Here is a 57,671-nt window from a genome sequence, read left to right as displayed (position 1 = left end):
TGCCGCACATGAATTCGTTACGCGAATCTGCGTTTTTCCTTTATATTGCTGAAAATTCCCCGTCGTCTTCGTGCAATATGAAAAAACAATCTGGCTTCACTCTATTAGAAATTCTGGCAGTAATTGCGATCATCGGCATACTTGCTGCGATGGCTGCCCCATCGTATTTATACAAAGTCATCCGCGAACAAATCGAAGCGGCGATGCCGTTGGCTGATGTGGCGAAGAAGCCGGTAGAAATGGCCTGGCTAGCAGGGCAAAAATTCCCGACTGACAATACTGCTGCAGGATTACCCTCTTCCGACAAAATCGTCAATAATTTCGTCAGCGACGTCAGCGTGGAAGAAGGTGTCGTTCATATTACCTTCGGTAATCGCGCCAGTAATTCGATAAAAGGCAAAGTGCTTTCTTTACGTCCGGCCGTCGTTGAAGATGCGCATGTTGTCCCGGTTACCTGGGTCTGCGCTAATGCGCAGGCACCGGACAAAATGACAATCAAAGGCGCAGATAAAACAACGCTGCCTACCCAGTACCTGCCCTTCATTTGCCGCAGTAAAGCGAAATAAAAAACGCCGACTGATAACGCCAGCGTTTTTCTTCACAAAAGCAAATTCAGGTCTTTAGCGCCCTCAGAATTTATGTTCCAGCATCGCCCTGACAGCCACCGTGGTTGGGGTGTAACGAATTTGCTGAGATGTTCCATTCAACTGGTTAACCACGGTGTTGGATGAGACATTATCCTGATGCAGCAAATTCGCTACTGAAATTCTTAAATTGGTCTTAGGATCAAATTTCCACAGCGCGTACAAATCCAACACCCGTTTCGGAACAGAATACGTGGTTTGTTCAGCAGATATCCGTACTAAACCTCCGCTCTGATAACTGGCATTGCCACCGATGGTCAGGGGAACTTTCGATAATTTGTAATCCATCCCGATATTTGCACTGACTGGTGTTTGTGAATCCAGGCGATTATTCGGTCCCGGCACCGTTTTCAGATCAGACCAGTTCAACGAGAGATTGGCACGAAAATCGATCGCTGGCGCATCACTCATGATTGAACGCAACGGAAATTTCCCATCCAGCTCTATCCCTTTTGTCGTTGCCTGACCATCATTGGCTGGAGAAGTAAACCAGATGCCGTTGATCTGATCCAGTTTAGTACGGATGATATCGTCAATTTTTCTGACGTAAACGCTGGCGCTCAACGTTCCACCATCTGCAAGATAATGTTCAAATGCCGCGTCAATACCCCATGCCAGCTCAGGCTTCAGATTCGGGTTACCAATGCTGTCAGGACTCGTCTCGCTATTATTATTCGACTGGTAGCGACGAGGAATTAGCTGCCCGCTGCTTGGTGCCTTGTAAGTACGTGTCAGACCAAGACGTACCTGATCATTTTTACTACCGGGAATCTTCCAGAGCGTCTGTAATATCGGACTCAGCACACTCGACTTATTGGTGACTTCATCATAGCCCGTTCCCTGATTACGCGTTTCAATTGCCTCCCAGCGCAAACCGGCGTAGACCGACCATTGCTTAGTCACATTCCATTCATCCTGCGCAAACAAAGCAACGCGCGTCACATCTGCATCATAAGTTTCGTTGAGCGGCAAAGCGATCAGATTGCTGCCAGGAGCAACTATATCCGTCTGCAGGCGATGCTCATTACGCTTGCTGTAAGCGCCATCCCAACCAAAAACAAAGGCATGGTCTTCTACGAACGGCGCTGAATACTTACCCGTCGAGGTAAAGCCTTTATCTGATGCGTCAGACGTGCTTTTCCTGTCCAATATCTGATTCTTTTCCTTACCGTACCCCAGCAAGCCAACATCTGAATTACGGCGATTAAAATTCAGGCCGAATTTGACTTCCAATTTGGCACTGTCAGCCAGTTTATGTATCCAATTAAGATCGCTACGCACCATCGCAAATTCAGATTCTATGCGCTGCAAATCACTGAAATAAGTCGGTAATTTTTCTAGTAATGGCAGGCTTGTCTCGCTGGTATAGCCAGCAAAGCGATTGGCATTCACAAAGCTCTGGCTGGTCAACGTATCACCATTCGCCAGCGAGATATTCACTCTCGGTGACAGGCCTATGCCGTTAAATGTCCCCCAGCCCAACTGATCGGTTCTGGTTTGCTTATTCGGCTTGCCGCTGACATCTGCCCCTGATTCAACGATCGTCGATGGCCGTTCATATTGACCATGATTGAAGTTACCGGAGACAGAATAAGAATAACGCCCTGCTTTATCTGAAATTTGCAGATTCACATTCTCGGAAAACTTACCGCCGTCTTCAGATGCGCCAACCTTGACCTCGCGCTGTGCAGTCTGCACTGCGCGCTTCAGCACAATGTTGATTGCCCCCGCAATCGCCTGAGTGCTTAGCTCTGCTGTTGCGGCACGGATAATCTCTATGCGTTCAATCAGATCCTGCGAGATAGAATCCAGAGAAAAGCCCGGCGGACTCGGCTCACCGTTTAGCATAATCTGCGTATAACCTGATCCCAGGCCACGCATGCGGATCTCGCCACCACGCCCCTGCACACCGCCCATGGTAATACCCGGCAATCGCTTCAATACGTCACCGACCGTAGTATCGCCGTAACGAACGATGTCTTCCTGTGTCACGACGATCTTGGTTGCAGTGTCCTGACGACGTTCATCATAATTTTTGGCCCCCTGCACTTCCACCTTCTGCATCGGTGTATCCAAAGCTTTTACTGGTGCTTTTTTGGGCAGCTTAGAAGAGTCAGACTCAGAAGACGCATTTTTACTCTCCTGAGCAATGGCGATAGTATTGAATCCAAGCAAAATAGAAAGAGCAATGACACTTAATGGAAAGCCAGGTGTACGCATAGAAATAAGGGAATGAAAAGATGAAGCGATTAATAAAAATGGCCTCCCTCAGACCGATAGCAATAAATAAAGTTCACCAGAAAGAAAAATCCAGCCGTAACCTTGACCGGCGGACTGATAAGAATGGAAGACTGACTCTATTGGATTGCAATGACATCACTTTCAAGTGATATGTGAGGAGCGACCAGAGGTAACAATAAAGTAAAACTTGTACCTGCACCGGGTATGCTTTGCAGGCGAATTTCTCCCCCTAAGACGTCCGTCACGAGATTATAGACAATGTGCATACCCAGACCTGATCCACCTTGTCCGAGTCTGGTAGTAAAAAATGGATCAAAAACTCGCTTTTGATCCGCTTCGGTAATACCCACGCCGTTATCCGCAAAGACAATCTCAACCTGTTTTTCATTCAGCAAGCGACTATTCACCGACATTTCGCCATCATCTCTGCCGTCAAACGCGTGTATCAATGCATTTGTCACGAAATTAGTCAGAATCTGTCCTAACGGTCCCGGGTAACTATCCATTTCTATTTTTTCAGCAAAATTCGTTTTTAAAATGTACGGTCCCTTTTTATACATAGGAGACAGCGTCGCAATGATCTCATTGAGTACCGTGGCAAGATCAAAAACCCTACGCTGACTGCTGGATTGATCAACGGCAACCTGCTTGAAACTGGCGATCAGGTCGCGCGCAATACTTAAATTCCGCATCAATAATTCAGTTCCATGCGTCGCTACCTCAATGTACTGATTCAGTGCCGAGCGCTTCAATTGCCCATTACTCAGCGTCTGTGAAAACTCCATGGTCTGATCTTGCAAGGTACTGGCGACCGTCACACTATTCCCTAAGGGTGTATTCAGTTCATGCGCAATGCCTGCGACTAACGAGCCTAACGCCGCCATTTTTTCTGAGCGTATCAATTTTTCCTGCGCCCGACGCAATGACTCCACTACGGAAGCCAATTCCGCGTTCGCATCCTCCAGATTCTGAGTCCTCTGCCTGACGCGAATTTCTAACTCCGCTGACATCTCCCGAATTTCTTTTTCCACCTGATATTGCCGCGTCACATCCATTAAAGAAAAAATAAATACAGTCTTTGAATTCATATCCAGCAGGCGTGCAGACATGAGGCAAATGACATCAACGCCAACGCTGTTTCTCACCACAACTTCGATCTGATTTATCTCTTTATGATTCAACAAAGACCGGATAGCGGCATCAGGCTGCTCCGGAGTCACCCAGAAATCACACATCTGCACATCTGTGATGACGTGACGACGATCAAATTTAAACTGCGTCGACCATGCGTCATTGACTTCGATCATTTGATGCGAACTGACATCAATTAATCCCAAAGGCAGGGGCGACAACTGAAACAGCGTGGTATATTTTTTTTCATTTTCCCGCAACATTGTCTCAGCTATCTGCCGCGCATTTTCTGTCGCTATTTCCGTATCAATATTGCGTGAAGTTAGCATCAGATATTCACATCCGTTTAAGCTGAAACGCGTACCTGAAATACGGCACTGAAATATGCGCCCATCCTTGTGGCGAAATGCCGCTTGCACATTTCTCACTTCGGCCTCATGTGCAACACGTGAGACGAGTTCTCGTCTTTGTTCCGGATTGACCCATAAATTCAATTCAGTCGAGGTACGACCAATGGCCTCCTCACGTGAATACCCTGACATTGGCTCCCAATTACGATTCACATCGAGATATTGACCGGTATCGAGTCTGGTAATTGTTACGGTATCGGGAACCAATTGAAATACTGTTTCAAACAAAGCGACACGATCCTCAGATCCGGCCACTTCTTTGAAACGGTTTTGTGTTTCAGGCTGCGAACCTGTGAGACCGCTGCTGGCATGGTTTGATTGATGCAACATCAGCAGCATCGTCGAAAACGCTAATACGAGCTGAATGCAAAGCAATACATTCTCAACAACAAGCTGCTCTGCTGCCCGTCCGGAATAAAAAACAGAACCGAGCAACAACATTGCCTCTGCAAATAACAATCCAGACAGCAAATAGGCGATGTGTTTTCCCTGTCCATACTCTTGCTCGAAGCGGAAGCGCATTGACAGTACTGATAATCCTGACAAACACATTAGCAAAGCAGGGAAAATCGTTTCTGACAGTGATACCAACAATGGCGATGCCTGATTGAAATGCGTGAAAAATAGGCAGCAACTGGCAAAGAAAAATACAATCAGGAGCGGTTTCAGATCATTTTTTTTCTGCGTAAAAGTACGCAGGCCAAGATAAAAAAGAAATGAAAAACCGAACAGAAGAATTTTTTCAAGTACGACGGTGAGCACTGGCCAGACGCGAGAGAAACTCAGTGCCTGAGCACAAGCCAGACACAGATATGCTGCACACCAATGCGATAAGGAGTGTGGCAATTTAAAAGGTGGTTTCAGGAAAATCAGAGCCAGCGACGTCAACAAAAACAAAATGATTGACAAGCCATTGAAGGAGAACATGTTTGTCGGCAACATAAAATACTAAATATCCCCCGAAATCGTCACGCCCCTTTAATACAAATCAAGAAGGTGGATTTTTCACTTCCCGATGACCGCAGCAGCGTGTCATGATTCCTGCATTCAATCAGTATTAAATCTGTTGAATACTAACATTTGCCAAACAACATCAGAAAAATAAATGACTTATTACAACAAGTTTCGGCTCAAATAACATCAGCCAATCAGAGTATTGATAAAGATTGGCACTTCACATAAGATAAGAACTGAAAACGAATATTTTCAAGCACCAGGGAGAGCACTGATGGAACAACAACACAGTCACATGCCCGGCTTGCGAAAAGAAAGCACCGATTACGGTATGGGCAACAGACAGACGAAAGATCGTCTCTCGCTATGCAATATTGATTTTTTTATTTCTTATTGCCGTCGAAAAAATGCCTCATCGCCAGATGAGACGCAAGACGACATCATCGACTTTCTCGAAGAAGATGAACCGAATTTTTCTCTGGGAACTGCTGTTCATCCATGGAAAATCCTGATTACAGACGACGATAGTAACGTTCACGAAACAACCGTACTTGCGTTAAATGGTGTTCGTATTCATGGTCGTCCACTGGAATTCCTGCATGCTTACTCTGCCAAAGAGGCAGAAGAACTGATTGTTCAGAATGACGACCTGTCTCTGATCTTACTCGATGTCGTCATGGAAACAGTGGATGCGGGACTGGAACTGGTCAAAGTTGTTCGTGGCAAATTAGGGAAAAATGACATCCGGATTATCTTACGCACTGGTCAACCGGGCTATGCGCCTGAAGAAAAAGTCAGCAGCCAGTTTGCAATAGATGGCTACACGACTAAATCACAATTAACCCGTTCGCTTCTGATTTCTGTGTTGAACGATACGCTGACGAATACGAAGGCGCTGTCGAAACAATTACCGAATTAAACATGCTCATAGTAAAAATACCGCTCTGCTGAGTGTATTTTTTATGAACCGCCATTCAGCGAAATGACGTTAGTCTTCGCCATAGTGGCGTTCACTGCATTATTTACGCAGCTAAAACAGATCGTCTCTCGGTAAATTGAGCGAAGCTCATCCGCCCGATATAATGGCCTTCCCGTTCAGAGGAATGCCATGAAATCAATTACCTGCCTACATCCCAAATACCTGATTCCTGTTGAACCCAAAGCGACTGTGTTGCTTGCCCATTCACTGGTAATTCAGAACGGAAAAATCATAGCCGTTCTCCCCGAATCAGATGTACGCCTGCGTTATCAGGACGCCACGCACATTGAATTGAAAGAACATGCGCTGACCCCTGGCTTTATCAATCTCCATGCCCATTCTGCCATGAGCCTGTTGCGTGGTCTGGCAGATGATCTGGCTCTGATGGATTGGCTGAATCACCACATCTGGCCTGCAGAAAAGAAACATGTGTCAGATGAATTTGTACTTGATGGAACTCTGTATGCAATGGCTGAGATGATCCGTGGCGGAACAACCACAGTCAATGATATGTATTTTCATCATCAGGCGGTGGCAAAAGCTGGACTACAAGCAGGAATGCGCACAATAGTCGGTTGCAGTATTCTGGAATTTCCGACCGGATTCGCACAAAATGCTGGCGAATATCTGGATAAGGCGATTGAAGCATCAACCGCATTTGCGAATCAGGAAGGTGTTGGATTCAGACTCGCGCCCCATGCGCCTTATACCGTTGCAGATGATACGTTCAGAAAAATTATTGAACTATCAGAAAAACATGGCATGGGAATTCACTGCCATATTCATGAAACCGCAGAGGAAGTGAGTGACGGCCTGAAACAACACGGCATGAAGCCACTGCAACGTCTGCATCAACTAGGATTATTAAGCAATCGCCTGATCGCCGCGCATATGGTGCATGCTGACGATGACGACATTTCCCTGCTGTCCCGTACCGGTGTACACATTGCGCACAATCCAGCCAGCAATTTGAAGCTCGCTTCAGGCTTCGCCCGTATCCATGCAATGCAGGCAGCGGGCATCAATGTCGGTATAGGCACTGATGGCGCCGCAAGTAATAACAAACTCGACTTACTGGGTGATCTTCGTTTAGCAGCTTTGCTCGCAAAAGCGCAGTCAAATGACCCCACCGCGCTGGATGCGCACTCAGCATTAGAGATGGCAACGTTGTCAGGTGCCAGAGCGCTGGGGCTGGAAGATCAGATAGGTAGCCTGATTGCAGGAAAACAGGCCGATATTATTGCGATCGACCTTTCCACCATTGAAACTCAACCTGTTTTCGATCCCGTATCTCAGATTATTTATGCAGCGGGCCGGGAACAAGTCAGTCATGTCTGGGTCAATGGGCAATGCTTAATGGAAAATCGCCAGTTAACAACTTTAGTTGAACCGAATTTGCTTGCAAAAGCAAAGTGGTGGCAGTCACGTATTGTCAATGATTGACCAGGTATCTGGTGCCAGTTGAAGCCTGCTTGTCGGTTTGCGATTGCGAAGAGCAAAGACCTGTACAAGCATCATGTTTGCCCGATTTTCAGGAAACAGACACCTGCATGTATTTGCGCAGAGATCATTCCGACCATTTTTTACTCTCGTTCACAATGAAACGTTTACCATTTTATTTAACATTTTTATTCAGCAGCAGTATCTGCCTGGCAGCGGAAAATCTTAGTACGATTGCCGAACAGAGTAACTTTCAAAAGACGGGGCGTTACGAAGAAGTCGAAACCCTCTGCCGTAATTTCCAGAAAAATTACCCTAAGCTAGTCCGTTGTCAGGAATTCGGACGAACACCAGAAGGCCGTCCGATGCTGGCGCTCATCGCCACCAGGACAAATGCGTTCACCCCCTATCTTGCAAAAGAAAAGCATATTCCCGTTACCTTGATTCAGGGAGGAATTCACGCAGGCGAAATTGATGGAAAGGACGCTGGATTTCTTGCTTTAAGAGAGTTACTGGACAACACGGCAACAAACGACATTTTAGATAAACAGGTGTTTATTTTTATTCCCGTGTTCAACGTTGATGGACATGAAAGGTTTGGTCGCTGGAATCGACCAAACCAGCGCGGGCCTGAAGAAATGGGGTGGCGTACCACGGCACAGAACTACAATCTGAATCGTGATTACGTCAAAGCAGATACCGTTGAAATGCAATCTATGCTGCGCCTGATCAATCACTGGGACCCTTTGGTTAACGTTGATCTGCATGTCACTGACGGGGCAAAATTTGAGCATGACATTTCCGTTCAAGTGGAACCGCTGCACGCAGGAGATGAAGGCTTAAAAGCTGCAGGCAAAAAACTGCAGGAAAATGTACTGGCCGATCTCAGCAAGATGGGCTCCTTGCCTCAACCGTTTTACATGTCGTTTGACAAGGAAGATGATCCAGCGTCTGGATTTGTCGACGGAGTACCTGCACCACGCTTTTCACACGGCTATTTTCAATTAAGAAATCGCTTTGGCATACTGGTAGAAACCCATTCCTGGAAAAATTACGCGACCCGGGTCAGAATTACCAAAAATACGATCACCTCCATTCTGGAACAAGTTGCACGATACGGTAATGAATGGGAAAAAATCGCGTCAGAAGCAGATTTACGCTCAATAAAAATGGCAGGCAAACCTGTCCCTGTCACTTACAAGACGACGGATAAATCTCACCTGATTGATTTCCGGGGTTATGCATACACCAGAAAGCCATCAGAAATTTCCGGTGCATTAATGACGAGATACGACGAAAGCAAGCCACAAATATGGCAAGTCAAACTGCGCGATGAAATTATCCCCGATACCTACATCACGATGCCGCAAGCGGGATATATTGTTCCGGCATTCTACGCCAGAATCGTCATTCATAAATTAAGAACTCACGGAATACAATTTCAATCACTCGGCAACGCGCTTAACAACATCGCGGTAGAACGCTTCAACGCGACAAACGCGATATTGTCACCACAGTCAACGGAAAGCCATCAAACACTGCAACTAAAAGGGGAATGGACTGGCGATCAGGCGTCTTTTGGCAAAGGTTCTTTATTTATTCCCTCTGCTCAACCTAAAGCTGCGCTGGTCGCCGCGCTATTTGAGCCACAGGCACCGGATGCACTCGTCAGATGGGGGTTTTTCAATAATGCTTTCGAGAAAAAAGAATACATGGAAGCATACGTCGCGGAAGATGTTGCACGCGAACAATTGGCGGCTAACCCTGAACTCAAATCCATCTTTGAAAAAAAACTGAAAGACGACGCCGAGTTCGCTAAAAGCCCGCAGGCGCGCTTAGAGTTCTTTGCCCGTCGCCACTCATCCTGGGATCAGCAATATCAACAATACCCGATCTTCAGAACAAATATTTTTCCCAAATAAAAATTAAATGAATGAGGAACAAAGCGCCTCATTCATTGAAGTAAGTCAGATTATAGGACTTACGCAAAACCGCCCCAGCGGCGTTATGGCTCCTGGCCTTACACTTGTACGGTCTTCGTCGGCATGCCTTGCCGGGACAACTTTGCGTAAGTCCTGATTAGTGGAAAAATAAGTAAGCAACAAAAATCGCAGCGATAACACCGGCAAAATCAGCGATCAATCCCACTGAAATCGCATATCTGGTTTTACGGATACCGACAGAGCCAAAATACAGTGCGACGATATAAAAAGTGGTATCCGCCGATCCCTGAAAAATACAAGCCAGACGCCCGACAAAAGAATCGACACCATAGGTTTTCATCGCATCCACCATCATCGCCCGCGAGCCGCTGCCGCTCAAAGGCTTCATTAATGCAGTGGGTAATGCAGAAGTGAAATCCGTATTGACGCCTACCTGTGTAAAAAACCAGTTAAAACTGGCGACAACAAATCCCAATACGCCAGAATTTCGCAGTACTCCAATCGCCACTAACATCCCGACCAGATAAGGGATAATCGTCAACGAGGTTTGCATCCCCCCTTTTGCGCCTTCGATAAATGCCTCATAGACATTCACCTTTTTACGCATGGCGCCAAGAATGAACGCAACAATAATCGAGAAGAGCAGCAAATTACTGCTGACCTTAGAGAAAACCTCAATTTCTGCGCGGCTCATGTGCTGACTCAGATACCAGACCATGCCAATAATAAAAGCACTGATGCCACCGAGCCAGGACATCACTACCCGGTTAAATAAATTGATTCGCTGACAAATAGCCACAGCGATCAGACCGACGACAGTTGCGACGTACGTCGCGATCAGACATGGAATAAAAATATCGGATGGGTCTTTCGCCCCAAGAACCGCGCGCTGCGCCATGATCGCCAGAGGAATCAGAGTCAGGCCCGATGTATGCAAAACCAAAAACATGATTTGCGCATCACTTGCCTCGTCTTTTTTTGGATTGAGCGTTTGCAGACTTTCCATCGCCTTCAGACCAAACGGCGTCGCAGCATTATCAAGGCCGAGCAGATTCGCCGAAAAATTCATCACCATGTGCCCGTTCGCCGGATGACTCTGCGGAACACCTGGAAAAATTCTGGCAAAAAAAGGCCCAATAATTTTCGCTAATAAATTGATGGCACCCGCTTTCTCACCAATATTCATGATCCCTAACCACAAGGTCATGACACCAGCCAAAGGCAAAGCAATTTCCATCACACCTATTTTCGCAGAGTCAAAAGTACCATCGATAATCCGTTTGAATACCTCAACATCGCCGAGAAAAATCCACTGCCCTAAAGCCGCGATAAAGCTGATCAGAAAAAAACCTATCCAAATATAATTAAGTGCCATAGCGCCAGAAGATGAGATTGCAAGTGGAATCTTTTTAACATGAAAACAAAGTACCGCCGAATGATTTTTTCGGATTCAGGTATAAGTACGAGGTATAGCAGTAACAGTTTGTTGCAGTATTTTCCTGAGTATTTATTTTCTTTTGTCAGCGAGGGCGAGTCTCAAGACGTTATCTGATCACCCCGTTTCAGGAAAATGACATGTCTAATTTCAGATTTAAAACAGTCTCCGCCATCGTTGCCTGCTTGCTCACTGCTGGTGTCTGGCAGATTGCAGAAGCTCATGATCACGGTTGGCGCCATTGGCATCACGACAGGTATGAAGCAGAGCCAGTCCGGAACTACAATTATATTTATTACCCGTCACGTCAGGTGTATTTCTCGCCACAATCACAAACATGGTATTGGTTAGATGGACGCAGATGGGAAGCAAATAGCCGACTCCCTTATTTCATTAATATCGATGCGCGTTTCGGTGGCATTCCTGTCGTACTGAGCTCACCTCAACCGTATGTGTATCATCAGTACGTCGAACAAAACTATGGCCGGCCCTGGCGCGAGCGTGAGGTCTGGCGGGCAGATCGGTATGAAGAGCATGAGTGGAGAGAGCGACACAGACATCACCACAGAGAAGACTAATGCTTGATTTAGTTGCCGACGAGTCCGGCCGCAATATTAATAGAAAACCCCAGCACGGCAACATTGAAGAAAAAACTCAACACAGATTGTGCCAATACCGTTTTACGCGCGCTATGGGAAGCGACAGAAACATCTGAAGTCTGTGCAGCAACCGCAATCGTGAACGAGAAATAAAGAAAGTCCCAATAATCTGGCATCTGTTCATTATCTGGAAAACGTAATGCTCGCTGCTGTTCCGGAGAATTGTAAAACAACAGCGTGTAATGGAAGCAGAACACCACACCAAGTAAAGCCCAGGAACCCAAGACGGTGACTCCTGCAAATATGTATTTAAGCGCCCGCAGGTCTGGTGCTAAGGCGCGGGTGCCGGTCAGTTCTATCACAATCGCCACAAGACTGATCGTCGCTGAAATTGACAATAAGGCGAGGACAGCAACCGCACTGTTATCTTCTTGCATCGCCATCTCGCGGACATGGTAATTTTTTGCACGAACCATCAGCCATGCCATCAAAGCGAGATACGACCACACGCCGATATTCCAGCAAAATAACGCACGCGTTGAAAATGCCCAGGTCTCGGGTAAAAATACTGCCACTATTGTCGCGATCAAAAAAGTAGCCACCAGACGTGGCCTGTGCAATAAAAGATTACTCACTGTTTCCGACCTTTATATATATTTGTGAACATGTATCAATAGAAACTTTCAAGATGGGGTGTAGTATAGCCACTGAGATAAGTAGTTCGCCTGGATGTATGCAAAGAAAGCACGATCACTCTGTTGCAAAATGTAGATTTTTTTAAATGAAGAACATTTCGCGTTTCCAAATATCCGGCAATATATGTGATGAGATAAGCACCTGAATCGGGAGCCTGCAAAATGAACAAACATAGTCATTACTTATCGCTGAACAAGGTTACTACCGGGATGATACTGGCAGATGACTTGCTTGATAAGGTCGGTCATATTCTGCTTCCTGCCGGAACAACTTTAAGCGAAAACATGCTGCATTCCCTGGCGACGCATGGAATCAGTCAGCTATGCATAGAGAAAGACAACACCCCCAGCCCGGACGAGCTGGAAGAGCGTCAACATAAAATTGAACGTATTCCATTGTTGTTTCGGAAGTATCCTGCCGAAAGACCTCTGAATTTGCTACAAAAATACATACAGCATTACCGCGAAGGAGACTCAACATGAAAACAGATGTTGAAAAAAATGCGCTTCTGCAGGACATGATCAAGCATATGAAAGATCTGCCAATGCTGCCAGCCGTTGCGCGTGAGCTGGTCTCCGTTCTGGAAGATGAAAACAGCAGTCTGGATTTAATCAACGAAAAGATTGCGATGGACCATGCCATCACTGCCAAGGTACTGCGTCTGGTCAACTCATCACATTTTGGTGTTAATTCAAGGGTAGTAACGATTCAGCAGGCAACTGCCTTGCTCGGTGTTGAAAAGATCAAGAATCTGGTCCGTCTGACGATACTTGCCAACCGCAGCTCTGCATCTTACTGCGAGGGATTTAATTTTCAGGCTTTCTGGCGACACAGCGTGGCAACCGCCATTTGTGCTGAATTAATTTCCCGGGCACTTCACATGAAACATGATTTTGCGTTTACTGCTGGACTTTTGCATGACATTGGTCGCTTGGTTCTGGTGACCTATTATCCTGAAAAATATGCAGAAGTCATTAAGCATCGGCAACTCAAGGATTGTTATTTGCTTGATGCGGAACGTGAAATCATGGGCATAGACCATGTCGATGCGGGGCTGGCACTAGCGCAGCAATGGTTTTTTGCAGAAGCAATTCAGGATGCGATCAGAGGCCACCATTGCCCGGACATAGCCGGTATACATCCACTGGCATCTGTTGTCCACGTTGCAGATGCTGTTGTGCATGCGCTCGATCTCGCCGATGAAAAAAATGATGTTGTCCCCTTGCTGTCAGCACATGCTTGGGATACGCTAGCCCTTAGCGAAACAGAGTACCTTGGCATATTCCGTGAAACCGAAATGCGGGTTGAGGCACTGAATCAGATTTTAATTTGAACACGATTATTGACTCATGTACCTGGATAAAACGATTTTGGAACAATTGATGTATTTTAAAGATGCGAAATACCGGATCGACGATATTCATTTATTTCGCGATATAACTGATGAAAATCTTCAGCTCATCCGGAATATCATCAAAGACTGTCCGATCGTAAAAGCAAGAGCCGGACAAATCGTACTGGATGCAAACAGCTCAGGCTCCCGGCTGTTCATCGTACTGAATGGCGCTCTCGGCATCACCAAGCTCAATGAAGACAATAATCACATAGAAAATTCCATCACACAGTATCTGCCGGGGGAATGTGTCGGTGAAATATCCGTGCTGGATGAGGAAATTCATTCAGCAACAATTTCTGCATTATCCGATAGCGACCTGCTTGTCATTGAAGCTGAAACCTTATGGCAGCTGATCGATCAATCTAACGGTGTGGCACGTAACCTGTTGCAACTTTTATCGTTCAGAATCCGTACTGCAAACGCGCAAATCCGCAGCAGACAAAAAGTCGGCGAATTCTATCGCCAGTTATCCATGGTTGACGGCTTGACCGGACTGCATAACCGCGCCTGGTTGAATGCACAGCTACCACCGATGATAGAACACGCACATGTGAGTGGTAATCCACTCAGTATTATTCTGGTCGATCTGGATCATTTTAAACGCTTCAATGACGAATACGGCCACTTGCTGGGCGATGACGCATTGCAAACAGCGGCTAAGGTATTGAATGCGGGATTAAGGCCAACCGATTTTGCCGCTCGCTACGGTGGCGAAGAAATGATCGTCATTTTGCCGGGAACCACTCAAAAAGCGGCGATAGGGGTAGCTCAGCGTTTGTGTACCCGCTTGAGCAAGACCAAAGTATTCCCTGATGCAAAAAAGCCGCTGCCACATATTACGGGTTCTTTCGGCGTTGCGACACTTCAAGCAGAACAAGACTTTTTGCAATTGATTTCAGTCGCCGATGCGGCGCTTTATCGCGCGAAAGATGCAGGCAGAAATCAAGTGGCGGCATGATCGTCTCGCAGGCACAAGATGAAAAAAAGGGTTCGATATTCGAACCCTTTTTTATTTCAAACGGCTGCTTTCATCAGAAGCTGTAACCAACACCGAGCGTCACAACAACAGGTCTGAAATCAATTGTCGTTTTGCGCTCAATACTGCCAGTAATCGCCGTCAGATCGGTCTTCACTTTCGCTGCAACAATAGCACCGGTGACGGACCAGCGATCATCAAATTGATATTTGATACCGACTTGACCAGCAAGACCAAACGACTCTTTCAAACTCAACTTTGTCGGACCACCGGTAGCGATATCATTCGATGGTGTTGTAGTTGCGTCAAAAAACTGTGTGTAGTTAAGACCGAGACCAACAAATGGACGTATCTTTTCAGATGGCGCACCAAAGTTGTAGTTCACGAACAACGTCGGCGCCCGTTGCTTAACTTTTGCAATGACTCCGTACGGCCCCATCGTGCCACGACCATACACTTTGTGCTCAGGAGGTAAGCCAGCAGTAAAATCGAGATCAAAGTGATCGTTCAATTTACGTGTAAAACCAAACATCAAGGTCTTGCCGTCACCAACGGTCAAGCCCGCAGGCTGTGGCGTCAAATAAGCTGGGCCATTACTTGTAAAATCCGGCGAGTCGGAATGAATCCAAAGTCCGATGACGCCAGCTTTCACTGTGTTGTCGTAAGCAAAAGCGGAAGAAGCTGACAAAGCTAACGCCAGTGCTGCAATCATTTTAGTTTTTTTCATGGTCATTCTCCCGATTATTTAGCCAGAACTTGTTGGAAGAAACCACGTGCTGCAGCATTACAGAACGGTGGAACCAAAGTGCCGTGATACACACTGGCGACAGCAGTAGCCGGATCTTGTTTTGCTGCAACCGCAGCAGCAATAACACCTGCTTTAGACTGAGCAAAACCAACTTTTGCGGCAGCAAAAGGATCCGCTGCGCTGGTTGGATTTGTATCCACATCGAGCGTTGTCAGATATGCACTTGGGAAACCTTTGGCGAGGAAAAATCCTGCTGTAGCCTGTGTGCTGGCAAAAAACACTGTAGGATCGCTGCCACCACCGCATAACATGACAGGGACGTTTGGAACGTAATTACGCAGATCGTTTTTGACTCCGGCTTTCCGGAAAGCGTTAGCTGGTGAACAATTCAACGGATCCGCCGGATTTGTACCACATGGATTTTTCTGAGCATCTGCAAGGTAGGCATTGCGATAGCTCGTTTTAATCAGGTTACCATCACCAAAAAATCCACTGAATGCCGGTGTTGAAGGACCTGGCAACGAGTCTTTAGCAAACATAGCTAAAGAAGGCAATTTACCTGTGGTGAACAAATCGGTCATTGTTAATCCGCCTGGAATCAGGGTTTCAATTCCTGTGGCATATTTATCTTCATAAATCTCATTCGCCGACGCGTAGATGTTGCCATAAGATTTCTGCCATGCTGTTGTTATCATTGGCAAAAATACGGTGCCACCTGCATTCGGACTACCCGCAAAAACCGCATCACCCAATAAAGCCATCGCATACGGACCAGACATACCAGCTAAGGCCGAGACTTTAAATTCAGACGCATATTTTTGCTGCATAGCACGTTGCGTTGCCATAGCTACGTGACCGCCCTGAGAATAACCAGCGATGACTAACTTACCTGAGTCCTGCGCATTAATTCTTGGAAATGCGGCACGGGCAGCACGTAAAGAATCCACCATATCGTCAGCTTGTTGATCCGCGTTCAGATAAGGATGATAAGTCAGAGAAGATACGTCGTAACCGGCAAAATTTGAAGCAACAACGATAAAGCCTTGCGCTGCATACATTGCAGCAACCAGGGATGCTTCCGAGTTATCTCTCAAATTAGCCATGTTGAAAGACTTCTCAACTGTTGTGCCGTGAGCATATAACAATACTGGACGTGGACCAGTACATGCTGGGTCACTGCCAGAAGGAACCATAATCGCGCCTGTTGCATCAGTTGCTTCGTTTGCACCGCCAACAGTTGCGTATTTCATATAGTAAGTGGAAATTTCACACTTAGGAGTACCGGTCACCTGTGTCAAACCAGGCTTTTTGGCTTCCAGCATTGCTTTAAAGACGACTGGATCTAATTTTGTGAGCGCTGGACCACTTGCTTGTGGAATTGGCACAAGATTAGGTGGGTTTGCATATAAGGTTCCGCGGGCAACCGAAGTATTGATAGCCGGGCCTTCGCTGCCACTGCCACCACAAGCCGATAAAACGGCTGCGGACAACAAGCTGAGCGCGATTTGATAATGACGCATGAGTGTCTCTCTCCTATAAGAATTTGTATGTAAGTTACTAAAAACGCTGACTTAAAAGATAAAGGAACGAGCGTTCTAAAAACTTACCGCGTAGTATGTCACCTGCGCAGATGTATTAATAGCTACATTGATAAATATAGAGGAAACATTCTTAAAATGTTTACACCCTAAATGGAATAATAGATGTAGATGAATTGACAGTATAAATTCACAATTGTTTTCGGCAAAGGGGCTTGGCCGTTAATCTTCGCAAAAGCGAACCACATCTGAAAATATTTCCAGATGAAACCAACGGTTCAGACTGGTCTGAATCGGAAATTCACAGTCTTGATGCAGGGCGTAGTCCAGTGCACTTTCAAGACTCTCTCCCTGAAACAATTTACTTAACACTGCCCACTCCGTCTTTTCCAATCGATGGACTTGTGGTTTCCAGTTCTGTCTTACGATCAATCCATAGTTTGCTAGCTCTGTCAGCAATGGAAAAGCAATAGCATCGGATTGTTGGTGCGCAAGCCAGATATCAAGCCCGCGCAGGGACGATGCATACAAACTCACCGCTGGATGACTCTGTAAAATTGCAGAGGATAAATTCAGGCCACGCGACACTGTTGCTTCGATAAACACCGGTAAGCTCAAAGCCGGAGAGTTCGCCGCATAATACGAACGATGCAGTTGCCACTCTAATCTTGCGACGTCTGCAAAATACGGATAATCAGTATTGCTTTCCGACATTGTCAGGTACAAAGGTAAATCTGCACCAAACTCATTCAAATCACCAGACTTCGAAGGATAGGCATATCCATACTCACTTGCCATTTGCCAAAAAAAATCATTCCCAACAAGTTGATGTAAAACCGGATAAGCATTTTTTAACGTGGCATACCATATGGCTGCCAGATTATTGCGGCAATATGAAAACCTTCTTAGTGACAATTCGGTTAACGGCAAATCCTCGTTGACCGTACTTTGTCGTTGCAACAGTGCCCCCGCAAATTGTGCCTGTACGCTCGCAAGGTCACGCGCCGTCATACGAGTCCTTTAACCTAAGTGGCCTGGTTGACCCGGTCTGAATTTGCATTGCTTTTTCAGCTTCACCGAGCAAAACAGATAGCGCAGGAATATCTGTGTCCCATTCGATCAGCACCGGGACATCAGAGCCTAAGCTTTCGCATACCTGCGCGTATAACTGCCACACTGGCTCCGCAATACAACAACCATGATTATCAATCAGACAGTCATCCACCTGTAAATGACCGGCTAAATGTATCTCTCCCACAGAACCTGCAGGTAGTGAAGTAATGCAGTCAAGAGCCAAGAGCGCGCTCTCGTGGTGATTTACCTGATTCACGTATAAATTATTAATATCAAGCAAAATGCCGCATCCCGTGGATCGCACCAGTTGGCATAAGAACTCAGCCTCACTCATCTCATCATGCTGAAAACGAACATAAGTAGAAACGTTTTCAATCAATACACGCTGCTGCAACTGATTTTGTAAATGATCAACCCGATCGCAAAACAAGTGCAATGATTCCCGGGTCAAAGGCATCGGTAATAAGTCGTTCAAACTTCGTCCGGCTACCGCGCCCCAGCACAGATGTTCGGAAACCAGACAAGGCTGGATATATTCGATCAGTCGTTTCAGCTTTGCGATGTGTTCTTGTTGAAATCCATGTGCAGAGCCCAGCCCAAGGCCAACGCCATGCAAGCTGACAGGATAGTTTTTACGTAACTGCTGTAAAACATGAAGATCGTACCCGCCGTCACCAAAGTAATTTTCCGCATGCACCTCCAGCCATTGAATATTCACCGGCGCAGTCAGAAAATCCTGATAGTGCTGCGTACGCAGGCCTACACTGGCGCCGACAGGATGAGGACACATGGACTCGGAAAATTTTCCGTGCATATCTGCAGGATCAACTGAATAGATGTAACGAGTAATTAAGAGCTCTTAGGCACATCAGTTTTTCCACCCATTTTTTCGCACGTGCCTGCCGGTACTTTTTTCCACTCATCAGGATCATTGTCTTTCTTGGCCTGACCCGCGCAGGAATGCGAGCCTGATTTCGACGAACAATCGTTCTGCCCCGCTTTAGCGATACCGTAACACTTCTCTTTCTTCACAGGCTCAGCCGCAGACGCATGGGATGAGCCGATCAAGCCTGCAAGTGCGGCGGTAATTATTGCTTTATTCTTCATTTGTATATCCTGAAAAGTAAAATAGTCTGATGTCAAGATGGCGCATTACAATCCCTGAGAACGACATCTGACCACAACAAAAATAACAAAGGACATCATCGGGTGCAAATAAAAAGTCAGCCCGGCTCACCATATCGAGTAATAGTAAAATCAAATCGGGGTGGCGACAATGTTTTACTCAGTGATGAATTTTATCGTCTGTATGCTGGCAAAATATCAGTTGTGTATGAAACGCGCAGTCAGATCAGGCAAATTCCCGACTCAGCTTGAATTGGTGTATGCTGCGCCCTTTTTTGAATGCCTGAACGGAGATCCTATGCAAAAACTGAGTTTTAGCCTGAATGGCGAATTTGTAGAATTAAACCAGTTACTGAAATTAGTCGGCATCTGCGAAAGCGGCGGCGCTGGCAAAGTCATCGTTGCCAGCGGCGATGTCAGCGTTGACGGGCAACAGGAATTGCGTAAAACAGCCAAGATCCGTGCAGGTCAGGTTGTCCGCCTTGGTGATGTAGAAATACGCGTCCTCGCTGACTGATATTAATCAGGCAGACGCTTTTTCCTGCACATCACCAGAGATAGAATCTGCCGTCAGATTCGCCATAAAACGGGCAAGCATATTGTCCATCGTATCAACATGATGTTCAAACCAGTGCGGCAACTCTTCAGCAAGACGCGCCGCCAATTCATTATCGCCCTCATCTTCAACACGGCGACGCACCTCGCGCATCACTTCCAGCACGGCTTCGTGTTCTTGTCGATGACAACCCGCAGGTGGAAATGCCGTTTCTTCCATCCAGCGATTTTCCTGTTCAAAATGTTCAATCGAGTGCGCGATCAGTGCATCCAGACGCTGAATAAATGTATCAGGATTATTTTCAGATAATGCCGCGCATAATTCGACGAATTCATGATGAATATCGTCCATCGGTGCGTAACTTAAATTCAGCCGGTCCGACCAACCCCAGGTATTTTGTGTCATGTTTTTTCCTGTGCAATGAAGTAGCGAGATTATGGCTGATCAGTTCAAAGATTGCTTGCGAAAGATCATCTGACAAATAAAAACAGCGCACTTAAAAGTGCGCTGTTTTGAGAAATGTATTAACTACTTCGCTGCTGAGCGGCAATATGACCAGTTAAGCTGTGGTATTGATATTCTGTCCAAGATGCGGCGGAAGATTTTGCACCTGATTCGCATTCGGAATCGCCTGAATTAATGCGGTAGCGTTTTCAGTCTGGAGATCCATTGCTTTTTTTAACACAGCAATACTCACTGCCTGGCTGGTACCAACATCTGCGAGCGTCGTTGCAACATTTGCTATACCTGTAACATCCATGACAATTCTCCTTATCAAACGTTTTTATTAACGGCTGAAGATAAGGTTTACTTTAATTTTATTTTAAAGATGTCGAAAAATTTTTCTCGTGCAATTCCGCAAGTATCCATTTCAGCACATCTGTCGTCTTGTTTAAATCCAGCCAGGCCAGGCCAGGGCGAAGATTCTCTGGTGCGGCCACATCCGAAGCAACTGCAACAATATGCGGATCGTCAGGAAAAATGGCAGGTTTGCCAAGCGCCGGGCGATACACTTCGATTTTGGGAATGGCTTCCCATTTATATCCTTCAACAAAAATCAGGTCAGATGCTGACAATCTTGGCAAAATATCCATCAGCGCTGGCTCACTCTCTCCACGCAGTTCGCGTGTCATAACATAACGATAAGGCGAAACCAATAAAACCTCTGCCGCGCCGGCGGTGCGAAAGCGCGCACTATCTTTTTGGGGCGGTTCAATAATGATGTCATGGTGACTATGCTTTACCACATTGACACTATGACCAAGAGTACACAACTCCTTCACCAGAAATTCCAGCAGCGTCGTTTTTCCGCTGCCTGACCATCCAACCACACCAAGTATGTTCTGAGCCATCTGCGGCACCCTAAAATAATAGTAGCGCCAGTATAAACATATCTGTCGCAAACAAAAGCAGAGTCAGCGCCCTCCCTGTTTGATTGTGAAATTGCAATGTAGTCATGTAGTAACAATTCAATGGCAAACTTCTGTGCACCGCAACAATCGACAAAAATTCAATATGAGAGTCCTCTCAAGCAAGCTTGCCATCATTCTCGTTTTCATCAGCAATCTGCTCAGTTCTGTGGTTTATGCTCAGGACAACCAGATTATTATCGGGCAGGCCATTGATTTATCTGGCCCGAATGGCAGTATCGGCCGCGACTATGTGGCTGGTATCACCACCTATTTCGATAGCATCAATACCAGTGGCGGCATTAATGGACGAAAAGTGAAGTATCTCGCCAGAGATGATCAGGGCATCCCGGCACAATCGGTCAAAGCAGTCGCTGAACTACTGGAAAAAGATAAAGCAGAATACATGCTGGGCGGTATCGGTGCACCAGTGACCGACGCCGTTGTCAGCTCACCTAAATTTGTACAAAGTGGACAAACCTTGTTTGCACCATTGATAGGCTCTGTCAAAAGCTATGGCAATCGTGTCTTATTCTGGCGCCCCAGCCCTGAGCAGGAAATGCAATATATTTTCTCTTACTTTGACAAACTCGGCATCAAAAGCGTCGGCATCGCTGTGCAGGAAAACAGCGTCAATCAGGACATGTTTCAATACGTGAGTAACGAAGTGAAAAAACGCAAAATGCAGATGAGCGGCATTGTGCACATCAATAATTCTCCTGCCGATATTGAGCGTGAATCAGCCGCATTGTCGAAAGCAAATCCGAATATCGTCATCGTCGTCGCAGATACCTTGAGTACAGGCCTGTTCTTAAAGGAATTCCGTAAATATGCGCCAAGAACATTTGTCGCCGGGATGTCACTGACCAACCTCGATACGCTGGCAGAAGTCGCCGGTGCCAAATCACTGGAATGGACCGTGTTTTCGCAGGTCATACCAAATCCTCAAGGCAAGAAATCCATCGTGCAGATCGAGCACAGCAATATGATGAAAAAATTCCGTGACGAAGATTTATCCTCACTGACATTTGAGGGCTTCGTCGTCGCCAAGACCCTCGCAAAAGCGATTCAGTTATCAAAATCAGGTAAAGACGGTTTGCAATCCATCGCCAACCAGAAATCGACGATGGATCTGGGAGGCATACTGCTGACCCCGCACGAAGGCAGTTACCGGATGTCTAGTTACGTTGACATTGCCTTATTCCGCAAGGGCGGTGGCCTGATGTTCTGATGTTCTGCCGCCGGTTCACATAAAAAAAGCCTCTCAAATCGAGAGGCTTTTTTTGCATCCATTATTTCCGCATCGATCAACGGATCAGCCGCTGTTTCTCAAACCAGCCGCAATACCATTAATCGATAAGTGTATGCCACGGCGCACCCGTTCATCCGTATCGCCCTGACGGAAACGTTCCAGCAACTCGACCTGTACGTGATTCAATGGCGACAGATAGGGAAAACGATTTCGTATCGAACGCGCCAGTAAAGGATTTGCGGCCAGCAATTCATCCTGCCCGGAAATTGATTTCAATACCTCTATCGTTAATGCATGTTCAGCCTGAATGCGCGGGAAAATCCGTGCGCGCAAGCTGTCATCCTTGACCAGTTCCGCATAGCGGCTGGCAATGCCGATATCACTCTTGGCCAGCACCATTTCCATATTCGATAACACCGTGCTGAAGAAAGACCAGTCGCGGAACATCGCTTGCAAGGTCTGCAAACCATGGTCAGGATGCGCCTGCAAATAGGCCTGCACAGCAGCACCGAAACCAAACCAGCCTGGCAGCATCAGGCGGCATTGCGCCCAACTGAAAACCCATGGAATCGCGCGTAAATCTTCAATCGCTGTCGATTTTTTGCGTGACGCCGGACGACTGCCGATGTTCAGACCAGCAATTTCAGAAATCACCGTCGATTCCCAGAAATACTGCTCAAAACCTTCGGTCTCATAGACCAGATGACGGTAGGCTTTAAAGGCATGCGCAGATAACTCTTCCATTGCCGATAAAAACTCCGGACGTGGCGGCGCTTCTTGATGCGCCAGCAAACTCGCTTCCATCGTCGCGGCGGCCAGCACCTCCAAATTGCGGCGACCGACTTCCGGATTACCATATTTCGCAGTGATCACCTCACCTTGTTCCGTCAGACGAATCTGCCCCTGCACTGCACCGGCAGGCTGCGCCAGTATTGCCTGATAGCTAGGGCCACCGCCACGACCGACAGAACCACCGCGGCCATGAAACAAACGCAAACGCACCTGATGTCGCGCGAACACCTGAATCAGATCAAGTTCAGCTTTATACAATTCCCAGCCGGAAGTCAGGAAGCCGCCATCTTTATTACTATCCGAATAACCGAGCATCACTTCCTGTGCTTGTTGACGACTGGCGAGCAAACGCGCATAAGCAGGAATCGCAAACAGCCTGTCCATCACCGGCGCACTGTTCTGCAAATCCTCGATGGTTTCAAACAGAGGAATGATATTCACATCGAGACGCCCTTCTGCCGGATGCAGCAAACCCGCCTCTTTCAGCAGCAAAGCCAGTTCCAGCATATCAGAAACGCCATCCGTTTTTGAGATGATGCAATTTGGCACCGCTCCATCACCGTAGCGTTGTTTCGCCGTCGCAGCAGCGCGGTAGATGGCGAGTTCCGATTGCGTTTCTTCAGAATAAGTCAGATACGGCGATGCCAAAGGTCGCGCCGAACTGATCTCTTTGACCAGCACCTCAATCCGCTGATCTTCATTCAAAGACAGGTAATCGATTTCCGGATTCGCGGCTTGCAACAGCTCGGCAACCACACGTTCATGCACATCGGAATTCTGGCGCAAATCGAGCGGCGCCAGATAGAAACCGAACACTCGCACCGCACGACGCAGATGGCGCAAGCGGCCACGGGTGATCGCCGCAGAACCATTGCTGATTAAGGATTGGTGAATGATATCGAGATCGGCTGCCAGCTCTTCGGCATACGCATACGGCGTCGCATCACCACTGGGCGGTATCGTCGGCAACAGACCGAGCAATTGTGTATAAGTCGCTGCCAGACGCGCATAAATACCACTGATCGCGAGGCGATACGGTTCATCGGCACGGTGCGGCGAATGATCGGGCGAACGCTGGGCCAGCGCCAGCAAATCGTCTGAGACTTTCACTAGCAGAGTTGCCATCGACAACTGCGAACCCAGCGTGTGTATCTCTTCAAGATAAAACTTGAATGCACGCGTCGCCTGCATTGCCAGCGTTTTTTCCAGAATGGGGGCGGTCACGAAAGGATTGCCGTCGCGGTCGCCGCCGATCCAGCTGCCCATTTTCATAAAACTCGGCAATTCCATTTGCTGCAATGACGGATCTTTAGACGCCAGCAAATCTTCCAACCCCGCATACAGATGCGGCAATTCGCGCAGGAAAGTGTAGTCATAAAAACTCAGGCCGTTTTCCACCTCGTCGAGCACCGACAACTTCGACATACGCAACATGCGCGTCTGCCAGAGCGTGAGCACGGCGCGCGCCAGCGCTTCTTCATTCGCGCTCGATTCTTCCGGCGTCAGTTGCATGCGATCACGTTCATCCAGCAAACGGGTAATCACCATCTGGCAATTCAGTATGCTCTTGCGTTGCACCTCAGTCGGATGCGCGGTCAGCACCGGTGCCACCTGCGCATGCTCAAAAAAATCCAGTAACTGCTGCGTGCTGTGACCAGTGTTGTACAAAGCGTCGATCGTGAACGCAAGACTGCCCTGACGCGGTGCCGAACCGGCGATCTGATGTGCACGCGAACGGCGGATATGATGCTGATCCTCGGCCAAATTTACCAGATGTGAAAAATAGCTGAACGCCCGGATTACTTGCGTGGTCTGATCGTTGGTCAGCGTATTCAGGGTCGATTCCAGCTCGACGCGTGCGGCCTGATCGGCGTCACGACGAAAGCGAATGGAGTTCTGGCGCACCCGTTCAATCAGGTCGAAAGCCTCGTCCCCATGCTGATTTCTTACCGTATCGCCTAACAGGCGCCCCAGCCGGCGAATATCTTCACGCAGGCTCTGGTCTTTATCATCGTCTTTATCGGTCATGTTGAGTTAGTAATGGAAGTGAAAATACGTGCTGGGAAAATTGTACGTTAGCCGGGTCAGCGGATTGATGAAAAATCTTGCAAGCTTTGTGCGAAGTCATTCGCAGCGTCCGATAGTCTATGCAGTCATTTTTTCTGAGGATTTCCACCGGATTCCGGTGACATTCAGAAAATTTCAACCCACCTCAGAAAATGATCAGTTAAACCGAGCATACCCAGCAAGGTTGACGACAGACTTACAACGTAGCTATGTCTGCCGGTGCTCATACAGTCGAAAAACACGGCTGCAGCGCCTCCCGCCTGCTTAAGTAAATCGTTTGCAACTGATTTCAGGCAGCTTTTTTGAGCTTCTGACTGCGTTTCACTGCGTGTAACAAGCCTTTGGTCGAACTGTCGTAATCTTCCTTGACTGCCGCCGGATCGAGGCTGATCAATTGCTGCGCGAGCGACTTTCCCAGCTCTACACCCCATTGGTCGAATGCATTGATATCCCAGATCACCGATTGCACGAATACTTTGTGTTCGTACAGCGCAATCAGCGCGCCCAGTGAGCGCGGCGTGAGGCTATCCAGCAGCAACGTCGATGTCGGGCGATTGCCTTCAAACACGCGCGGCGCCAACATTTTTTCCGGCAAATCACCGAGTTCGGCGCGCACTTCTTCCCTGCTTTTCCCGAGTGCCATCGCTTTCGACTGCGCGAAACAATTTGCCAGCAAGGCCTGATTATGTCCGGGCAAACCGGCATCGTCGTCTGCCACAACAATGAAATCCGTTGGGATAATCGTCGCGCCCTGATGCAGCAATTGAAAATACGCATGCTGCCCGTTGGTGCCCGCTTCGCCGAACAAAATCGGCGAGGTCGTGTAATCGACACGCTGGCCTTCACGCGTCACAGATTTGCCGTTACTTTCCATTTCCAACTGTTGCAGATAGGCCGGCACACGCGTCATGCGCTGGTGATAAGGCGCAATCGACAAGGCATGCAAACCGAGGAAATTAATATTCCAGACGCCAATCAACGCCATCAGCACCGGCAGATTCTGCTCCAGCGGTGCCTGCGCAAAATGCAGATCCATTTCATGCGCGCCAGCCAGCATTTCTTCAAACCTGTCCATGCCGACATACAAGGCAATCGACAGCCCGATCGCGCTCCACATCGAATAACGCCCACCTGCCCAGTTCCAGAACGGAAAGACGTTTTCTTCGGCTATCCCGAAATCGGCTGCCGCTTTCACATTCGTACTCAACGCCACGAAATGCTGACGAATCTGCTCTGCCGGACAACCATGCGCCAGCATCCATTCACGTGCGGTGCGGGCATTGGTCAGGGTTTCCATGGTTGAGAAAGTCTTTGAGGCGACCACGAACAAAGTGGTTTCCGGATCTGCATTCACCAGCGCATCAGCGACATGGCGGCCATCGACATTCGAGACAAAATGCAGCGACAGATTTTTCTGCGACCACGGCGCCAGTGCGATACACGCCATCTGTGGCCCCAGATCAGAACCGCCTATGCCGATATTCACTATCGTGCGAATCGCCTTGCCGCTATAGCCCAGCCAGCGCCCTTCGCGCACGGCATCGCTGAAACTGCGCATCTGCGCCAGCACTTTATGCACGTCGGCAGCGATATTGTCGCCATGCAGATAAAAACTTTCACCTTTCGGCAAACGCAAGACCGTGTGTAGCACTGCGCGGTTTTCGGTGAGATTGATCGCCTCGCCGCGCAGCATCGCATCGCGCCGCGCTTCGACATCCTGCTGCCGCGCCAGCGCCAGCAGATTCAGCTTCGCCGTGGTGTCGATACGCTGTTTGGAATAGTCGAGCAGAATGCCGCAGGCGGAAGCGGAAAAATGGCTGAAGCGTTGCGGATCAGCGCGGAATAATTCTTTCAGGCTGGGCAGATTCGTTGCGCGTTGCTGCAACAGACACCAGATCGGCGTGCGGGAAACAGAAGTGGCCATGAGCGTGCTTTTTTACCTTACCGGATACCGAAAAAACAAAGAAATGAGGGGGTATGCCTCATTTTCGCCTTCATGTCCTTGAAAACAAAGGCGCTTAAAAAATACTCCCCCCAGTATATTTTGACCAAATGCAGCCCAAATTCAGCGCTACAGCCACATCTGATCTCACCTTCCGCGGCACAGCGACGTGGCAGAATGTGACGGAGCAATCACTGGCTGCCAGACTTTCCAGCCCCGGCAGCTTTCGCCGCGGCTGCCGCAAGCTGCGCAATCGCCGCCCAGTCGCCAGCCTGAATCAAATTCGCCGGGCACATCCATGAGCCACCGACGCATAAAACATTCGGCTGCTGCAACAGCACCGGTGTGGTTTCCAGCGTGACACCACCGGTCAGGCAGAAGCGGACATCGGGAAACGGGCCGCCGAGTGCTTTCGCCATTTTGGTGCTGCCGACGACATCCGACGGAAACAGTTTGACGACATCAAAACCATGTTCCAGCGCCAGCATCACATCACTGGCACCGCCGGTGCCGGGAAAGTATGGCAGACCGGATTCTGCTGCGGCTTTTGCCAGTGCAGGTGTAATGCCGGGGCTGATGCCAAAGGCCGCACCCGCCGCTTTCACGGCATCGAGTTGCGCTGCTGTCAGTATCGTGCCAGCACCAACGGTGACTTGCGGACAGGCTTTCACCACTTCGCGCAACACGTTCAGCGCATTCGGCGTGCGCAAGGTAATTTCAACAGCGGGCAAACCGTTTTCTGCCAGCGTCGTCACGCAACGAATCGCCTGTTCCACATCGTCGGCAACCAGTATCGGTAAGACGCGTACCTGGGCGAGTTGGGTAATGATGTTTTGTCTGGTAAAACGCATGTTGTCCTCTGCTGATTGTCATTGGCGCTGATGCGCGCTGTTGTGTTTGTGTCGTCTGTATGGTGGGCACATTACCGATGCACACCGCGATCTCTTAGCTTTGATATTCGTTTCTATTAATGTCAGTCGATGAATAAGGTCGATGCGCCGTGTTCTGGTGCCGTCACCACGCGACGTTGTGCGGCAAACAGATCGCGACCATAGCCCGCCATATTTTCTTTGCTCAAACCACGTGCGGAACGTCGCGCCCACTCGTCTTCGCTCACCAGTGCACGCAATTCGCCGGTATGCACATTCAGCTCGATCAGATCACCATCGCGCACCTTACCCAGTGGCCCGCCCTGCGCCACTTCCGGGCTCACATGCAGAGCAGCCGGTACTTTGCCGGACGCGCCGGACATGCGGCCATCGGTCACCAGCGCCACCTTATAACCGGCCGACATCAAGCTGCCCAGCACCGGTGTGAAATGATGCAGCTCAGGCATACCATTGGCCTGCGGCCCCTGAAAAATCACGACGGCCACAAAATCCATATTCAACTCGCCCGCCTTATACGCGCTGACCAGCGCCTCTTGCGATTCAAATACTTTGGCCGGTGCTGTGGTCATCCAGGCTTCTTCCGGCACTGCGGATGCTTTCACAATTGCCCGCCCCAGATTGCCTTGCAGCAGGCGCAGGCCGCCGGTTGTGGCGAACGGCTCGGTGACATTTCTGACCACCGATGTATCGGTTGATAATGCAGGCTGCGCCTGCCATGCGAGTTGCCCCGCATCGTTCAGCACCGGGCGCACGGTATGCGAATGCAAACCCTCATCGCCATAGACTGTCATCACGTCGCCATGCATCAGACCCGCCGATAATAATTCGCGGATCACAAACGTCGGGCCACCAGCATCTTCAAATGCATTCACATCTGCCGTGCCATTCGGATACACCCGCGTCAACAAAGGAATGACGGAAGACAACTCATCAAAATCCTGCCAGTCGATCAGGATGCCAGCGGCACGCGCCACCGCAACCCAGTGTATGGTGTGATTCGTCGAACCACCGGTCGCCAGCAAAGCGATGACGGCATTGACGATGGTTTTTTCATTGACCAGTTGACCGATAGGTTTGTAGTTGCCGCTTTGTTCGGTCAGTTGCAGTACACGTTCGACCGCAGCCTCGGTCAGTGCGCTACGCAAGTGGTCGGACGGATGAACAAAAGCCGCCCCCGGCAAATGCAAGCCCATCGCTTCGAGCAGCATCTGATTGCTGTTCGCGGTGCCATAAAACGTGCAGGTGCCAGCACTGTGATACGCGGCGCTTTCAGCCGCCAGCAATTCTTCTTTCGTTGCTTTGCCCTGCGCATAACGTTCGCGCACAGCGGCTTTTTCTTTATTCGATAAGCCAGAACCCATAGGCCCGGCTGGCACAAAAATCGTTGGCAAGTGACCAAAGGCCAGCGCACCGATCAGCAGCCCCGGCACAATTTTGTCGCAGATACCGAGACACAAGGTCGCATCAAACGCATCGTGCGACAAGGCCACCGCTGTCGCTTGCGCGATCACATCACGCGAAAACAACGACAATTCCATACCCGGACGCCCCTGCGTCACACCATCGCACATCGCAGGCACCGCACCGGCCACCTGCGCCGTGCCACCATAACGCAACGCGGCTTCACGAATTTGCTGCGGATAAGTTTCATACGGCTGATGCGCCGACAACATATCGTTGTATGCCGTCACGATACCGATGTTCGGCTTCTGCGCCTGATTCAGCCAGATCTTGGTGCCATTGCCCATCGCTGCATTCGCATGTGCCTGATTCGCACACGACAAACTGGCGCGGCGCGGACCACGTCCACGCATTTTTTCCAATTGTTCAAGATAGGCAGTGCGCAGAGGTTTGCTGCGTTCAATAATGCGTTGTGTCACCTGAGCGATAACCGGGTGCAACGCAATCGATGTTGATGAAGAGGATGTCGTCATTTAACTCACCTGATGCCCTGAGGGCGTAATAGTAAAGCGGTGGCAACAGGCAGTTCATCACGCGCACCAGCCTCAGATACGCTTACCGGACGATCAGAAATCCGCCTGAATACAATGAGCAGAAAGATACCATAAATCAGAAATTTCTGTAACAAACTTTCATAATTTCATTTTTAACGCACTTTTCAGTGAAAAATGTTCTTTATTAACGTAATGAAACTACATTTTTGTAGCTTTTCTGGCATAATCAGGCTGTCCATACTGCATTCATCAACTTATCAGCATCACCGGTAACAATGAGAACAGCGAAGTATGCGTCAACACATTTCGGGCAATTAATTCAGGCAACTAATCAGAACACCTCACGGAGTCAGCATGACCACTTTTGTCTTATTTGGCGGCACCGGCGATCTCGCCAAACGCAAAATCATTCCAGCGCTGTACAGCGCTTTTGTGAATGGCCGACTCGACAGCGAATTCAAATTTATCGGTGCGGCGCGTGAAGCCTTAACACATGAGGAATTCCGTCAGCGTGTCAGTGACAGCGTCAACCAGTACGCCGGAAAAGTGATCGGTGGCAGCGCCGAAAAACTCGCGGCGTTCCTCGCGTGCACGGATTACGCCAAAATCGATGCGCGCGTACCTGAAGATTTCGCCGTCCTGAAAAGTAGCTTGCACACCTCGGCAAGCAATGCCACGCTGTTCTATCTGGCGACCGGCCCGGACATTTTCATCCCGGTGGTTGAGCAATTATCAAAACACGGTCTGGTCAAGGGCAATGCCCGCGTCGTGGTCGAGAAACCGCTGGGGCGCGATGCGCAATCAGCCAAAGAAATTAACCAGTCGCTGCGTAATTATCTGGATGAACATCAGATTTACCGTATCGACCATTATCTCGGCAAAGAGATGGTGCAAAACCTGCTCGCGCTGCGTTTTGCCAATTCTTTCCTCGAACCTTTGTGGAACCGCAAGTGGATACAGGATGTACAGATTTCAATTTCAGAGCAAGTCGGCGTTGAATCGCGTGGTGATTTTTACGACCATACCGGCGCATTGCGTGACATGGTGCAAAACCATTTGCTGCAACTGGTGTCCATCGTCGCGATGGAGCCGCCAGTCAATGCGAATCCGGATGCGATCCGCGATGAAAAAGTTAAAGTCTTGCGCGCACTGCGTAAATTCACGAATGAAGAAGTCAGCAAAAAAACCGTACGCGGGCAATATCGCGCCGGTGCGGTCGATGGCAAACCTGTCATAGGCTATCAGGCCGAACCCGGCGTACCGCCTGCATCACGCACCGAAACTTTTGTCGCGATCCGCGCTGAAATTGATAACTGGCGTTGGGCTGGCGTGCCGTTTTATCTGCGCACCGGTAAGCGCATGGCAAGCCGCAGTGCTGAAATCACGATCAATTTCAAACCGATACCGTATTCGATTTTTGGCCAGTCGCAAGGGCCTATGCGCTCGAATCGTCTGGTGATTACCTTGCAGCCGGAAGAAAGCGTGCAGTTGTTCATGAAGGCCAAAGAGCCTGGCGAAGGCATACGCTTATCTGATGTGGCACTGAATCTGGATTTTGCCGAAGCATCGAATTTACGCCGCGTCGAATCGTATGAACGTTTGCTGCTCGATGCCATGCATGGCGACCTGACGCTGTTTGTCCGCGATGATGAACTCAATGCCGCATGGTCTTGGATAGACCCGATTATGAACGCCTGGCAAAACGATAGCGAAGGCTTGAAATCGTATATCGCCGGTAGCTGGGGCCCGGCAGCAGCCAGTTATCTGCTGGCGCAGCACGGCGCTGCGTGGGGCGAAGAATACGTTGAAAGCTGATGCCATGAGCACCATTCGTTACCACGACTTCGATGACATCGACACGCTGAGCACCAGCCTGAGCCAGCAATGGCTGGACATCATCCACAGCGCCACGTCACCCGTTAGTTTTGCGCTGGCCGGCGGCACCACGCCAGCACCGGTGTACCGGCGACTTGATGCTTTGCTGAACGCAAGCACAACACCGCACCAGCCCGTCACGCTGGTCGCCACCGATGAACGCTGGGTCGAAGACGACGATGCGCAAAGCAATGAAGGCTTATTCCGGCGCTGTCTGCCTTTATCCGCAGCAAAGCAGCACTGGCAACTGTTGTCACTGAAAAATACAGCGCCGACTCCGGCCGCCGCTACCGCCGCGATTGATGCCCGCCTGCGTGAACAATTACCACAGGCTTTCAGTGCGGTATTGCTGGGAATGGGTGCGGATGGTCATATCGCCTCGCTGTTTCCCGGCGCGCCAGTACAGCAGGATCAGCGCACCTGCCTCGCTGCCCTGCATCCGCAAACCCAGCAAAGCCGCATGTCATTATCACTGCCCCGCCTGCTCCATACCGAGCGGATCTGGCTGCTGATGACTGGCGCAGAAAAACGTCGCGTGTTAGAAGACGCCGAACAACAACAGTTACCGATCAGCGCCTTATTACGCGATGCGGGCTGCCCGATTGATGTTTTCTGGTGTCCCTGAAAAATAAGAAACTATGGCAAATTCGCATTCCACTCCTTCCTCGATAACACCAACGGAAAAAGGCTTGCTGGCCCGCATCCGCGTCGCCAGCACCGCGCTGAGTCGCGCCGAGCGTCAGGTTGCCGAATTCTTACTGCAAAAGCCGCATGATGCGCTGGAAATGTCGATACGCGTGCTGGCACAAGCCTGCGATGTCAGCGAGCCGACTGTCGCCCGTTTCTCGCAAAGTCTGGGTTTCGATGGGTTCAAATCATTCAAACTGGCGTTTGCCAAAAGTCTGGCCACTGGCATTCCGTATCTGCATCTGGATGTGAATCAGGCTGATCATGTGCGTGATGTACTGCCCAAAGTGTTTGATCGCACCATCGCGGCACTGATGGAAGCCAGAAATAATGCGAACGTCACCAGCTTTGAAGCCGCCGTGCAATTACTTGCCAGAGCCCGCCGGATTGAGTGTTACGGACTCGGTTATTCGGGTGCGCTGGCAATTGATGCGCAACTGAAGTTTTTCCGTTTCGGCATACCCACCACGGTTTTCTGCGATGCCCATCTGCAGGCGCAATCAGCGACATTATTGAATAGCGATTGCGTCGTCGTTGCATTTTCGCGCACAGGCCGCACACGCGATCTGATCAATAGCGTGCAACTCGCAAAAGAAGCTGGCGCGAAAATATTGGTGTTATGCGCCAGTGGTGGCCCGCTGGCAGAGCTGGCCGATGTGCACATCAGCGTGGACGTGGAAGAAGACCCGGATATCTATACGCCCATGACATCCCGCCTCGCCCATCTGACCTATATCGATGCGCTGGCGGTGGCTGTCACTTTACTGCGCGGCCCCGCTGCGATCGATATGCTGGAACGGGCCAAAGCCAGCATCAGTGAAAAACGTTTGGTGCCCAAAGCAGGCTGAATATAGCGGGCTGAATATTTTAGTAAATCAGAAAAATGGGCTCATTCCTGTAAAGAAATGAGCCCTCTCAACGCTGATAGCAGAAACTGTTGAAAACAGAAATACCCGCATCAGCCCGATCAGCATGTTCAACCCAATCAGCTCACACTTGCCGCGTCTTTTGTGATCGGCTTTGACGTAGCGTTTGGCATGACTTTCGGAACATTATTTTTCTTAAATTCCGCCGCCATTTTCGCTACCATTTTTGCCCGTCGCTTTCTGACCCAGATGATGACACCGGTCACGCTCAGCATCGCCACCACCAGCCCCATCAATGAAATCAGTATGCGTCCGGTCAGACCGAGGATGCGTCCTGAATGCAGCGGGAACTGCGCTTGCAGAAAAATATCTCCGGCACTGCCCGTACCGGGAATTTTTCCACCCAGAGCACGGCCATCTTTGCCATCAAAATACAGCCAGGCATTGCCAAGACCGACATCGCCATGATCATTACCGGCTTCAAAAAAGCCCACGCCGTACACACCAAACGCAGACGAATAAAAGATGCCGCCAGCAGGCAGACTCCAGCCCCGTTGCTGCGCTTCCTGCCTGGCCAGACTAACGATGTTCTCGCGACTGATCGCCGGAATGATGGGTTGCTCCAGAGCTCGCGGCACACGGCTGGCAAACACATCCTCACTTAAAGGTGAAAACCATGCGACCACAGGACGCACTATTTGTGTATTCAGATTCATCGACACCGAGGTGACAGCCAGTAATAGCATGAACAGCCATAGCCACACGGCGCTGGATCGATGCAAATCGAAATTCAGTTTGTGCCCGCCCTGTGCCCAGCGAAAAGCGAACGATTTTCGCCAGCTGCGCCAGTTGGGAAAGGAAATCCACAATGCAATAAAACAATCGAGCACCCACACCACGGCAATCAACCCCATCAACCAGATACCCAGCTCGACGCCGGACACTTCAGGAAGATGCATGGTGTAATGCAGCTTGTACAAAAACGGCAGCAGATTTTCACGGCTCAGCGAGATTTCACCCCATTGCCGTTTCCCCTGTATTTCTGCCGTCACCGGATCAACCGCGATCTGATTGAAACCCAGCGCATAAGGCTTCGCCGTGGCAGGATCGATCTTTCCCTCCACCGACATCTGTATGGTGTGACCGGGTTCCTCCTCGTTCAGAACATACGTCACGCGAACGCGGGGATCGTTTGACTCGATTTTATTTGCCAGCTCCAGACCAGACCAGACATGACGCCGGTCTGCCTTTGCCTCGCCCGCATCCATCGCACTACGGGCATGAAACAGTTGTGGGTTCAGCCAGGCATCAAGTTCATGATCCCACGAGATGACCGCACCGGTCAGGCCGGAAACAAACAGGAAAACTGCCACCGCCAGCCCGAACCAGCGGTGCAGCAACACGAAAACAGGTCGCATCTGCATATATCACGCCGCCGCTTAATATTTCCAATTGACCGTCACGCTGCCATTGCGTGGCGCGGCATAGTAAGCCTGGCTCCAATACAAACTGGTCAGATATTTCTGGTCACTGACATTATTCAGATTCAACGCAATGCTGAGCTTAGGATTCACGTCATAGCGTGCCATCAGATTCAGCACGGCATAACTGCCCTGACGAATAATGTTGCCGGAACCTTCATCACGGAAAATATCCGACTGCCAGTTCAGGCTGCCGCCCACTTTTGCCTGCGGCAGAAACGGTAACTGATATGTCGTTGAAAGGCGGAACAGTTTTCTTGGCACATAGGTTTTCACGTCTTTATCATCGCTACCCTTGAGACTCAACTGTGTGTACCCGGCGCTCAGATTCCAGCCCTTGGCAAGCTCGCCACTGGCATCGAATTCAAAGCCTTGCGACGTCGCATCGATACCCCTGTAGTAAGCCTTGGCACCGATATAACCCGCCTGCTCTGCTGCATTCTCTTGCCTGATCTTAAAAACAGCAGCCGACAGATTCAGCTTGCGTTCAAACAGTTCCGCTTTCACGCCCAGCTCATCCCCTTTTCCTTTCACAGGGTCGAGCGTCTTGCCGCTGGCATCAATTTCACTTTGCGGATTAAATATTTCGGTATGGCTGGCATACGTTGAAACATACGGTGTCAGGTCATACACCAGGCCCAGATAAGGCGTGGTTTTGCTGGCATTCTTTGCACTGCTGACGCCATACGAATTACCTTTGGTTTCGGCCTTCGTGCGATTGGCACCGGCAATCAATTTGAATTCATCAGCAAGGTTAAAACGGGACGCGATAAAGATCGTCGTGCGTTTGTCTTCATAATCGCTGCCATCAATCGAAGCGTTAAATGCTGGCTCAGGATAATTGCCCGTCCAGTTGCTGATATCCGGTAACGCGGTACCGATGCCCACGCCATAATGGGAAATATCATTCATATTCGATTTCGACCAGTTCGCACCAACGCTCAGATCATGCTTGCGTCCGGCCAGTGTGAATTTGCCGCTCGCAGACAGATCAAACATCGTCTGCGTGTTGACACTGTTGTACAGCGAGGGGTAACTGTATAAGCCCAGCCCCGTCGTGCGGTCTGGCGTGCCATAGACATAAAATAGTTTAGAGTCCCATGCTGACCGGTTGCGGCTGACGGTTGATTTCATTTGCCAGTCTTCATTGAGTTGATGACTCAATTCAATAAAACTACGTTCATTCCGCGTCTGCGCATTTGACCAGTCAGCGGCCGTGCTGGCAGATGTTTTGTAATTGGTCGGACTGCCATCGGTGTAATACAAAGGCAGCGCACCCCACATGCCGCCAGTGACATCATCCTTTTGATGGGAATGCCCAACGGTCAGCAAGGTGGCGTCGCCCAGATTAGCTTCGATCACACCATAGACCACGGTTTTTCCCGGAGAATACCGATCGAGGTAAGAATCCCCGGCCTGCTTTGCCACGACCAGACGCCCGGCGACCGTCCCGGCTTCATTAAGCGCACCGGAAACATCAGCATCCAGCCTGCGCGTATTCCACGAGCCCAGCGTCAGCCCGGACGATGCCTGAAACTGATAGACCGGACGCTTACGAATAAAATTAACCGTGGCTGACGGGTTGCCAGTCGATGACATCAGACCATTCGCACCACGTACGATATCCACGCGGTCGTAAATCGCCGTATCAATATCGCCATACAACAAGCCAGAGGTGAACGGCAAGCCGATACCGTCGTATTGAAAATTGATGATGTCAAAACCACGCGCCATGTAATACGTGCGATCTGTTTCCACTTTTTCTACCGACACACCGGTCGTATTGGCCAGCACATCGTTGGCACTGAGCTGTCTGAAGTCATCCATTTTGGCGCGGGTCACCACCGACACCGATTGCGGCGTTTCCCGCAAAGACATATCCAGCCCCGTTGCGGAAGCGCTCTTGCGCGTCGAATAAGCACCACTTTTTTCTGTCGTTGGCTCATTCACCGCAGCGCCCTTCACCACCACTTCCGGCAACGCGACTTTGTCCTCGCCTGCTGGTGCAGCGTTATCTGCCAAGACGGTAGCTGGCGACAGCAACGCAATCGATAATGCCCACGCCATTGGCCGCAGGCGGAAAGCGTTTTCGGGAGTCGAATCAGAGTCTTGCCGGACAGAATGTGAAATGCGCTGAATCATAGATAGCCTTGAAATTGATCTGAGTAGAAAAATGCCTGCAGACCATGCCCGACAGCAAAATAGGCATGGAAGATGAATGGCAATATTGTACTCACGCAAACACGTTAACGCAAATCATTCTCATTTGCGTTTTATATTAAATTCATTTCTATCTTTTTTCGACGCATTTCGGCGTCCAGTGGTTTGGTCGTTTGTTTGCCTGATTGATGATTACTTGCAGCGGCATGACTTCGTTCAGCAATCGCAACAGCTTCGGCGCATAAACCTCAGCCATTGGAATCAAGGATTCGTCATCGACATACGCAATACTCAGTTCCAGGCACAAGCCACATACAAACTTGACGCAAGCCAAATCAAGCCGCATAGAATTTTGCAACGGCCACCCCGCCTCTTGTCTTTTTGAGTAATATTAGGGTCTGTTAGCATTTAAATTACGTTTGCGAAAGGGGTAAAACAGTTGCAGGGCTAGGCGCAACCCGCGCCGCAGTGTGATCACTGTCAGCGGGATGCAACAAAGTCATGCGGCTGTTTTACCCCTTTCCCTTCGGGTTCAAACCAAAACGTGCGCTGGACTGCGTTGCGCGTCTTATCAGGGGCACCAGCCCTGACTGCACCGCACGCCTTGCCAGCCCACGTTTTGGTTTGAACGCATCTCGCCATTTAAATGTTAACAGACCCTCGAAGCAAAGGAGTGAGACATGAACCGAATAGCTATTCATCAGATTGTTGAAGAAGTCAAAGACTTGCCGACGCTGCCTGCGGTCGTTATGGAGATTTTGAATAATATCGACAAAGAAGATGTTGATACCCACGAACTGGCCGACAAGGTCACACGCGATATCGCCCTGACCGCCAAAACCCTGAGGCTGGCCAATTCAGCGTATTACGCCACGCAATTCAAAGTCACGACCATACAGCAGGCGATTGCCCTGCTCGGGCTGACCACGGTCAAGCAAATCATCGTGACCGCTGCGCTGACGGGCTGCTTCCCCGAAAACAATTGTCAGGGATTTAGTCACAAAGATTTCTGGCGCCATTCAAACGCCGTCGCCATCGTCGCAAAAATTCTCGCGCGACGCCTGAACCTGAGTCTGGACGTGGCCTTCACCGCAGGCTTGCTGCACGATATCGGCACGCTGGTGCTGGTCACTTACCACAGCGCCGAATACGAACACGTCATCGTCTGGCAAACCGAACACCAGTGCACACAGTTTGACGCCGAAAGAGAAATTCTCGGCATCGATCACGCTGCCGTCGGCGAAGAGCTGGCGATTTATTGGAATTTTTCTGATCAGATGAAAAACGCGATTGCCGGTCATCACCAACCGGATAAACCGGGGCTGGGTTTTCTGGCAACCATCGTCCACGTCGCCAACGGGATCGCCCACGTCCTGAACGTCACCGAAAGCGCCGATCACACCACACCCGAAATCACCGCGCTATCGTGGCACAGCCTCGGGCTGGATCAGGAAGCGCTGGATCAGGTGCTGCAGGAAGCCGGTGACGAATTTAACAAACTGAAACAGCAGATTGATGTTTGATAACACCCGCATCAGCGCACGAAACAGTCACAAAACAGCGACTAACAATATCGCCACCAGATCACCGCAATACTCCTCTGAAACAGGCATTTTCAGGGGAGTATGTGCCAAAAACGCCTTCATCTCCTTATAAACAAAGGGCTTTTAAATATACTCCCTGGGGTATATTTAAAGCTTAAAAGCCATTAAAACAAGCATGGCGCGATAACAGCAGCCATCAGGCAGCGATGCCAAACCCATACTGTGTATTAGATTCAGGAGCATCAACATGAACCACCTTAAACAACTGCTACTTTGGTTAGTTGGGATTTTATTTATCTTTGCGATTTACGTTTGGACTGTCGGCCTATGGCCACAGTACTTTGATATCGCGTGGGATGAAGAAGTGCAGTTGCAAGATGGGAGAGTGATCGTTGTACATGTGAAAAACACCTATGAACGCCGAACCAAAAATTTATCCAGATATGAAGGAGCAATTTTTAGAAAAAATGAATTTACGTGGTATGCCGATGAAAAAAAGGGACATCTGAAGTTTATGAGCCGATTACCAGTAAGTTATCTAGGGAAATTTGGAGAAGACTGGTTTGTTGTGCTGGCAGGGCAAGGGCCATGGGGTAATTTTCCAGAGGAAATGCCGCATTTTTGGGGGAGAGACTTTACAACGTTGGAGCAGCGTTTGGCAATTTTTAGTGAAGGAATTTTTCAGCCAATGAGTTGGGACAAAGCGCCTAGTCAATTAACGAGAATGAATTTAACGCCGTCAATGCCCGTCTCAGAACTTTCAAAGTTTGATGGAAAAAAAATGACAATCGAAGAAAAAAAACATTTAGACAAAATCTATGCAACACCTTATGCACATGAAATAACTCGACCACTGCGTATGAATCCAATTAAAGGAAATAAAAATGACTGATCCAAAAGTTTATGCATTGCTTGCAGCGAATTCTTATTAGGACATTCGATCATTTGGTACTCAATTTAACAACCAAGCTCCTATCCCCGAAGGTTGGAAAGTACTTGAACAATACGATGAGTCTGGTTCAGGTGAAAATGCGAGTATCGGATACGGCGGTTTTTCTGCGCGAGTCTTTAAAAACACTAAATTTGACCATCTCCCCATGTAGGTAATCCGAGCTACCACAATGAAAAAAATTTTTATATTTTTTTTGCTTTTGATGAATATTCAAACGCAAACAATAGCGGTTGAAAAAGAAAAAAGTGCCCAGCTTAAAGTAGCGCAAGAGTTATTTAACGACGCTACTAACGATAAAAGTCCAACACTTATCGAAATGGATGAAGTTCTGAAAAAAATCAGTGGCATCTCTCCAAAAGCTGGCATTTCAATAGAGAGACAATTATCTCTTCTAAAAATACAAGTATTTCAATATAAATATAGCCTTATTGAGTCGCCCCAATTTAAAGATAACAAGGGAGGCCGAATGTTTCTTTTACAAGCAAAAAAAATAGCTGAAGATTGGCTGGCAAGATATCCCAATGACGTTGATTTTTTAATTCAATTGCAGCTTCTACAAGTGACGTTACGGGAGCCCTCTGGAGCAACGATAAAAAAACTAATAGAAATAGATCCAAATAACGGAAGCTATCACCTCCTTCTTTATTTAGACTATTTTTATAATCGCGAATTTGATCACGCCCTAGAAGAGTTGGTTAAAGCAATTAAGGTAGAAACGAATATTTTGCGAAAAATTGAATATATGGAAAAAGGTCTGTCTCTTGCACACGATGCCGAATGCAGTTTTGAAAATGACTTAATAAAGAAGCTTGAAAAAGTACATCACTTATTACGAAGCAATCAGTCTGCACCGCCGGAAAACTCTGTCGATTATCGGCGACTGGTAAATGAGTTTAAAAAAGTGGAAATTGACTATATCAATATGTTAGACATTCAAAATTGCGCAAGCTTAGCTCCACGTACTTTTCCCAGTAACTCGCATTGAGCAAGCGTATCGTGCATATCCCGTAGGGTGCGTAATACGCACTACGCACCACGCTCATCAATCAAACTGCACACACCTGTTCATTCGGCTCTCAGCCTGAAATCTGACTAAGATGCACATGCGGATTACGTGTTCTATGCAGAGCGGGTTACTCTCAGTCAACGAACACCAACATCGCCGAAATCGGTACGTGGGACGCCCCCTACCCTTGCTACGGATTTAAGGTGGAAGTTGAGCCGCCTGTAGCAGAAAGCCAGGCATTACGAGCCATCATCCGTGCGGCATTCACCCGGGATGCATCATAGCCTTGTACCTGGCTTGCAACGATCATCCCTTCACCGAGCACAAATAGTTGCTCAGAGATGAGTTCTGGTTGCGAGATTCCGCATGCAACGCAGAGCTCTTTCAAGTAAGCCTGTATCTCCTGTTTGTGCTTCGCTGCCTGTTGATGTGGAGGTGCATCCGGGCACGCAAATTCAGCTACGGCGTTGATAAATGCACACCCGTAGAAACCATCTTCTTGCACCCAACTGGCGATGAAGTCGATGTAGGCAAGAGGACGTAGCCCGGTTGCAACCGAGTCTACGAACGCGTGCATTTTGGTCATGAATTGTGTGTGGCGCAAAGCCAGGGCGGCATCAATCAGCGCATCCTTGCTTGGATAGTGGCGATACAGCGTTTTTTTAGTGACACCTGCCTCGCGACTGAGCAGATCAACCCCGGTTGCATGGAAACCCTGGCGATAGAACAGTTTGAGTGAGGAAGCAACGATATCCTGAGATGTGGTCATAAATGGTATACCGATCGGTTGACATTGAGATACTGATCGGTATACTACACCAATCTCGTCTTCACTGTCACTTTGAAAGGATTGTCTATGCTTATCCATCGGCTATTGAGTTCCGGCGCACCTCCGGCTCCCCCAATGAAATTTGTCCTGCTGTCTTCGTTTGGAGCCATGACGGCGATTGCCATCACAGGCTGGCTGAGCGTACTGTCAGGCATCCCGTGGCTGATGGCTCCTTTCGGGGCAAGCTGTGTATTGGCATTTGGCTTACCTGATTCGCCTTTGGCACAGCCACGCGCCGTCGTGGGTGGGCACTTGGTCGCCACAGCCGTTGGGCTATTTGTTTTGGCGGTGTTTGGGGATGGCTGGCTCGCTTGTGCAATCGGTGTTGGCCTTGCATTGGCTGCGATGCAGATCACTCGCACGGTTCACGCACCAGCCGGAGCTGACCCACTTATCGTCATCGTCGCACATGCCCCTGTCAGCTATCTGCTTTCACCAGTCTTGGTGGGTACGCTCGTGATCGTGCTGATGGCCTGGATTGTCAATAACCTGCGCAGCCCCCGCAGTTACCCGAAGTATTGGCTCTGAGCTGGGTATTAAATGGCGCAATGCGTGCTGAGGTCTGAAAGAAATCCGGATAGAGAGCGTTGCATACGTATTCCGAGGGTGACTGGAAAGTACTTTCGCTGACAGCAATTTATCTCTGAAACAGGCATTTTAAGGGGAGTATGTGGCAAAAACGCCTTCATCTCCTTAGAAACAAAGGGCTTTTAAATATACTCCCTGGGGTATATTTTTGGCTCCAGAAGCCATTTTTGCGCACTACTGTCGTTACAGGCATAAAAAAAGCGGAACCTGTTGCAGTTCCGCTCGTAGGAATACGATGTCGGCAAGCGTCAAATCAGCGCAGATCAGTTGCGCTTTTTAGCTGTTTTTTAGGCGCAGTCTTTTATCCACCGCTATTTATCCACTGTATTTTTTATCCGCTGTATTTTTTATCCGCTGGATTTTTTATCCGGCTAATCAGAGTTCCGGTGACAGCATGTGGCCGAGTTTGCTGACCTTGGTGTTCAGGTAGCGGTCGTTGTAGGGGTTGCGTTCGATGATCAGCGGCACGTGTTCGGCGACTGTGACTTTTAATCCTTCCATCGCTGACAGTTTGCGTGGGTTGTTCGTCATCAGGCGCAGGGAATGGATGCCGAGATGTTGCAGCATCGGTTCGACCAGACTGTAATTGCGCAGATCGGCGGCAAAGCCCAGGCGCTGGTTGGCTTCGACGGTATCGGCACCGTCATCTTGCAGGTGATAAGCGCGGACTTTATTCAGCAAGCCTATGCCACGGCCTTCCTGACGCAGATACAGCAAGGCACCACGGCCTTCGTCGGCGATTTTTTTGAGAGCCATTTCGAGTTGCGGGCCGCAATCACAGCGCAGGCTGAATAAGGCGTCGCCGGTCAGGCATTCGGAATGGATACGCGCCAGCACTGGCTTGCCATCGGCGACATCGCCCAGCGTCAGCGCAATGTGTTCTTTGCCTGTCGCAGGTTCAACAAACGCATGCATGCGGAAGTTTGCCCAAGTCGTCGGTAAGTTGCAGGAATCGACGTATTCCAGCGCCAGCTTTACTTGTTCTACAGGCGGATTGTTGCTTGACATACAGTGCTCGCGAATTCTGTTGAGTGGATTCCCGTCTTGCGGGGCAACGCAATAGCCGTCTATTGCGCTTATCCTGTTGCGGTAAATGCGTCTGCCGATCAGTTGAGAAATTGAATACAGCTGATACAGCGAAGACCAAGAGTATAAACGACCTGAGGCGGATACGTCCGCTATGCCTGCTATGTGGATCTGAGGCTCTGCGGCGACGCTCTTTGCTTGCCCAAATAAATAGGGATGATGTGGAAAAATACAAGTTGTGAAAAACTGTCAGCACATGGCAAAAAAAACAGGAATGCGCAACGATAAGATCATCGTCATGCATTCCTGATAGTGGCAATCTGGACGCTATGCCCAGAGCGCCGCCTTTTCTAGTTTTTATTACTCTTTATCGCCCAGCAATAAGCGTTTCAGCTTGTTATCGGCGACGTTATCGCCTAACCAGATTTTCAGAATCGCGTGCATGGTCAGGTCGTCTTTCAGCGTTTCGCCGATTTGCCGGTTGTTTGAGCGGAACACGGTGCCTTTACCCTGGCTCCAGTCTATCGTCATCACATCGCCGACTTTCCAATCGCCCATTCTGGCAAAACCTTCGCCAAGCGCCATCAGTTGATAAACCAGTTGATTGCGTTCTTCCTTGGTGGTGCTGGAACGGATGTCGGCGAGAAAACGCCGGCTCATCAATTCACTATCGACCTCTTTCACCATCACCAGTTTCAGACGCACCGGCCCCGGCGACGCCAGCAGATCAGGCGTATTATTTCTCGGCTTGGTGGTGTACAGACCGATATTGAAAATTTTAACGCGCTTGATGATGTGCGTGCCGCTGCCATTCAGGTTCAAACGTTGTCCGTCGATCTGCACCGACTCTTCCAATACCTGCGACACGCCTTCGCTGGCCGCCTGCGCTGACGATAAGCCGCCAGCCAGACCTGCCACGATCAGCATCATGCGTGCGATCTGCATCATGTGCTTCAGGTGTTTCACTGCTTTCATGAATTACTCCTCAGATTAGTCATTCTCTGCCAGCGCTGGCGATCAGAACATCCGGCTCAGCGTCAGCAGAAACAAATCGCCCTGCGGACGTGAACGTGCTGAAAATTCTTTCAGATACTTGAATTCCACCTGTGTTTTCAGATCATCGGTCTGATAGCTGATCACCGGGCCGAACGACGCTGCACGTGCCTTATTGCCATTGATCAGTGGCAGCGCGCTGGTGCCGTTCGGATCTTTATCGTAGGTCGTCTGCTTCAGGTAATAGCCGTGCAGGCCTGCTTTGACGTTATTGGAAAACTGGTAGCTGCCGACGTATTCGAGATGCAGATACTGACCGGATTTATAGTCGGTATCGCGATTCGCAGTGCTGATGTTGTAAGCCAGGGATGCGGCAAAATCAAAGCCGGATTCGGTTGACCAGGCAGCCGATACCAACGGACGGAATGAATACGAATTCATGCCCAGATTCACCTGACTGTTTCTGTCAAATGAACCGGTCGGCAAATCGACATTCATCGCTGCCACAATCGACAGGCTTTCATATTTCCAGCCGATGAAGCCAGCGAGCTCGATATCGCCCAGACCGCTGGTGCTGCCGCTGGCCGCGGCGGATGCCTGCGCACCGATTTTTTGCTGAAGCGCAGCAGGCAATGGCGTTGTTACCGACACCACCACATCGCGCGATTTTTTCAGTAAAGGAATGGCGATGTAGCCGCCATAACGGCCGCCAAGTATTGCTTCTTCGCTGATGTAATTGAGCTTGGGAATAATGCCATCGACTTTGATTTTTGCATTGACTGTGCCATTCACGGTAACCGGAATGCCGCTGATATTTTTATGGAAAGCGATGTCATTGCCGTCGCTGCCTTTCACGCTGTCAGCGCGATAATTCGCCAACAACACTTGCCCGTAAGTGCCGGATAAAGGCAGAATTGCCGAGTCCAGATTCCAGAACCCCATAGGCACGGCCACTTCATTGTTTTCTGCCGCCTGCGCAAACGAAGCAAAGCCTGACGCGCCAAACAAGACGGTGCTGAGCACAACACGGCGCATAGTGGACTGAGGAAATTTCATTTTTTCTCCTGATGATGACGACCGATCACCAATGCGCTGTCTCAGAGTGGTCTGAAGTCAGCCATCACGATCGATCGGAATTTATTATGGGAATACCAAACACGACATGCAGAAAAACTATTTCGGTGAACTGAACCTGATGTCATGACAATGCAAGCGCAGATCAGGTCGCCGATGCGGATCGGCTCAATTGCAGAAGTTGGTGTAATCGCGGGAAATCGCGATTATTCGTTCGTGCTTTTCCACAAAAGAAAAGCAGATGCAAATGATGTAAAAAATAGTTCAGACAAACAGGCGTGCTGCCTGGAGCGAATGATAACGTGAACGCGCAAACTGCCGTAGCAGCTTGATTTATCAAAGAAATATCAGATGTAGACATTGCGTTATCTTCTGCATAATGTCGATCAGACAAAGAAACCTGCGGTTTATCTGCTGCTTCATAGAGCAGAGAGAATTGACTCTGTTTCCAGCTTGTTATCGATTAACATTTTTTAAAACATTTGGGGCTATTCTTCTAATCGCCTATGCCTGAAGCCATCTGAGGAAAATTTACAACGATGGTGCGCTATCAACGATGCCTATCCGAACCCGGAATAAACAGAGAGAAAGACAGACACACGATGATGGCCTTTTTTTGTTCCGTCATCATCAACGAATAAAAGCCTTATCCGGAATAAAAAAACAGGGTGCAGCTGACGCTATCACCCTGTTGGCATTCCGGCTCATATCAGGCCAAACCCGCATCCGCCGACAGATGTCTGGCGAATGTCCGTTTCAGTTTATTTACGCTTTAACTGCGACAAATCACGCACGGCACCGCGATCCGCTGACGTTGCCAACGCTGCATACGCCTGCAATGCCTGCGAGACATAACGGTCACGATTAACTGGCAACCATGCTGCATCACCACGCGCTTCCATTGCGCTGCGACGGGCTGCGAGATCCGCATCGCTGACACGCAGATGAATGGTACGTTCAGGAATATTGATCTCGATGATATCGCCCTCTTCCACCAGCCCTATCGCGCCGCCTTCCGCCGCTTCCGGCGATGCATGACCGATCACCAAGCCAGACGAGCCACCAGAGAAGCGGCCATCGGTAAACAAGGCGCAGGCCTTGCCCAGACCTTTAGATTTGATATACGAGGTCGGATACAGCATTTCCTGCATACCGGGGCCGCCTTTCGGTCCTTCGTAACGAATGACGACCACATCGCCTTCATGCACGGTATCGCCGAGGATCGCTTCGACCGCCGCATCCTGACTTTCAAAGACGCGCGCTTTACCGGTGAATTTCAGAATACTTTCATCAACACCCGCCGTTTTAACGATGCAGCCTTTTTCAGCCAGATTGCCGTACAAGACTGCGAGGCCGCCGTCTTGCGAATACGCATGCGCTTTATCGCGGATACAACCTGAGCTGCGGTCGGTATCGTTCTGTTCGAAACGTTCTGATTGCGAAAACGCGACCTGCGTCGGCACGCCGCCCGGCGCAGCGCTGAACAATTGCTGAACTGCCGCATCGTTGCTGACAGCGATATCGTATTTCGCAATCGCTTCGCCCATGGTTTTGCTATGTATCGTCGGCAGCGACGTATCGAGCAAACCGGCACGCGCCAATTCCCCCAGAATACTGATGATGCCACCGGCACGATGCACGTCTTCGATGTGGAATTTATCCGTCATCGGTGCCACTTTGCACAGGCAAGGTACTTTGCGTGAAATGCGATCGATATCCGCCATGGTGAATTCAACCCCAGCCTCATTCGCTGCCGCCAGCAAGTGCAAGACTGTATTGGTCGAGCCGCCCATAGACACATCGAGTGCCATCGCGTTTTCAAATGCGGCTTTCGACGCGATATTGCGTGGCAAGACGGATGCATCATCCTGCTCGTAATAGCGTTTCGCCAGATCAACGATCAGACGGCCTGCATGTAAAAATAATTCTTTGCGATCAGAATGGGTTGCAACGATGGTGCCATTGCCCGGCAAGGCCAGCCCCAGCGCTTCAGTCAGGCAGTTCATCGAATTCGCGGTAAACATGCCGGAACAAGAGCCGCAAGTCGGACACGCAGAACGTTCAATCTCAGCCACGTCGGCGTCGCTGACAGAGCTGTCACCGGCTTTGATCATGGCATCGATCAGATCGAGCTTGATCACTTTTTTCGCGCCATCCACCACCTTCAGCACCTTACCTGCTTCCATCGGGCCGCCGGAAATAAACACTACAGGAATATTGATGCGCATCGCTGCCATCAACATCCCTGGCGTAATTTTGTCGCAATTGGAAATGCAAACCATCGCATCGGCACAGTGCGCGTTCACCATGTATTCGACGGAATCGGCAATCAGATCACGCGAAGGCAATGAATACAGCATACCGCCGTGGCCCATCGCAATACCGTCGTCAACGGCGATTGTATTGAATTCTTTGGCGACACCGCCAGCCGCTTCAATTTCACGCGCAACGAGTTGCCCCAGATCTTTCAGATGCACATGCCCTGGCACGAACTGTGTAAATGAATTGACGACAGCGATGATAGGTTTATCGAAATCGCCGTCTTTCATGCCAGTCGCGCGCCAGAGTGCGCGGGCGCCCGCCATGTTGCGGCCATGTGTGGTGGTGCGTGAACGGTATTGCGGCATAGCTTTCTCCTGCAGAATCAGATGTGGAACAGCGAGAGTGCACTTCAACGTTATATATGTCAAATATCAAATTTAATTCATACTCATACTTTAAATATATGAATTGACAGGCAAAACTGAAAAGTCAGTTGATTCACGCAGCGCCCCGGCGCTGGACTGTCTTGACCAGTTTAAATGAATTCACCAGCGAAATTAAGGTAAGCGATTGCCCTTTTAAGCCATCGGCAGATGCCGCCGCCTGCTCGACTAAGGCCGCATTTTTTTGCGTCATATCATCCATTTGTGTCACCGCATCATTAATCTGATGAATCCCGGCACTCTGTTCCTGACTGGCGCTGGTGATTTCATGCATGATATCGGCGGCACGCTTCACGCTACTGACGATTTCCTCCATCGTATGCCCGGCTTCATCCACCAAACGTGCGCCTTGTTCTATTTGCGTGACGGACTCTTGTATCAGGTCTTTGATTTCTTTCGCAGCGTCAGCGCTACGATGTGCAAGCTGCCGCACTTCATTGGCAACTACGGCAAAACCACGCCCTTGCTCCCCGGCACGGGCAGCTTCGACGGCAGCATTCAATGCCAGAATATTTGTCTGAAACGCGATGCCGTCGATCACGGTAATGATGTCCGCAATTTTGCCCGAACTCTGTTTAATCGCACCCATCGTGTTAACCACGTTCGCCACCGCAACACCGCCCTTTTCCGCCACTTGCGCAGCAGACATCACGATGTGACTGGCTTGTTTCGAATTGTCGGCGTTTTGTCTGACGGTGGAAGTCAGCTCTTCCATGGACGACGCGGTCTCTTCCAGCGAACTCGCCTGTGTTTCGGTGCGGAAAGACAAATCAGCGTTACCGGCCGCCACCTGGCTGGCACCGTTGCGGACATGCTCGGTGGTTTGCTTGATCTGCCCGATCAGCAATTTGATATTCGTTTGTAATACGCGTAATGACTGCGTCACGCGTCCGACTTCATTTGCGCCGCCGGCGCGGATCGTGACGGATAAATCGCCGGACGTCATCGTTTGTATGCAGTCATCCAGCATCAGCAAAGGCTGCACCACTTGCCGTCGCAGACGCTGTAATACCAGCAAGGTCGCCGCGCCTGCCGACAAACTTAAACCAGCGATCACATAATCCGTACCGGTAAAATCCGGCCCCAGACTCAGAACGGTAATCACACTCAGCAAGACCAGCATCGCGACCGCATACAAATTCAGCAAGGCACACACACTGAGGCCGGAAAAATAGGCCGCCCCTTTAAACAAAGGAACCGGAACGACCGCGCCATCACTGATGCGTACAGATTTGTCGCCAGTCTTTATCGCCAGATAGGCAGATTCTGCCGCGCGAACCTGCTCGCGATCCGGCTTCACCCGTATTGAGGTGAAACCGACGATCTGACCGTTGTGCATCAGCGGCGCAGCCGTCGCCTCAACCCAGTAATAATCACCGTTTTTACAACGATTTTTGACCAGCCCGGACCAGGCGCGCCCACTTTTAACCGTCGCCCATAAATCGGCAAAAGCGGCGGGAGGCATATCGGGATGACGAACAATATTATGCGGAGCACCGATTAATTCTTCGGCAGAAAATCCGCTGATGCGGACAAAATCATCACTCACATAGGTAATCCGGCCTTTGATGTCTGTTTTGGAAACGATGGTTTCATGATCTTGCAAAACATACTCTTTACCAATAGCCGCAACATTGTCAGACATAAGCAAACCTTTAAACGCAATAAAAACTGGAAGACGAAAAAAATAGCCCGCCATCATGGCATTGCGTAAATTGGTCACCATTGATCATTCGCAAGCTTATGCTGCAACGCTGTTTGCTCAGAACAATTTACAACAACGGTCGAATGTCATCTGTTGATTACTGGATCTGGATCAAGATCTGCACTGGTAAAAAAAACTGATCTGATATAGGCGACATGTTGGAGGCGGGTTGGAGGCGAAGATGTTCAGTAGTATGAAGACTGCGTCGCCAATCAGCCTGAGAGATTCAGGACTGATGCGAAATTGTGACGACCAGCAGCCGCAACGCCGCTGGAGCCGTTTTGCATCAGTCTTAATTAAAAGAAAAAGTGTAAGTTACATCCACTGCCGACTCATTGCCTGCGCGCCCGATCACCGTGATGCGGCGGGTTAATTGCCAGCTCAGACGAATCGCACCGCTGGCGTCGCCAAGACCACGCTCCACAGAAAGCACAAGCCCCGGCATCAGTCGTTTTCCAACGCTAACGACCTTATCACTGCCGGACGAACTGCTGGTGCCAGTGGCGCCAGCCACCGTCTGTACCGGAACATGTGACGACGAACTCTGTCCGGCCGCACCAATTGAGAATTCATCGAAGCCCAGCCCCTGCACAATATCGCGCGGAATATTCCGGCTGCCATCGCCGCCAAAAATCGCGGTCGCTGCCGACATCAGTAAAGAAGCATCGCCACCGGCTAACTGATCGGAACCCCGCCCCAATACCAGCCAGGATAATTTCTCAGCATCAGGCACTGCTGGCTCCGAAACCAGGCGCACCTGCGGTGCGGCGACACTGCCCACCACTTCAACACCAGCCTCCACCGCCAAGCCCTGACGCAAGGCGCGGATATTCAGTCCGGGATTCGCCGGTGGCCCCTGAAAATTCAGGATGCCGCGTTCAATCGCGAGCTGTTGCCCGTAACCTTCGTACACACCTCTGACCGTATTGATCGTGCCAGTTGCCTGTAACGGACTGCCATCAATCGAGCGCATACGTAAACTGCCCGCCAGCCCGGTATCGAGTCCGCGACCAACAAAAACAAAACGGGGTCCCATGTCAAAACTGACATCAACACGCGTCTTCAAGCCTTTTTTGACTGGCGCTGCATCTGCCGTTCTGGCTTCACGTTTATCCGATTTTCGCGTGACATGAACGTCGCTGGATAAACTTGGTGGCGGCATTTTAGGCAACTTAAAATAAGCGCCATCCGCCATCACTTTTCCGGTCAGACTCCAGATGTTTTTCGATTCATTGATACTGGCCTGCCCTGATACCACCAGCCAGCGATCTTTTCTTTGCAGCATAGGAAATTGCTGCCATTGCGCCTGTATCGATCCGGTTTCCTTACCAATATCAATCTCGCCGCTGGCATTGAATTCGCCACGTTTGCCAAGCATGTCCACACCTTTAAACTGCGCATGCGGTGGCAACATCGTCACTGTATTGGAAAACTGCAATTGACTGAGCGTCAGATGATTGTCTTCGATATGCGCTTCCAATAAGCCGTTTGGCAATAACAAGCCCTCAGACGCAAACGCAAGTTCCAGATCACGCCCGCTGACATCTGCGCGATAACGTGGCTTACCTATCGTTCCCGCCAGAGCGCTATCCAGGCTTAATTTCCCTTTCAGCACCAGCCCCGGATTAATTGACGGCCCCAGCCATTCGAGATCAGGGATCACCGCCTTCACACGCCCGTTTAATCCGGCACCAGACAAGATCGTCCATCGCCCATCCTGCTTACTCAGGAAAGAATCCGCATTCACCTGCCATTGTCCCAGACGGGCACCATCCGCTGTCGCAGTCAGTTGCATGCGTTCGCCATCGGTACCGGCAACCAGACCGCCCATGCGCAATTGCATCAACACATTACGTATGCCGAGAGGCACCGGGGTGCCGGTACCGTCAGGATCATTGAAGCGCAAATCCCCGCTTTGCCGCTCAATACGGATATCGCCGCGCACACTGTCTTTCAGTTGCAGATCCCATTTGGCATTCAGTTTCAGATTTCCGGTGACCGTGTATTGCGGACGGAACAGGTTGACCACATCCAGCAGACGCACATCGCTCATACTGCCCTTGGTAGTCAGCGTGCCGGGTAACCACTCAAACTGATCCAGTGTCAGCTTGGCCATCTCACTTTGCAATTGCAGACTGCCGAGCCGCAAAGAATCTGGTGTGATCTGCAAACTGGCAGGACTCACTAAACGCAAGTCAGGTTTCCCCGTCAGCGCCAGCGACTGCAATTGTCCTTTCCATTCCCAATGACGCAGATCATTTTTTGCACCGGCACTGAGTGCGCCATCCGCAGCCAGATTCAATTGCTGTTTGCTGCTGAATGCGACTTCCGCCTGCAAGGTATGCGCCGCTTTTTTACCTTTGAGTTGCACATGCAATTGCCGTATTTTTTCTTTCTGTACCGCGTCAGACAGATCGGCATCATTCAGGACAGGAAAATCGCCACCCAGTTGCTGCGCACTGATGTCGCCGTCAATCTGCCCATCCAGACCTTTACTCAGGCTGAGCTTGCCGGATAATTTTGCAACGGTGTAGGTTTTATTATTTTGCGAGAAACTGAATTGTTCCGCCTCCGTCGTCAGGCTACCCGCCATGTCATTAAAGCGCCCCTGCAACTGCACATCGGCTTTCAACTTGCCGCCGAAGGCCAGTGAGCCGCTGCCGAACAAGGTATTTAATTCGGATAGTTCCGGCGCATCGAGATTCAGCGTCAGCACGTCGCCCACCGCGCCCCATGCCCCCTGCCCTTTCAGCACATTTTTACCCCAACGCAGATCCAGCTGACGCAACATTAATTGCTGATCCTGACGCCATTGCAGATCGACATTCCCTTGCACAGCTTGTCCGGCATATTGCCCATGTAACGCGGGTAGCTTTGCCTGCAATTGCAGGCGTGGCTGTAATTGTCCATCGGTACTGAAGTCCGCCTGCAAGCGTCCGGCAGGTGTCGCCATCCATCGAGCCGGATCAAAATTACTGAGATTGCCTTTGAAATGAAATACCTGGTTGCCACTGAAAGCTATCTCTCCCTTCGCCTCCAACCGGGAGTCTTCCGCCTGCAATTCAAACTTGCTTAAGCTCAGCAATACTTTATTCAGATCGTAGGTGAGTTCGGCATTGAGGCGTGCTTTGCCATCGTTCAGTTGCGCCTGCGTCAGTATTGTCTGATTTGCCGCCGTCTGCACTTGGGCACTACCATTAATGTGCGTAGTGTGTAAGCGCTGATCTATCTGGTTCAGATCAATGTTCGTCAAACTCAGTTGCGCATGGGCACGGGTCGCGGTTCCCTGCAGATCAAGGCTGGCATCACCACGAATCTGACCTTTACTATCAACTTGCACTACCAGATTACTGAAATCCAGATGCGTCGCTTGCCAGTTCAGGCTCGCACTGACTGAACGAAGCGGTATCGCATTTCTGTTGAGCGGGCCGGATGCAGCATTCGTGACAGAAATCTCACCTTCAACATAGTTGGCTGAGGCTGGCTGAATGATATTTTTCGCAGTACTTTTTGTAATATTTTTTTCGATATTCTGAGGCGCTTTTTGCTGTACTTTTTGTGCTGTTTTTTGCTCAGATTTTTGCTGTGCTTTTTCCCCTGATTTTGGTCGCAAATCTGCCAGCAGCCGCAGATCGGCTTGCGGTGCGGCGCTGGCCCAGGCAGCCGGATTGAAATGTTGAATATCGACATGGGCGCTTTTGAAGATCTGCGCGTCGAATGGTGCAATCAAGGCGCTGGCCGTGCCATTCAGGTGTGCTGTTTTTTTATTCGTCAGTGCTTTTTTTTCGGCATCAGCAGCAAGCGCTGGTGCGCCGGATTTTTCCTGCAATTGCGCCTGCAAAGCGAGTTGCAGTTCCTGCAGACTGCCAGCAACCTGAAGTTGTGCTGCGACTGGCGGCACATCGGCCCTGACTTGCCCCTGCAACAGCGCATTGCCCTTGATTGCAAATGGGCGCTGACTCGCCATCGTTGCCGATGTTACGTTGGCATTTCCCCACGGTGAACTCAGTGCCAATTGCGCTCGATACTGCTGTGCGACGAATTCTAATGAGCCCTTCAGCGCAGTCAGCGTTACGACTTCTTTTTGTTTACCACCGGCGAGAATATCGGCCACCACCAGCCGCCCCAGCGCCAACTCACGCGCCTGCAATGCAAACGGTAATCCCAGATCAGCAGGCAGACTTGCGGGCGTGTTGCTGGATGCGGTCGCCACCAGCAAAGAGCTGGCCTGCAAGCGATCAACCAGCACTTGCTTACGCCATAAAGCCGCAGGATGCCAGCTTAACTGCACGCCGCTGGCTTTGATCTCCAGCGTTGGCGTTTTCAGCAACAACTCATCAATCTGAATGTCATCGCCGATACTGCCCCGGATGCCATTCGCTTTGAGACTACCCAGACTCACATAATCAATCAGGGCGAATAAACTCCGGCTGCCACTCTCTGTTTTAACAGCCCAGGTCAGCAGCAGTCCGCAGCACAGTAACAGCAAAACCAGTACACAGAAAAAATGAAATATCCAGGAGCGCTGCTGACGTGCAGGCGGAATACTTGCGGTCGTCTGCTCAGGGTTGGCCGGTGTCTCTGTTTTTTCGATGTCGGTCATATCAGAAGGCAATCGCGATAGAAAAATCCAGGCGCGCTTTTCTGGTTTGCAAACCATAAGCAAGATCAAGCGCAATCGGCCCAGCTGGCGTGTGATAACGACCACCGACACCCAGCGATTTATGCAAACTGAATTTCTTCCAACTGTCGGCGGCATCACCGGCATCAACAAAACTGGCGACACCCCAGGTGCTGTTGAGCCAGTGTACATATTCTGCGCTGGCAACGCCCATCACACGCCCGCCAGTAACGGCCGTTGGATGCTGAACACCCAGACTTTGGTAAGCATATCCGCGCACCGTTGAACTGCCACCGGTACGGAATAAATAATCTTCCGGAATGCCTTCATTTTTCGGAGAAAAAACCTGACCGGCTTCGGCTCGCAGAATAACGCTATCGGTGCGCCCGACCGGTATCCAGCGTTGATATTTACCGTAACTACGGATGAAACGCTGATCGGACAACAAAGCTTTTTCGGATACATCCAGATCCAGCTGGTAAATCTCACCGCGACGCGGCGCAAACGCATTATCCACATCACGCCAGGTCCAGCCTACGCTGGCAACCAGCGCCTTGCTGACGGAATCATCTTCGCCCTCAACCTCTTTTCGTTCGCGTATCAGTTTCAGTGCCAGCCTTTGTTCGATATGGCCGTGGGTATTCGTGCGTTTGATCCCGACGGCATTGCGTAAGGACTTCACTCCGGAAACGTCCTGCCTGTCCATGATCACGCCGAACGAATCGAGTTTATTGTCGTGCGGTGGCAGATAGATATCGGCATAGCCCAACTGACGCTTTTGTTCTATCCGTATCGCGCTGCGCAGATCCCATGCTTTTTCAAGGATGTCGCGGTCGCGATAAGCGATCTCGCCGCGAAAACCGGTATTGCTGCTGTAACCGACACCGAAACTGAGATCACGCGCTTTGCGCTCGATCAGGTTCACCTCAACCGGTACTGCGGCGGCTTTTTCAGGATCGGGATCTATCGATACCGCCACTGTTCCAAAATAAGGCGAATTTTGTAAATTGCGCTGAAATTCGAGTAAGCGACTGCGTGAATAGGCTTCGCCGCGCACCGGTGGCTGATAGCGATCGAGCAGCCATTGCGGATAGCGCTGCAAACCGGTGACCCGTAATTCGCCCAGAAAAAACGGTGGCCCGCTATCGACTTCGACCTGTAAATCGGCGCGATAATTATCGGCGTCGACGTTCGCTGCACTGTCCGTAATTCGCGCAGCGGCATACACATCGGAACGCAGTGTTTCGGTCAGCTGTGTTTTGGCATCGCGCCAGTCAGACTCACGGAAAAATTGCCCGACACCGAGCCCCCAGTCTTCGATCAGACCAATACGCCGCTGTTTTGCAATCGCATCATCCGCCGCAAGTGCATCGGCAAACGCGCCCTGAAAAGTCAGCGTGACATTTTCTATGCCGGTACGTTGTCCGGCATCGACCACAACCTCGATCACTTTTTCGGCGACATTCGCATTGGCTGAATTTGAATTGGCCGTAGTACCGACATCATCGAGATTACGAAATTCTATCTGCGGTGAGAAATAACCTTCAGTGGCGAGAATACCGCTGATGTCCTGCCGTAAGCGACGGATTAAACCCGGTGTGACGTTCTGGGATTCGCTGCTGCCGGAAAATTCAGCAATATGCTCGCGCAGCAAATTAGCCCAGTCAGTGTTCGCTGCCTGCAAACGGAAACGGCCACTGGTGCGGCGAATGACGACGTCCGCATCACCATCAGTAACACTCTCCGATTCTGGCGCTGCCTGTGTCTGCGCCAGCGGCACAACTGGCGGCAACACTGGTTTTTCCTGCGCAAAAACAGGTATTGCCGCTGCGTATAACAGCCAGCCGGAAAAACCCAGGCATTTGCGAATAGGCATCATGCTGATTTATTTTGTTGCCAGCCCAACGCGGTTGATACCCAGTTTTTTGGCTTCAGAAATCACCTGCACCACGTCGTCATAAATAATGCCTTTATCCGCAGAAACCAGCACCGACAGATCGGGTTTTGCTTCGTGATATTCGCGCAACTTCGACATCAACTGTTGGCGATTTTTCGCCTCTTCTTTGCTTTCCTGACGATTATTGCCGTTGCTGCCATTTTTGCTATTGACGCTGATGGTTGCAAGCTCATTCGGTCGCAACGTAACTTCAATATATTCTGACGGCGGCTGTGTCGATTGACCGGCCGTCGGCAAATTGATCACGCTGGGATTGGTCATCGGTGCGCACACCATGAAAATCACCAGCAATACCAGCATCACGTCGATGTAGGGAACAACGTTAATTTCGGCCTTGAATTTGCGTTTACGTTCGCCACGCAGATAACTCATGCTGACTCACTTTGCATTAGCGTGACTGACGCTGAAGAATATTCGAGAACTCTTCAATAAAAGTTTCAAAACGAATCGCCAGACGATCAATGTCATGCGAATAATGGTTGTACGCCAGCACCGCAGGAATCGCGGCAAACAAACCAATCGCAGTTGCAATCAGCGCCTCTGCAATACCCGGCGCCACCGCAGCCAGCGTCGCTTGCTGCACATTCGCCAGACCACGGAAGGAATTCATAATCCCCCAGACGGTACCGAACAAACCGATGTAAGGCGACACTGAACCGACCGAAGCAAGGAAAGATAAATGCGCTTCCAGCATATCCATTTCACGCTGATACGCGGCGCGCATCGCACGGCGGGCACCATCGAGCATCGCGCTGGCATCGAGCGAGGCTTTATTCGCGTTTTTGACTTTATGGTATTCGCTCATACCGGCTTCAAAAATACGTTCCATCGAACCGGTTTTATCGCGACCGCGACGGTTGCTGGTGGCATCCTGATACAGCTCGACCAGGTTGCCACCGGACCAGAAATTCCGTTCAAATACTTCGGTCTGCGCGCGCGCCTTTTTAATCGCAAACATTTTGCTGAAGATATAAGTCCAGCTGGTGAGAGACACGCCGAGCAGGATCAGCATCACCAGTTTCACCAGAACAGAGGCATTGCTGATCAGGCTGAGAAAAGAAAGGTCTTGAGTAACGTTCATATTGAATCAGAGTTGAGAACAACAAATAACAAAGGGTAAAAAGGACATTCTGATCATCAGGCAAACGCCGACGACATCAGGCAGAAATTTTTTCCACAATAACATCCGGGATCACTGCCGGGCGCAAGCTTTCCGTACCGACGCAGCCGACTTTAATCTTGCCGCTGGCCAGCAGGCGCTCGCCGCACCAGGCTTCTTGTGCAAACACGATCGACGCCCGTCCAAGCTTTTCGACCACGGCGGTGATACGGAGTTCATCGTCGAGTCTGGCGGGTGCATGATACTCGACTGTGCTTGCTTTGACGACAAACATTACCTGATGCACCTGC

The 57,671-nt window shown here is 49.8% G+C and carries 46 protein-coding genes (1 of these 46 only partly in view); 17 read left to right on the top strand and 29 right to left on the bottom strand.

The features are described from left to right. Window positions 1-77 precede the first annotated feature (77 nt). The gene (locus H8K26_RS12920) at window positions 78-566 is read left to right on the top strand and encodes a pilin (protein WP_190480034.1); all 489 of its coding nucleotides are present in this window, start codon (window positions 78-80) and stop codon (window positions 564-566) included. 63 nt (window positions 567-629) lie between these two features. Here H8K26_RS12920 and H8K26_RS12915 read toward each other — a convergent pair whose 3' ends face one another. Then, window positions 630-2,864, bottom strand: coding sequence for a TonB-dependent receptor plug domain-containing protein (locus H8K26_RS12915; protein WP_190480033.1), 2,235 nt, complete (start codon window positions 2,862-2,864; stop codon window positions 630-632). A 137-nt stretch (window positions 2,865-3,001) separates the two neighbouring features. Beyond that, window positions 3,002-4,948 (bottom strand): PAS domain-containing sensor histidine kinase, encoded by a 1,947-nt coding sequence (locus tag H8K26_RS12910; protein WP_190480032.1) that lies wholly within the window; start codon window positions 4,946-4,948, stop codon window positions 3,002-3,004. A 706-nt stretch (window positions 4,949-5,654) separates the two neighbouring features. On the opposite strand from H8K26_RS12910, the gene H8K26_RS12905 reads away from it, so the two are divergent. The 3 genes from H8K26_RS12905 (at window position 5,655) to H8K26_RS12895 (ending at window position 9,721) form a co-directional block, all read left to right on the top strand. Continuing rightward, the gene (locus H8K26_RS12905) at window positions 5,655-6,299 is read left to right on the top strand and encodes a response regulator (protein ID WP_186898010.1); all 645 of its coding nucleotides are present in this window, start codon (window positions 5,655-5,657) and stop codon (window positions 6,297-6,299) included. A gap of 189 nt (window positions 6,300-6,488) precedes the next feature. Beyond that, window positions 6,489-7,802 (top strand): TRZ/ATZ family hydrolase, encoded by a 1,314-nt coding sequence (locus H8K26_RS12900; protein ID WP_190480030.1) that lies wholly within the window; start codon window positions 6,489-6,491, stop codon window positions 7,800-7,802. A gap of 155 nt (window positions 7,803-7,957) precedes the next feature. Next, window positions 7,958-9,721, top strand: a complete 1,764-nt coding sequence (locus H8K26_RS12895; RefSeq protein WP_190480028.1) for a M14 family metallopeptidase — start codon at window positions 7,958-7,960, stop codon at window positions 9,719-9,721. Between the two features lie 157 nt (window positions 9,722-9,878). Here H8K26_RS12895 and H8K26_RS12890 read toward each other — a convergent pair whose 3' ends face one another. Continuing rightward, window positions 9,879-11,117, bottom strand: a complete 1,239-nt coding sequence (locus H8K26_RS12890; protein ID WP_190480025.1) for a nucleoside recognition domain-containing protein — start codon at window positions 11,115-11,117, stop codon at window positions 9,879-9,881. Between the two features lie 200 nt (window positions 11,118-11,317). Between H8K26_RS12890 and H8K26_RS12885 the strand changes: the two genes are divergently transcribed. After that, complete coding sequence (locus H8K26_RS12885) at window positions 11,318-11,755, top strand: hypothetical protein (protein WP_190480024.1); 438 nt, start codon at window positions 11,318-11,320, stop codon at window positions 11,753-11,755. Between the two features lie 8 nt (window positions 11,756-11,763). Here H8K26_RS12885 and H8K26_RS12880 read toward each other — a convergent pair whose 3' ends face one another. Beyond that, window positions 11,764-12,411 (bottom strand): DUF1345 domain-containing protein, encoded by a 648-nt coding sequence (locus H8K26_RS12880; protein WP_186898005.1) that lies wholly within the window; start codon window positions 12,409-12,411, stop codon window positions 11,764-11,766. A 222-nt stretch (window positions 12,412-12,633) separates the two neighbouring features. Between H8K26_RS12880 and H8K26_RS12875 the strand changes: the two genes are divergently transcribed. The 3 genes from H8K26_RS12875 to H8K26_RS12865 are packed head-to-tail and all read left to right on the top strand — an operon-like array spanning window position 12,634 to window position 14,826. Continuing rightward, complete coding sequence (locus tag H8K26_RS12875) at window positions 12,634-12,954, top strand: hypothetical protein (RefSeq protein ID WP_190480022.1); 321 nt, start codon at window positions 12,634-12,636, stop codon at window positions 12,952-12,954. Continuing rightward, a complete protein-coding gene (locus tag H8K26_RS12870) occupies window positions 12,951-13,805 on the top strand; it encodes an HDOD domain-containing protein (protein ID WP_186898004.1) in 855 nt (284 codons plus the stop codon). The genes H8K26_RS12875 and H8K26_RS12870 overlap by 4 nt, the downstream gene beginning before the upstream one ends. Window positions 13,806-13,854: 49 nt before the next feature. Beyond that, window positions 13,855-14,826: a GGDEF domain-containing protein gene (locus H8K26_RS12865; protein WP_223827012.1), complete on the top strand. Its 972-nt coding sequence runs from the start codon at window positions 13,855-13,857 to the stop codon at window positions 14,824-14,826. A gap of 73 nt (window positions 14,827-14,899) precedes the next feature. On the opposite strand, the gene H8K26_RS12860 is transcribed toward H8K26_RS12865, so the two are convergent. From H8K26_RS12860 to H8K26_RS12840, 5 genes are all read right to left on the bottom strand, one after another. Further along, entirely contained in the window at window positions 14,900-15,571 is a 672-nt protein-coding gene (locus H8K26_RS12860) for an OmpW/AlkL family protein (protein ID WP_186898003.1), read from the bottom strand. Between the two features lie 14 nt (window positions 15,572-15,585). Next, window positions 15,586-17,112, bottom strand: coding sequence for an alpha/beta hydrolase family protein (locus H8K26_RS12855; protein WP_190480020.1), 1,527 nt, complete (start codon window positions 17,110-17,112; stop codon window positions 15,586-15,588). A gap of 240 nt (window positions 17,113-17,352) precedes the next feature. Next, the gene (locus H8K26_RS12850; protein ID WP_190480018.1) at window positions 17,353-18,141 is read right to left on the bottom strand and encodes an HvfC/BufC N-terminal domain-containing protein; all 789 of its coding nucleotides are present in this window, start codon (window positions 18,139-18,141) and stop codon (window positions 17,353-17,355) included. Continuing rightward, window positions 18,128-18,994, bottom strand: coding sequence for an MNIO family bufferin maturase (gene bufB / locus H8K26_RS12845; RefSeq protein WP_190480016.1), 867 nt, complete (start codon window positions 18,992-18,994; stop codon window positions 18,128-18,130). Before bufB ends, H8K26_RS12850 begins: the two co-directional genes overlap by 14 nt. 59 nt (window positions 18,995-19,053) lie before the next feature. Further along, a complete protein-coding gene (locus H8K26_RS12840; protein WP_186885198.1) occupies window positions 19,054-19,311 on the bottom strand; it encodes a BufA1 family periplasmic bufferin-type metallophore in 258 nt (85 codons plus the stop codon). 316 nt (window positions 19,312-19,627) lie between these two features. On the opposite strand from H8K26_RS12840, the gene H8K26_RS12835 reads away from it, so the two are divergent. Continuing rightward, entirely contained in the window at window positions 19,628-19,846 is a 219-nt protein-coding gene (locus tag H8K26_RS12835) for an RNA-binding S4 domain-containing protein (RefSeq protein ID WP_190480015.1), read from the top strand. A 6-nt stretch (window positions 19,847-19,852) separates the two neighbouring features. On the opposite strand, the gene H8K26_RS12830 is transcribed toward H8K26_RS12835, so the two are convergent. The 3 genes from H8K26_RS12830 to mobB all read right to left on the bottom strand — a co-directional run bounded on the left by H8K26_RS12830 (window position 19,853) and on the right by mobB (window position 21,237). After that, window positions 19,853-20,290: a hemerythrin domain-containing protein gene (locus H8K26_RS12830; protein ID WP_190480013.1), complete on the bottom strand. Its 438-nt coding sequence runs from the start codon at window positions 20,288-20,290 to the stop codon at window positions 19,853-19,855. A 154-nt stretch (window positions 20,291-20,444) separates the two neighbouring features. Next, entirely contained in the window at window positions 20,445-20,645 is a 201-nt protein-coding gene (locus H8K26_RS12825) for a YjfB family protein (protein WP_186885196.1), read from the bottom strand. 58 nt (window positions 20,646-20,703) lie between these two features. Then, the gene (gene mobB, locus H8K26_RS12820) at window positions 20,704-21,237 is read right to left on the bottom strand and encodes a molybdopterin-guanine dinucleotide biosynthesis protein B (RefSeq protein ID WP_186885195.1); all 534 of its coding nucleotides are present in this window, start codon (window positions 21,235-21,237) and stop codon (window positions 20,704-20,706) included. A gap of 163 nt (window positions 21,238-21,400) precedes the next feature. On the opposite strand from mobB, the gene H8K26_RS12815 reads away from it, so the two are divergent. Next, window positions 21,401-22,525: an ABC transporter substrate-binding protein gene (locus tag H8K26_RS12815; protein ID WP_222610843.1), complete on the top strand. Its 1,125-nt coding sequence runs from the start codon at window positions 21,401-21,403 to the stop codon at window positions 22,523-22,525. An 84-nt stretch (window positions 22,526-22,609) separates the two neighbouring features. Here H8K26_RS12815 and ppc read toward each other — a convergent pair whose 3' ends face one another. The 4 genes from ppc to edd form a co-directional block, all read right to left on the bottom strand. After that, the gene (gene ppc, locus H8K26_RS12810) at window positions 22,610-25,366 is read right to left on the bottom strand and encodes a phosphoenolpyruvate carboxylase (protein ID WP_190480011.1); all 2,757 of its coding nucleotides are present in this window, start codon (window positions 25,364-25,366) and stop codon (window positions 22,610-22,612) included. 328 nt (window positions 25,367-25,694) lie between these two features. Then, complete coding sequence (gene pgi, locus H8K26_RS12805; RefSeq protein WP_190480009.1) at window positions 25,695-27,329, bottom strand: glucose-6-phosphate isomerase; 1,635 nt, start codon at window positions 27,327-27,329, stop codon at window positions 25,695-25,697. Between the two features lie 209 nt (window positions 27,330-27,538). Beyond that, window positions 27,539-28,198, bottom strand: a complete 660-nt coding sequence (gene eda / locus H8K26_RS12800; RefSeq protein ID WP_190480007.1) for a bifunctional 4-hydroxy-2-oxoglutarate aldolase/2-dehydro-3-deoxy-phosphogluconate aldolase — start codon at window positions 28,196-28,198, stop codon at window positions 27,539-27,541. A 122-nt stretch (window positions 28,199-28,320) separates the two neighbouring features. Then, window positions 28,321-30,171, bottom strand: a complete 1,851-nt coding sequence (gene edd, locus H8K26_RS12795; RefSeq protein ID WP_223827011.1) for a phosphogluconate dehydratase — start codon at window positions 30,169-30,171, stop codon at window positions 28,321-28,323. Window positions 30,172-30,546: 375 nt separating this feature from the next. Between edd and zwf the strand changes: the two genes are divergently transcribed. Genes zwf through H8K26_RS12780 form a run of 3 tightly spaced genes read left to right on the top strand, consistent with a single transcriptional unit; the run spans window position 30,547 to window position 33,602 of the window. Further along, a complete protein-coding gene (zwf, locus tag H8K26_RS12790; protein ID WP_190480005.1) occupies window positions 30,547-32,007 on the top strand; it encodes a glucose-6-phosphate dehydrogenase in 1,461 nt (486 codons plus the stop codon). A 4-nt stretch (window positions 32,008-32,011) separates the two neighbouring features. Beyond that, window positions 32,012-32,692 (top strand): 6-phosphogluconolactonase, encoded by a 681-nt coding sequence (locus H8K26_RS12785; protein WP_190480002.1) that lies wholly within the window; start codon window positions 32,012-32,014, stop codon window positions 32,690-32,692. Window positions 32,693-32,705: 13 nt separating this feature from the next. Next, window positions 32,706-33,602, top strand: a complete 897-nt coding sequence (locus H8K26_RS12780; protein ID WP_190480000.1) for an SIS domain-containing protein — start codon at window positions 32,706-32,708, stop codon at window positions 33,600-33,602. A 137-nt stretch (window positions 33,603-33,739) separates the two neighbouring features. On the opposite strand, the gene H8K26_RS12775 is transcribed toward H8K26_RS12780, so the two are convergent. Next, the gene (locus tag H8K26_RS12775) at window positions 33,740-35,038 is read right to left on the bottom strand and encodes a PepSY-associated TM helix domain-containing protein (RefSeq protein WP_190480156.1); all 1,299 of its coding nucleotides are present in this window, start codon (window positions 35,036-35,038) and stop codon (window positions 33,740-33,742) included. 21 nt (window positions 35,039-35,059) lie between these two features. Then, window positions 35,060-37,243, bottom strand: a complete 2,184-nt coding sequence (locus tag H8K26_RS12770; protein ID WP_223827010.1) for a TonB-dependent siderophore receptor — start codon at window positions 37,241-37,243, stop codon at window positions 35,060-35,062. 698 nt (window positions 37,244-37,941) lie between these two features. Between H8K26_RS12770 and H8K26_RS12765 the strand changes: the two genes are divergently transcribed. From H8K26_RS12765 to H8K26_RS12755, 3 genes are all read left to right on the top strand, one after another. Then, on the top strand, window positions 37,942-38,784 hold the full coding sequence (locus tag H8K26_RS12765; protein WP_190479998.1) for an HDOD domain-containing protein: 843 nt from the start codon (window positions 37,942-37,944) through the stop codon (window positions 38,782-38,784). Between the two features lie 268 nt (window positions 38,785-39,052). Continuing rightward, window positions 39,053-39,697 (top strand): hypothetical protein, encoded by a 645-nt coding sequence (locus H8K26_RS12760; protein WP_190479995.1) that lies wholly within the window; start codon window positions 39,053-39,055, stop codon window positions 39,695-39,697. Between the two features lie 229 nt (window positions 39,698-39,926). Then, entirely contained in the window at window positions 39,927-40,742 is an 816-nt protein-coding gene (locus tag H8K26_RS12755; protein ID WP_190479994.1) for a tetratricopeptide repeat protein, read from the top strand. Window positions 40,743-40,953: 211 nt separating this feature from the next. Here H8K26_RS12755 and H8K26_RS12750 read toward each other — a convergent pair whose 3' ends face one another. Further along, complete coding sequence (locus H8K26_RS12750; protein WP_190479992.1) at window positions 40,954-41,532, bottom strand: TetR/AcrR family transcriptional regulator; 579 nt, start codon at window positions 41,530-41,532, stop codon at window positions 40,954-40,956. A gap of 87 nt (window positions 41,533-41,619) precedes the next feature. Between H8K26_RS12750 and H8K26_RS12745 the strand changes: the two genes are divergently transcribed. Next, window positions 41,620-42,120 carry an HPP family protein gene (locus tag H8K26_RS12745; protein WP_190479989.1) on the top strand — a complete coding sequence of 167 codons (501 nt, stop codon included), beginning with the start codon at window positions 41,620-41,622 and terminating at the stop codon, window positions 42,118-42,120. 435 nt (window positions 42,121-42,555) lie between these two features. Here the strand turns inward: H8K26_RS12745 and ribA are convergent, their stop codons facing one another. The 10 genes from ribA to ybgC all read right to left on the bottom strand — a co-directional run. Next, entirely contained in the window at window positions 42,556-43,188 is a 633-nt protein-coding gene (gene ribA / locus H8K26_RS12740; protein WP_190479987.1) for a GTP cyclohydrolase II, read from the bottom strand. 378 nt (window positions 43,189-43,566) lie between these two features. Then, window positions 43,567-44,181, bottom strand: a complete 615-nt coding sequence (locus H8K26_RS12735; protein ID WP_190479985.1) for a chalcone isomerase family protein — start codon at window positions 44,179-44,181, stop codon at window positions 43,567-43,569. Between the two features lie 42 nt (window positions 44,182-44,223). Next, window positions 44,224-45,255 carry a SphA family protein gene (locus H8K26_RS12730; protein WP_190479983.1) on the bottom strand — a complete coding sequence of 344 codons (1,032 nt, stop codon included), beginning with the start codon at window positions 45,253-45,255 and terminating at the stop codon, window positions 44,224-44,226. 779 nt (window positions 45,256-46,034) lie between these two features. After that, complete coding sequence (gene ilvD / locus H8K26_RS12725) at window positions 46,035-47,900, bottom strand: dihydroxy-acid dehydratase (protein WP_190479981.1); 1,866 nt, start codon at window positions 47,898-47,900, stop codon at window positions 46,035-46,037. A gap of 133 nt (window positions 47,901-48,033) precedes the next feature. Next, the gene (locus tag H8K26_RS17965; RefSeq protein ID WP_190479979.1) at window positions 48,034-49,623 is read right to left on the bottom strand and encodes a methyl-accepting chemotaxis protein; all 1,590 of its coding nucleotides are present in this window, start codon (window positions 49,621-49,623) and stop codon (window positions 48,034-48,036) included. A gap of 352 nt (window positions 49,624-49,975) precedes the next feature. Continuing rightward, window positions 49,976-54,286 carry a translocation/assembly module TamB domain-containing protein gene (locus H8K26_RS12715; RefSeq protein ID WP_190479977.1) on the bottom strand — a complete coding sequence of 1,437 codons (4,311 nt, stop codon included), beginning with the start codon at window positions 54,284-54,286 and terminating at the stop codon, window positions 49,976-49,978. A 1-nt stretch (window position 54,287) separates the two neighbouring features. After that, window positions 54,288-56,183, bottom strand: a complete 1,896-nt coding sequence (locus tag H8K26_RS12710) for an autotransporter assembly complex protein TamA (RefSeq protein WP_190479975.1) — start codon at window positions 56,181-56,183, stop codon at window positions 54,288-54,290. 6 nt (window positions 56,184-56,189) lie between these two features. Further along, window positions 56,190-56,633 (bottom strand): biopolymer transporter ExbD, encoded by a 444-nt coding sequence (locus tag H8K26_RS12705; protein WP_186885176.1) that lies wholly within the window; start codon window positions 56,631-56,633, stop codon window positions 56,190-56,192. 16 nt (window positions 56,634-56,649) lie between these two features. Beyond that, window positions 56,650-57,342: a protein TolQ gene (gene tolQ / locus H8K26_RS12700; protein WP_190479973.1), complete on the bottom strand. Its 693-nt coding sequence runs from the start codon at window positions 57,340-57,342 to the stop codon at window positions 56,650-56,652. A 76-nt stretch (window positions 57,343-57,418) separates the two neighbouring features. Next, a protein-coding gene (gene ybgC / locus H8K26_RS12695) for a tol-pal system-associated acyl-CoA thioesterase (protein WP_190479971.1) crosses the window boundary here: on the bottom strand, window positions 57,419-57,671 show its 3' portion. 146 nt of this gene lie beyond the right edge of the window; the window shows 253 of its 399 coding nt (coding positions 147-399); its start codon lies off the right edge, out of view; it ends in the stop codon at window positions 57,419-57,421.

Source organism: Cognatundibacterium aquatile (assembly GCF_014699135.1).
GTDB lineage: Bacteria > Pseudomonadota > Gammaproteobacteria > Burkholderiales > Burkholderiaceae_D > Undibacterium > Undibacterium aquatile.
Note: the sequence above shows the minus strand (reverse complement) of the source record. Positions and strands in the feature narration are given on the sequence as shown.

Bases quoted from the DNA above. Each gene is read 5' to 3' on its own strand.
- H8K26_RS12920 (WP_190480034.1), top strand. From the start codon at position 78: ATGAAAAAACAATCTGGCTTCACTCTATTAGAAATTCTGGCAGTAATT.
- H8K26_RS12915 (WP_190480033.1), bottom strand. From the start codon at position 2,864: ATGCGTACACCTGGCTTTCCATTAAGTGTCATTGCTCTTTCTATTTTG.
- H8K26_RS12910 (WP_190480032.1), bottom strand. From the start codon at position 4,948: ATGCGCTTCCGCTTCGAGCAAGAGTATGGACAGGGAAAACACATCGCC.
- H8K26_RS12905 (WP_186898010.1), top strand. From the start codon at position 5,655: ATGGAACAACAACACAGTCACATGCCCGGCTTGCGAAAAGAAAGCACC.
- H8K26_RS12900 (WP_190480030.1), top strand. From the start codon at position 6,489: ATGAAATCAATTACCTGCCTACATCCCAAATACCTGATTCCTGTTGAA.
- H8K26_RS12895 (WP_190480028.1), top strand. From the start codon at position 7,958: ATGAAACGTTTACCATTTTATTTAACATTTTTATTCAGCAGCAGTATC.
- H8K26_RS12890 (WP_190480025.1), bottom strand. From the start codon at position 11,117: ATGGCACTTAATTATATTTGGATAGGTTTTTTTCTGATCAGCTTTATC.
- H8K26_RS12885 (WP_190480024.1), top strand. From the start codon at position 11,318: ATGTCTAATTTCAGATTTAAAACAGTCTCCGCCATCGTTGCCTGCTTG.
- H8K26_RS12875 (WP_190480022.1), top strand. From the start codon at position 12,634: ATGAACAAACATAGTCATTACTTATCGCTGAACAAGGTTACTACCGGG.
- H8K26_RS12870 (WP_186898004.1), top strand. From the start codon at position 12,951: ATGAAAACAGATGTTGAAAAAAATGCGCTTCTGCAGGACATGATCAAG.
- H8K26_RS12865 (WP_223827012.1), top strand. From the start codon at position 13,855: ATGTATTTTAAAGATGCGAAATACCGGATCGACGATATTCATTTATTT.
- H8K26_RS12860 (WP_186898003.1), bottom strand. From the start codon at position 15,571: ATGAAAAAAACTAAAATGATTGCAGCACTGGCGTTAGCTTTGTCAGCT.
- H8K26_RS12855 (WP_190480020.1), bottom strand. From the start codon at position 17,112: ATGCGTCATTATCAAATCGCGCTCAGCTTGTTGTCCGCAGCCGTTTTA.
- H8K26_RS12850 (WP_190480018.1), bottom strand. From the start codon at position 18,141: ATGACGGCGCGTGACCTTGCGAGCGTACAGGCACAATTTGCGGGGGCA.
- bufB (WP_190480016.1), bottom strand. From the start codon at position 18,994: ATGTGTCCTCATCCTGTCGGCGCCAGTGTAGGCCTGCGTACGCAGCAC.
- H8K26_RS12840 (WP_186885198.1), bottom strand. From the start codon at position 19,311: ATGAAGAATAAAGCAATAATTACCGCCGCACTTGCAGGCTTGATCGGC.
- H8K26_RS12835 (WP_190480015.1), top strand. From the start codon at position 19,628: ATGCAAAAACTGAGTTTTAGCCTGAATGGCGAATTTGTAGAATTAAAC.
- H8K26_RS12830 (WP_190480013.1), bottom strand. From the start codon at position 20,290: ATGACACAAAATACCTGGGGTTGGTCGGACCGGCTGAATTTAAGTTAC.
- H8K26_RS12825 (WP_186885196.1), bottom strand. From the start codon at position 20,645: ATGGATGTTACAGGTATAGCAAATGTTGCAACGACGCTCGCAGATGTT.
- mobB (WP_186885195.1), bottom strand. From the start codon at position 21,237: ATGGCTCAGAACATACTTGGTGTGGTTGGATGGTCAGGCAGCGGAAAA.
- H8K26_RS12815 (WP_222610843.1), top strand. From the start codon at position 21,401: ATGAGAGTCCTCTCAAGCAAGCTTGCCATCATTCTCGTTTTCATCAGC.
- ppc (WP_190480011.1), bottom strand. From the start codon at position 25,366: ATGACCGATAAAGACGATGATAAAGACCAGAGCCTGCGTGAAGATATT.
- pgi (WP_190480009.1), bottom strand. From the start codon at position 27,329: ATGGCCACTTCTGTTTCCCGCACGCCGATCTGGTGTCTGTTGCAGCAA.
- eda (WP_190480007.1), bottom strand. From the start codon at position 28,198: ATGCGTTTTACCAGACAAAACATCATTACCCAACTCGCCCAGGTACGC.
- edd (WP_223827011.1), bottom strand. From the start codon at position 30,171: ATGACGACATCCTCTTCATCAACATCGATTGCGTTGCACCCGGTTATC.
- zwf (WP_190480005.1), top strand. From the start codon at position 30,547: ATGACCACTTTTGTCTTATTTGGCGGCACCGGCGATCTCGCCAAACGC.
- H8K26_RS12785 (WP_190480002.1), top strand. From the start codon at position 32,012: ATGAGCACCATTCGTTACCACGACTTCGATGACATCGACACGCTGAGC.
- H8K26_RS12780 (WP_190480000.1), top strand. From the start codon at position 32,706: ATGGCAAATTCGCATTCCACTCCTTCCTCGATAACACCAACGGAAAAA.
- H8K26_RS12775 (WP_190480156.1), bottom strand. From the start codon at position 35,038: ATGCGACCTGTTTTCGTGTTGCTGCACCGCTGGTTCGGGCTGGCGGTG.
- H8K26_RS12770 (WP_223827010.1), bottom strand. From the start codon at position 37,243: ATGATTCAGCGCATTTCACATTCTGTCCGGCAAGACTCTGATTCGACT.
- H8K26_RS12765 (WP_190479998.1), top strand. From the start codon at position 37,942: ATGAACCGAATAGCTATTCATCAGATTGTTGAAGAAGTCAAAGACTTG.
- H8K26_RS12760 (WP_190479995.1), top strand. From the start codon at position 39,053: ATGAACCACCTTAAACAACTGCTACTTTGGTTAGTTGGGATTTTATTT.
- H8K26_RS12755 (WP_190479994.1), top strand. From the start codon at position 39,927: ATGAAAAAAATTTTTATATTTTTTTTGCTTTTGATGAATATTCAAACG.
- H8K26_RS12750 (WP_190479992.1), bottom strand. From the start codon at position 41,532: ATGACCACATCTCAGGATATCGTTGCTTCCTCACTCAAACTGTTCTAT.
- H8K26_RS12745 (WP_190479989.1), top strand. From the start codon at position 41,620: ATGCTTATCCATCGGCTATTGAGTTCCGGCGCACCTCCGGCTCCCCCA.
- ribA (WP_190479987.1), bottom strand. From the start codon at position 43,188: ATGTCAAGCAACAATCCGCCTGTAGAACAAGTAAAGCTGGCGCTGGAA.
- H8K26_RS12735 (WP_190479985.1), bottom strand. From the start codon at position 44,181: ATGAAAGCAGTGAAACACCTGAAGCACATGATGCAGATCGCACGCATG.
- H8K26_RS12730 (WP_190479983.1), bottom strand. From the start codon at position 45,255: ATGAAATTTCCTCAGTCCACTATGCGCCGTGTTGTGCTCAGCACCGTC.
- ilvD (WP_190479981.1), bottom strand. From the start codon at position 47,900: ATGCCGCAATACCGTTCACGCACCACCACACATGGCCGCAACATGGCG.
- H8K26_RS17965 (WP_190479979.1), bottom strand. From the start codon at position 49,623: ATGTCTGACAATGTTGCGGCTATTGGTAAAGAGTATGTTTTGCAAGAT.
- H8K26_RS12715 (WP_190479977.1), bottom strand. From the start codon at position 54,286: ATGACCGACATCGAAAAAACAGAGACACCGGCCAACCCTGAGCAGACG.
- H8K26_RS12710 (WP_190479975.1), bottom strand. From the start codon at position 56,183: ATGATGCCTATTCGCAAATGCCTGGGTTTTTCCGGCTGGCTGTTATAC.
- H8K26_RS12705 (WP_186885176.1), bottom strand. From the start codon at position 56,633: ATGAGTTATCTGCGTGGCGAACGTAAACGCAAATTCAAGGCCGAAATT.
- tolQ (WP_190479973.1), bottom strand. From the start codon at position 57,342: ATGAACGTTACTCAAGACCTTTCTTTTCTCAGCCTGATCAGCAATGCC.